The 57,671-nt window shown below is 45.5% G+C and carries 47 protein-coding genes and 1 other RNA gene (1 of these 48 running past the window's edge); 25 read left to right on the top strand and 23 right to left on the bottom strand.

Annotation, left to right across the window (positions count from 1 at the left end):
- A protein-coding gene (gene asnB / locus D2V93_RS05030; protein WP_119618657.1) for an asparagine synthase B crosses the window boundary here: on the bottom strand, positions 1-206 show its 5' end (the start). 1,465 nt of this gene lie to the left of the window's left edge; only the first 206 of its 1,671 coding nucleotides appear in the window; it begins with the start codon at positions 204-206; its stop codon lies off the left edge, out of view.
- A 242-nt stretch (positions 207-448) separates the two neighbouring features.
- On the opposite strand from asnB, the gene D2V93_RS05025 reads away from it, so the two are divergent.
- Entirely contained in the window at positions 449-979 is a 531-nt protein-coding gene (locus D2V93_RS05025; protein ID WP_119618656.1) for a DUF2911 domain-containing protein, read from the top strand.
- 35 nt (positions 980-1,014) lie between these two features.
- On the opposite strand, the gene D2V93_RS05020 is transcribed toward D2V93_RS05025, so the two are convergent.
- Entirely contained in the window at positions 1,015-1,278 is a 264-nt protein-coding gene (locus D2V93_RS05020) for a hypothetical protein (protein ID WP_119618655.1), read from the bottom strand.
- A 188-nt stretch (positions 1,279-1,466) separates the two neighbouring features.
- Positions 1,467-3,086 carry an amidohydrolase gene (locus tag D2V93_RS05015; RefSeq protein WP_119618840.1) on the bottom strand — a complete coding sequence of 540 codons (1,620 nt, stop codon included), beginning with the start codon at positions 3,084-3,086 and terminating at the stop codon, positions 1,467-1,469.
- A 196-nt stretch (positions 3,087-3,282) separates the two neighbouring features.
- On the opposite strand from D2V93_RS05015, the gene D2V93_RS05010 reads away from it, so the two are divergent.
- The 4 genes from D2V93_RS05010 to D2V93_RS04995 all read left to right on the top strand — a co-directional run bounded on the left by D2V93_RS05010 (position 3,283) and on the right by D2V93_RS04995 (position 9,454).
- The gene (locus D2V93_RS05010; protein ID WP_147377367.1) at positions 3,283-4,071 is read left to right on the top strand and encodes a hypothetical protein; all 789 of its coding nucleotides are present in this window, start codon (positions 3,283-3,285) and stop codon (positions 4,069-4,071) included.
- Between the two features lie 39 nt (positions 4,072-4,110).
- Positions 4,111-4,452, top strand: coding sequence for a helix-turn-helix domain-containing protein (locus tag D2V93_RS05005; RefSeq protein ID WP_119618653.1), 342 nt, complete (start codon positions 4,111-4,113; stop codon positions 4,450-4,452).
- Positions 4,453-4,771: 319 nt separating this feature from the next.
- Positions 4,772-7,876 (top strand): SusC/RagA family TonB-linked outer membrane protein, encoded by a 3,105-nt coding sequence (locus D2V93_RS05000; protein WP_119618652.1) that lies wholly within the window; start codon positions 4,772-4,774, stop codon positions 7,874-7,876.
- A 9-nt stretch (positions 7,877-7,885) separates the two neighbouring features.
- Entirely contained in the window at positions 7,886-9,454 is a 1,569-nt protein-coding gene (locus tag D2V93_RS04995; RefSeq protein ID WP_119618651.1) for a RagB/SusD family nutrient uptake outer membrane protein, read from the top strand.
- 245 nt (positions 9,455-9,699) lie between these two features.
- Here D2V93_RS04995 and D2V93_RS04990 read toward each other — a convergent pair whose 3' ends face one another.
- Positions 9,700-11,448, bottom strand: coding sequence for a TonB-dependent receptor (locus tag D2V93_RS04990; protein WP_119618650.1), 1,749 nt, complete (start codon positions 11,446-11,448; stop codon positions 9,700-9,702).
- Between the two features lie 12 nt (positions 11,449-11,460).
- The gene (locus tag D2V93_RS04985; RefSeq protein WP_119618649.1) at positions 11,461-14,484 is read right to left on the bottom strand and encodes a tetratricopeptide repeat protein; all 3,024 of its coding nucleotides are present in this window, start codon (positions 14,482-14,484) and stop codon (positions 11,461-11,463) included.
- A gap of 327 nt (positions 14,485-14,811) precedes the next feature.
- Here D2V93_RS04985 and D2V93_RS04980 point away from each other — a divergent pair, with 327 nt between their 5' ends.
- The 4 genes from D2V93_RS04980 to ppgK all read left to right on the top strand — a co-directional run bounded on the left by D2V93_RS04980 (position 14,812) and on the right by ppgK (position 18,096).
- Positions 14,812-15,357, top strand: coding sequence for a LemA family protein (locus D2V93_RS04980; RefSeq protein WP_119618648.1), 546 nt, complete (start codon positions 14,812-14,814; stop codon positions 15,355-15,357).
- A gap of 12 nt (positions 15,358-15,369) precedes the next feature.
- Positions 15,370-16,467, top strand: coding sequence for a DUF3137 domain-containing protein (locus tag D2V93_RS04975; RefSeq protein ID WP_119618647.1), 1,098 nt, complete (start codon positions 15,370-15,372; stop codon positions 16,465-16,467).
- Positions 16,468-16,563: 96 nt separating this feature from the next.
- Complete coding sequence (locus tag D2V93_RS04970; RefSeq protein ID WP_072877047.1) at positions 16,564-17,247, top strand: cell division ATP-binding protein FtsE; 684 nt, start codon at positions 16,564-16,566, stop codon at positions 17,245-17,247.
- 84 nt (positions 17,248-17,331) lie between these two features.
- Positions 17,332-18,096 carry a polyphosphate--glucose phosphotransferase gene (gene ppgK / locus D2V93_RS04965; RefSeq protein WP_072877045.1) on the top strand — a complete coding sequence of 255 codons (765 nt, stop codon included), beginning with the start codon at positions 17,332-17,334 and terminating at the stop codon, positions 18,094-18,096.
- Here ppgK and typA read toward each other — a convergent pair.
- From typA to D2V93_RS04950, 3 genes are all read right to left on the bottom strand, one after another.
- Positions 18,093-19,892: a translational GTPase TypA gene (gene typA, locus D2V93_RS04960; RefSeq protein WP_119618646.1), complete on the bottom strand. Its 1,800-nt coding sequence runs from the start codon at positions 19,890-19,892 to the stop codon at positions 18,093-18,095. The two genes, ppgK and typA, sit on opposite strands and share 4 nt — an antisense overlap.
- A 96-nt stretch (positions 19,893-19,988) precedes the next feature.
- Positions 19,989-20,546, bottom strand: coding sequence for a hypothetical protein (locus D2V93_RS04955; RefSeq protein WP_147377366.1), 558 nt, complete (start codon positions 20,544-20,546; stop codon positions 19,989-19,991).
- An 83-nt stretch (positions 20,547-20,629) separates the two neighbouring features.
- On the bottom strand, positions 20,630-21,214 hold the full coding sequence (locus D2V93_RS04950; RefSeq protein WP_119618644.1) for a hypothetical protein: 585 nt from the start codon (positions 21,212-21,214) through the stop codon (positions 20,630-20,632).
- 75 nt (positions 21,215-21,289) lie between these two features.
- On the opposite strand from D2V93_RS04950, the gene kdsA reads away from it, so the two are divergent.
- The 6 genes from kdsA (at position 21,290) to D2V93_RS04920 (ending at position 27,604) form a co-directional block, all read left to right on the top strand.
- On the top strand, positions 21,290-22,108 hold the full coding sequence (gene kdsA, locus D2V93_RS04945; protein WP_119618643.1) for a 3-deoxy-8-phosphooctulonate synthase: 819 nt from the start codon (positions 21,290-21,292) through the stop codon (positions 22,106-22,108).
- Between the two features lie 163 nt (positions 22,109-22,271).
- Positions 22,272-24,608 carry a TonB-dependent receptor gene (locus D2V93_RS04940; protein WP_119618642.1) on the top strand — a complete coding sequence of 779 codons (2,337 nt, stop codon included), beginning with the start codon at positions 22,272-22,274 and terminating at the stop codon, positions 24,606-24,608.
- Positions 24,609-24,665: 57 nt separating this feature from the next.
- A complete protein-coding gene (locus tag D2V93_RS04935; RefSeq protein WP_119618641.1) occupies positions 24,666-25,382 on the top strand; it encodes a DUF4198 domain-containing protein in 717 nt (238 codons plus the stop codon).
- Between the two features lie 13 nt (positions 25,383-25,395).
- Complete coding sequence (locus D2V93_RS04930; RefSeq protein WP_119618640.1) at positions 25,396-25,728, top strand: hypothetical protein; 333 nt, start codon at positions 25,396-25,398, stop codon at positions 25,726-25,728.
- 3 nt (positions 25,729-25,731) lie between these two features.
- A complete protein-coding gene (locus D2V93_RS04925) occupies positions 25,732-26,031 on the top strand; it encodes a hypothetical protein (RefSeq protein ID WP_072877025.1) in 300 nt (99 codons plus the stop codon).
- Between the two features lie 4 nt (positions 26,032-26,035).
- Positions 26,036-27,604, top strand: coding sequence for a PepSY-associated TM helix domain-containing protein (locus tag D2V93_RS04920; RefSeq protein WP_119618639.1), 1,569 nt, complete (start codon positions 26,036-26,038; stop codon positions 27,602-27,604).
- Here the strand turns inward: D2V93_RS04920 and D2V93_RS04915 are convergent.
- Positions 27,601-27,969 (bottom strand): DUF1801 domain-containing protein, encoded by a 369-nt coding sequence (locus D2V93_RS04915; protein WP_119618638.1) that lies wholly within the window; start codon positions 27,967-27,969, stop codon positions 27,601-27,603. The two genes, D2V93_RS04920 and D2V93_RS04915, sit on opposite strands and share 4 nt — an antisense overlap.
- Positions 27,970-28,049: 80 nt before the next feature.
- On the opposite strand from D2V93_RS04915, the gene D2V93_RS04910 reads away from it, so the two are divergent.
- The 3 genes from D2V93_RS04910 to creD are packed head-to-tail and all read left to right on the top strand — an operon-like array spanning position 28,050 to position 30,360.
- Entirely contained in the window at positions 28,050-28,658 is a 609-nt protein-coding gene (locus D2V93_RS04910) for a hypothetical protein (protein ID WP_072877019.1), read from the top strand.
- A gap of 1 nt (position 28,659) precedes the next feature.
- Complete coding sequence (locus D2V93_RS04905) at positions 28,660-28,956, top strand: winged helix-turn-helix domain-containing protein (RefSeq protein ID WP_119618637.1); 297 nt, start codon at positions 28,660-28,662, stop codon at positions 28,954-28,956.
- Positions 28,957-29,007: 51 nt separating this feature from the next.
- Positions 29,008-30,360, top strand: a complete 1,353-nt coding sequence (gene creD, locus D2V93_RS04900) for a cell envelope integrity protein CreD (protein ID WP_182849944.1) — start codon at positions 29,008-29,010, stop codon at positions 30,358-30,360.
- 69 nt (positions 30,361-30,429) lie between these two features.
- On the opposite strand, the gene D2V93_RS04895 is transcribed toward creD, so the two are convergent.
- Both D2V93_RS04895 and D2V93_RS04890 read right to left on the bottom strand, forming a co-directional pair.
- A complete protein-coding gene (locus D2V93_RS04895) occupies positions 30,430-31,293 on the bottom strand; it encodes a DUF808 domain-containing protein (RefSeq protein WP_119618635.1) in 864 nt (287 codons plus the stop codon).
- A 107-nt stretch (positions 31,294-31,400) separates the two neighbouring features.
- Positions 31,401-31,856: a COG2426 family protein gene (locus D2V93_RS04890; protein ID WP_072877836.1), complete on the bottom strand. Its 456-nt coding sequence runs from the start codon at positions 31,854-31,856 to the stop codon at positions 31,401-31,403.
- A 220-nt stretch (positions 31,857-32,076) separates the two neighbouring features.
- Between D2V93_RS04890 and D2V93_RS04885 the strand changes: the two genes are divergently transcribed.
- Positions 32,077-33,192: an Sb-PDE family phosphodiesterase gene (locus tag D2V93_RS04885; protein ID WP_119618634.1), complete on the top strand. Its 1,116-nt coding sequence runs from the start codon at positions 32,077-32,079 to the stop codon at positions 33,190-33,192.
- Here the strand turns inward: D2V93_RS04885 and D2V93_RS04880 are convergent, their stop codons facing one another.
- Entirely contained in the window at positions 33,193-33,468 is a 276-nt protein-coding gene (locus tag D2V93_RS04880; protein WP_143070666.1) for a hypothetical protein, read from the bottom strand. It lies immediately after the preceding gene.
- 82 nt (positions 33,469-33,550) lie between these two features.
- The gene (locus D2V93_RS04875; RefSeq protein ID WP_119618633.1) at positions 33,551-34,756 is read right to left on the bottom strand and encodes an NAD(P)-dependent oxidoreductase; all 1,206 of its coding nucleotides are present in this window, start codon (positions 34,754-34,756) and stop codon (positions 33,551-33,553) included.
- A gap of 321 nt (positions 34,757-35,077) precedes the next feature.
- Here D2V93_RS04875 and ssrA point away from each other — a divergent pair.
- Positions 35,078-35,476: a transfer-messenger RNA gene (gene ssrA, locus D2V93_RS04870) on the top strand.
- Positions 35,477-35,785: 309 nt separating this feature from the next.
- Here ssrA and D2V93_RS04865 read toward each other — a convergent pair.
- The 3 genes from D2V93_RS04865 to pafA form a co-directional block, all read right to left on the bottom strand.
- Positions 35,786-36,187 (bottom strand): response regulator, encoded by a 402-nt coding sequence (locus D2V93_RS04865; protein WP_119618632.1) that lies wholly within the window; start codon positions 36,185-36,187, stop codon positions 35,786-35,788.
- 1 nt (position 36,188) lies between these two features.
- Complete coding sequence (locus tag D2V93_RS04860) at positions 36,189-38,300, bottom strand: PAS domain-containing sensor histidine kinase (RefSeq protein ID WP_182849942.1); 2,112 nt, start codon at positions 38,298-38,300, stop codon at positions 36,189-36,191.
- Positions 38,301-38,941: 641 nt separating this feature from the next.
- A complete protein-coding gene (gene pafA, locus D2V93_RS04855) occupies positions 38,942-40,594 on the bottom strand; it encodes an alkaline phosphatase PafA (RefSeq protein ID WP_119618630.1) in 1,653 nt (550 codons plus the stop codon).
- Positions 40,595-40,906: 312 nt separating this feature from the next.
- On the opposite strand from pafA, the gene D2V93_RS04845 reads away from it, so the two are divergent.
- Both D2V93_RS04845 and D2V93_RS04840 read left to right on the top strand, forming a co-directional pair.
- A complete protein-coding gene (locus tag D2V93_RS04845; protein ID WP_072876945.1) occupies positions 40,907-41,668 on the top strand; it encodes a DeoR/GlpR family DNA-binding transcription regulator in 762 nt (253 codons plus the stop codon).
- A 116-nt stretch (positions 41,669-41,784) separates the two neighbouring features.
- A complete protein-coding gene (locus tag D2V93_RS04840; protein ID WP_119618628.1) occupies positions 41,785-42,465 on the top strand; it encodes an SGNH/GDSL hydrolase family protein in 681 nt (226 codons plus the stop codon).
- 43 nt (positions 42,466-42,508) lie between these two features.
- Here D2V93_RS04840 and D2V93_RS04835 read toward each other — a convergent pair whose 3' ends face one another.
- The 5 genes from D2V93_RS04835 to D2V93_RS04815 form a co-directional block, all read right to left on the bottom strand.
- Positions 42,509-43,267: a glycerophosphodiester phosphodiesterase gene (locus D2V93_RS04835; RefSeq protein WP_119618627.1), complete on the bottom strand. Its 759-nt coding sequence runs from the start codon at positions 43,265-43,267 to the stop codon at positions 42,509-42,511.
- A 98-nt stretch (positions 43,268-43,365) separates the two neighbouring features.
- The gene (locus D2V93_RS04830; protein ID WP_119618626.1) at positions 43,366-45,357 is read right to left on the bottom strand and encodes a calcineurin-like phosphoesterase C-terminal domain-containing protein; all 1,992 of its coding nucleotides are present in this window, start codon (positions 45,355-45,357) and stop codon (positions 43,366-43,368) included.
- 9 nt (positions 45,358-45,366) lie between these two features.
- Positions 45,367-46,596: a BACON domain-containing protein gene (locus D2V93_RS04825; RefSeq protein ID WP_119618625.1), complete on the bottom strand. Its 1,230-nt coding sequence runs from the start codon at positions 46,594-46,596 to the stop codon at positions 45,367-45,369.
- Between the two features lie 38 nt (positions 46,597-46,634).
- Positions 46,635-48,203, bottom strand: a complete 1,569-nt coding sequence (locus D2V93_RS04820) for a SusD/RagB family nutrient-binding outer membrane lipoprotein (protein ID WP_119618624.1) — start codon at positions 48,201-48,203, stop codon at positions 46,635-46,637.
- A gap of 9 nt (positions 48,204-48,212) precedes the next feature.
- A complete protein-coding gene (locus tag D2V93_RS04815; RefSeq protein WP_119618623.1) occupies positions 48,213-51,515 on the bottom strand; it encodes a SusC/RagA family TonB-linked outer membrane protein in 3,303 nt (1,100 codons plus the stop codon).
- Between the two features lie 187 nt (positions 51,516-51,702).
- Here D2V93_RS04815 and D2V93_RS04810 point away from each other — a divergent pair, with 187 nt between their 5' ends.
- Genes D2V93_RS04810 through D2V93_RS04800 form a run of 3 tightly spaced genes read left to right on the top strand, consistent with a single transcriptional unit; the run spans position 51,703 to position 55,609 of the window.
- Positions 51,703-53,343, top strand: a complete 1,641-nt coding sequence (locus tag D2V93_RS04810; protein ID WP_119618622.1) for a glycerol-3-phosphate dehydrogenase/oxidase — start codon at positions 51,703-51,705, stop codon at positions 53,341-53,343.
- 25 nt (positions 53,344-53,368) lie between these two features.
- The gene (gene glpK / locus D2V93_RS04805) at positions 53,369-54,862 is read left to right on the top strand and encodes a glycerol kinase GlpK (RefSeq protein WP_119618621.1); all 1,494 of its coding nucleotides are present in this window, start codon (positions 53,369-53,371) and stop codon (positions 54,860-54,862) included.
- A gap of 12 nt (positions 54,863-54,874) precedes the next feature.
- Entirely contained in the window at positions 54,875-55,609 is a 735-nt protein-coding gene (locus D2V93_RS04800; RefSeq protein WP_119618620.1) for an MIP/aquaporin family protein, read from the top strand.
- A 325-nt stretch (positions 55,610-55,934) separates the two neighbouring features.
- On the opposite strand, the gene D2V93_RS04795 is transcribed toward D2V93_RS04800, so the two are convergent.
- Both D2V93_RS04795 and D2V93_RS04790 read right to left on the bottom strand, forming a co-directional pair.
- The gene (locus tag D2V93_RS04795; RefSeq protein WP_119618619.1) at positions 55,935-56,600 is read right to left on the bottom strand and encodes a bifunctional 4-hydroxy-2-oxoglutarate aldolase/2-dehydro-3-deoxy-phosphogluconate aldolase; all 666 of its coding nucleotides are present in this window, start codon (positions 56,598-56,600) and stop codon (positions 55,935-55,937) included.
- 75 nt (positions 56,601-56,675) lie between these two features.
- A partial coding sequence (locus D2V93_RS04790) for a sugar kinase (RefSeq protein ID WP_147377365.1) occupies positions 56,676-57,671 on the bottom strand: 996 nt, incomplete at its 5' end.

Raw genomic sequence — 57,671 nt, 5'->3', positions numbered from 1 at the left:
TTTCCATCGGCACTCAACAAAGGTTGTTTCCCAGAGGCAGGGTCAACGATTGCCAACCTTTCATGGGCCAAAATAGCCTTGTCATCCGAATAAATCCCACTCCAATCCGGACCCCTATGTCTCACTTTTTTAGACATTTCCAACAATTGGGGCCTCAACACTTCCGTGCTTTCCTTCACATCAAATGCGCAAACAATTCCACACATATATATTATAGTTTATGACAATTTTGATACAAAAATGAATATTCAACTTTTGAAATAAAACAATAAATCTATATTTAATTACATTTTATTCGTTTAAAATACCAAAACATACTTTTTTGATACTTTTTCAGTAAAAGAAAGCATCTATCCCATGTATTCTGTAAGGTTCTTCAATTTTAACGTCTTTTTATACAAACAATATTGAATTAATTCTAGTTTTGAAAACAACTAAAATCACAATCATGAAAAATCTATTTTTATTGACTTTCTTTGCCTTTGCCCTAGTTTTTTCCACAGAGGCCGCAGCCCAAAAATTCAGCGGTCTGGACAAGAGCCCCATGGACATCGCTTCTTTCCCTGCCAGTTACAAGGAGGCCGATAAGTCCGTTCGTGTCATTTACAGCCGCCCTCAATTGAAAGGCCGTAGTTTGTCCGACCTAGCTCCTGAGGGGAAAGTATGGAGAACCGGTGCCAATGAGGCCACTGAAGTGACTTTTTACAAGGATGCCACTGTTGGCGGAAAAGCCATCAAAGCGGGAACCTATGCCCTGTTCACCATCCCCGGGGAAAACGAATGGACCGTTATCCTAAACAGCAACCTGAACCAATGGGGGGCTTACTCCTATGACAGTGAAGGCGATGTAGCTAGGGTTTCTGCCACAGCCAACACCGACGATGAGGAGCTTGAAGCTTTTTCCATTGCTTTCGAAGATGATGGAAACATGGTCATGGGATGGGGCACCACACGGGTTTCCCTTCCAATCAGTTTCTAAGATAGAATTTCAAAAAGCCCCGAACTGGGGCTTTTTTATTGGTCATCAACTCCGTAGTATTTGACACCTTTTTCTTCGGACTTCTTCAAATAGTCATTGACTACCTTTTCATGATTTGGAAGAATCCTTTGTTCTGCCATAAAACTTACATTCTTATCACTCTTGAGCATCAAGATATAAATTCCATCTCCTTCTCTTACCGCCATATCCACATCCATTTCCCTGCCGACCAAGATAGAATCCGAATCAAGGTTGTAAGCGTAATAAATCATTGTATTCATACCAATTGCCTCTTGCATAAATCGACGTCCTTGTTATTTTGGCAACTATTCCCGGTACTTTTAAAAAATCTTCGGGGCTATAATCTTCATACCTTGGTCCTACCTCACTTTTGCAACCAGTAACTTGAAACAAAAGAAACGACCCTAATAAAACTTGAAGAAATAAAGGTTTGAACAGATTCTTCACTTTGTTCAGAATGACAAAATCATTTCATCTTTTTTCCTCCCAAGAAAACTTGCTCTGCCTTTAAACTTGGGATATTTTCGACGGGTACGGTCATGATGTCATCGCTCAGGATAACGAAATCTGCAAACTTGCCCGGTTCGATACTTCCTTTTTCGTTTTCCTCAAAGTTGGAGTAGGCTGCCCAAAGGGTCATTCCCCTCAGGGTTTCTTCTCTGGAAAGGGCATCCTTCATCTGGAACCCACCCTCTGGATACTGTTCTTGGTCCTGTCTGGCCACAGCCGCATAAAATGTCAGGAAAGGACTTACTTGTTCCACAGGGAAATCTGTCCCCAAAGCTACAATCCCTGCTTTCTCCAACAATGTTTTATAGGCATAGGCTCCCATGACCCGCTCTGGACCTAACCTGCCCCCTGCCCAATACATATCGCTGGTGGCATGGGTGGGCTGCACCGATGGGATGATCCCATCTTCAAAATAATCGAAATCCTGTAGTGATACCACTTGGGCATGCTCCACTTTCCACCGCCGGTCTTCCTTGCCCTGCAAAGCCTTTTGATAGGCCCTGAGCACGACCACATTGGCGGAATCCCCAATGGCATGCGTGTTCATTTGATAATCAGAGGCAGCAATGCGTTCGGCAAGAACACCGATTTCCGTCACTGGGGTGACCATGGCCCCGTAATGGCCAGCTTGGTCAGCATAAGGGGCTTTTAAGGCTGCTCCTCTAGATCCCAAGGCCCCATCCCCATAAACTTTTACAGATCGGACATTTAGTTTATCTGTTTTGATGGTTCCTTTGTCCAAAAAATGATCCAGATTGTCCGGGGTGTTGGAAACCATGGCATAGATCCTTATGGACAAATCACCCGCTTGCTGTAGGCTATCGATCAGTTCGATGGTCCATCTTCCCAGACCTGCGTCGTTGACCGTGGTGAGGCCATGATCCAAACATATCCGTTCAGCATCTTTCAGGGCCTGGATCTGCTGCTCTTTATTGGGTTGCGGGATAATGGCATCTACCAGTCCCATGGGGTTGTCCACCAAAACACCTGTGATCGCACCGTCCTTCTTCACTATTTCGCCACCATCCACTTGGGTTTCCCCGGTTATCCCTGCCAAGTCCAGCACTTTTTGGTTCACCAGATAGGCATGCCCATCAATACGCTCCAGAACTACGGGAATATCCGGGAACAGTTCATCAAGTTTGTCCTTGGTCGGAAATTCCTTTTCTTCCCAATCATTTTGGTCCCAACCCCTGCCACGAATAAAGCTTGAGGGCCGTTCTTTTTGGAAAGCGGCCACTTTGGACACGATTTCATCAAAACTTGAAGTGCCCACCAAATCCACTACTTGCTGGTTCAACCCAAGGCCATAAAAATGGCAATGGGCGTCAATGAGACCCGGGACCATTGTCTTCCCTTTGGCATCAAACAATTCTTTGGCGTTGTATTTTTTCAGAAGATCTTCACTTTCTCCCACATCCAAAAACTTTCCATCCTTGATGGCCACAGAACTTGCTTTTGAGAATTCCTCGTCCACCGTGTAGATATTAGCATTGTAAACGATGATGTCCACCTCTTCTTTGGAATTGCAGGCAAAGAGAAGAGGGAATACTATTATTGAAAGGACTTTTTTCATTTGTGATGGTTTTTCCAAAAATAGGAAATACAAGGAAAAGAAAAGCATTGATCCCTTAATGCTCTACGCATCAATTTTTTTAAGACTTGACCGAATTTCAAAGAAGCAAAACGAGTAGATGATTTCTTACTCTTTTAAGAATTTTAATACATAATAATTATTAATTTCGATGCGTTATTGTATAGCTAATTCAAATATGTCGGTTTCTTCTTATTTCCCTCAAATGGGGGAAATTGGCCTTATTAGAGAACTCATGTTTCAGGTCGCAGTTCCAAGTGAACTGAACTTACTCCACTTTATATTTATTGGAATATCCCTTTTAGGCATATGCGTGGGGAGCTACCTCATAGGCATTAAGAAAGGACATAATGTCCATATGGGCATTTTTATGATTGCCATGTCAGCCATTCTCCTTGAACTCACCCTCTTATGGTGGGATGGTGTGATGCACATTCCCAAAATCCCATTTTATTCAAGTCTTTCATTCTTATTGGGGCCTTCTCTTTTCTTATATATTGAAGGAAAAGTTTACCCCCACAGGAAAATCAAAGCCCAAAAAACAGCACTTTACTTTAGTGTTTTCTTGGTGAGCATGCTGTTGTTATTGATTTTGACAAACACGAATGACATTACTCCGAGTCAAGGATTTAAAAAAATTGGGGGACAACTCCTGAACAATGCCTATATCAAGAGTCTATATTTTGGTTTTTTTCTGACCTTGATCATTAGGCAATATGTCCATTATAGGAAACGTCTTGAAAGAATGGACCGGAATTGGGCAAAAATCCTGGTTTCATTTTTCTCCGCCATATTTATCATCTCAGTAACAAGGGCCTTGTTCGAACATGAACTATCATTTGAGCATATCACACGTTACATTGTTGCCTATTTCTTTTCAGTGTTCATCATCATGATTTCGTTCCTGTTATACCTTTTACCAACAATCATCACCCAGCCGTTACCAGCTCGTATCGATAAAAACTAGGTAAAGGAAAAATACAACAACTCAGGGCTCACTGTTGCCATGGCCCAAACCTTAAAAGGGCAGCTGATCGATGCCATGGACGATAAACTCTTTCTGGACCATACCCTATCCCTCGAAACTTTGTCCAAAAAACTCAATACAGACCGCTATAGTCTATCGCAAGTCATCAATCAAGAATTCAATAAAAACTTCTACGAGTTCATAAACGATTATCGCATTGAGGAATGCATTGCATATATTGATAAAAACCCATCACAAACAGAATCCATCACAGACATGATCTACGAGTCTGGCTTCAACAACAAAGTCTCCTTCTACAAGGCTTTCAAGAAGCGAAAAAAGGTCACTCCAGCGCAATACATCAAGAGCCTAAATGGGTAATATTCCGCCGTGGACACTCCATTTTATATTGTTAAAATTTGATATTCACATTTTATAAAAAACTGAACATCAATTTTTTATAAAATAGTAAATGTTAATACACGTCGGTAAACCATAAACCTAGGTCGGATATAAACCTGTTCCCATCACCACTCCATTATTTTACGCACGATTAAGATTAGCTCGGTCATTTTTCAAAACATTATGGGCTTAGTCTCATTTGTTTTTGTTGGATTAGTCACCCTATAAAAAAATTGACCGGCTTTTCTTGATCAAAAAACTAATTCAAAATGAATCTATTAACTAACACTCAAATTAAATGAGAACAAAAACAAAAGTATTGTTAGCACTTTTGATGGCATTTGTGGTGCACCTATCGTCCGCGCAAGAAAAGGCGATACGTGGTACGGTAACAGATGAGAACGGATCACCACTGCCAGGCGTAAACGTAGTAGTAAGGGGAACCACAAGTGGCACCCAAACCGATTTCGATGGCAACTATACACTTCAGGCAGAAGTAGGCCAGACCCTTATCTTCACCTATTTGGGCCAAAAAGAGGTCAGGGTCACTGTTGGAGCCCAAAACACCATAAACGTACAGATGGAAGAAGATGCACAGGCATTGGAAGAAGTCGTTGTGGTGGGTTACGGTGTACAAAAAAGAAAGGAAATCACGGGGGCTATTGCGAGTGTGTCCGGAGGGGACATCCAAGGTCTTGTGACCCCCAGTTTCGAAAGCCAGTTGGCCGGTAGGGCTGCTGGTGTACAGATTACCACCAACAACGGTATCATTGGGGAAGCCCCAAGAATCAGGATCAGGGGTCTGGGCTCCATAGGTTCAGGAACGTATCCTTTGGTAGTTGTGGATGGTATTCCAATTATTACTGGAGATACAGGTGGATATGCATCAACCAATGCACTTGGAAGTATCAACCCAAATGACATTGAGTCTTTCGAAATTTTGAAAGATGGTGCCGCGACCGCTATTTATGGATCTCGTGCCGCCAATGGTGTTATCTTGATTACTACCAAAAAAGGAAAAAAAGGTGCTACCCAGGTTAGCTATAACGTAGTGACCGGTTTTGCATCACCGATCAAAACATTTGACCTGTTGAACACTTCACAGTTCTTGGAAATCGCTAATGAGAAGCGTACCAACAGAGGACAAGCGCCTTGGGCCATTGGGAGTGACTATGATACTGATTGGCAAAAAGCGGTACTCAACTCAAGTGCCTTGCAAATGGACCACAGTCTTTCCGTGAACGGCGGAACGGACAGGACCAAATATTTCTTGTCCCTTGGTTTTACCGATCAAGATGGTGTGGCCAAGTCCAACAACCTGAAACGCCATAGCATCCGAACCAACCTCGAGCATGATGTATTCGATTGGTTGACTGTCGGTGGAAGCGTTGCGGTTACTAGAAGCGAGTTCAACGGACTCAACACAGGAGGAAACTCACTTTCAGGGAACATTTTTAATGCCACAAGGCAGCTTCCCAACATTCCCATATATGATCCGAACAACCCAACAGGATTCAACCTTTCCCCAGATGGAAGCGTAGTAGGTCAATGGGACAATACCGATCCTGTAGGGGATAACATATCCAACATTGCATACGTATTGGCCAACAATAAATTCCAGTCCAAGGAAAACAACACTTTGGTGAATGTATTCGGTGATGTAAAACTATTGGAAGGTCTTACCTATAGGTTCCAGGCCAGTGCCAATAATACCCTTACCAGTGGTTTTAGATATTGGAGTCCCGTCCATGGTGACGGTCGCGGATCTAATGGCAGATTGGATAATGACAACAGGGACATCCTACGTTGGAACACCCAAAACATCATAAACTATAACACCAGCATCGCCGAGGCACATAACATTGCAGTCACTGCGGTCATGGAATTTCAAAAAGACAAGAACCAATACTTCTTCGGCTCAGGTACCGATTTGTTGGATGAGTTCTACAACAAAAACTTGGTAACTGGGGCCTATGGTACCCAAACATCAGGTGGTAGCGTTACCGAAAACGGTATCAGCTCCTATGTAGGAAGGATCAGCTACAACTTCAAGGAAAGATACTTCTTGCAAGGATCTGTTCGTAGGGACGGTATCTCCAAATTGAGCGAGGCCACTCGTTGGAACAACTTTACAGGCTACTCAGCTGGTTGGAACATTGCCAATGAGGAATTTTTCAGCGGCTTGAACTCCACCGTTTCCCTCTTCAAACTTAGAGGGTCTTACTCTGAAGTAGGAAACACTGACATCGGCAACTATCCCTACTTAGGATTGACTTCTGCTTCCCAATACGGTACCTTGAACGGTATCGCGTTCACCCAATTCGGTAACGACCAATTGTTATGGGAAACCAGTAAGAAGACCGATTTCGGCGCTGATTTGGGCTTTTTTAACGATAAATTGACCTTGAGTTTTGATTACTATAAGAACGATATCGACGGTTTGATTCTTGATGTTCCTGTACCACACTCATTGGGTGTTCCTGACAACCGAATCAAGAAGAACATTGGATCCATGAAGAACGAAGGTCTTGAATTCTCTGTGAACTACACTCCTTTCAACACAGAAAACTTCAGCTGGAACGTTTCAGCGAACTTGACTCTGGATAAAAATACCGTGACCAGTATTCCTGATGGACAGGATATCATTGGAGGTACTTCTACCAACACCAACATCGCTCCCAACTTGATCATCAGGGAAGGGGAATCCATCAACTCCATTTATGGACACAGGTATTGGGGTGTAAACCCAGCCAATGGAAATCCAGTTTACTATAAAGCTGACGGTTCTTTGGTCCAAGGTAATATACCTACACAGACCTATTTTGTGTTCGACCCCAACAATCCTGAAGATTTATCAGAAGCTTCAAGCTTGAGCGCTGCGGACGATAAGTTCATCCTTGGAAACTCATTGCCCACCTACTATGGTTCTGTGATCAACAGGTTCACGTACAAGGGCTTCGATTTCAGCTTTATGTTCCGCTACAGTGGTGGCAACCATGTGTTCAATGCCACTCGTAGGGATTTGGTGACCCAGAACTTCAACAACAACTCCACCGAAATCTTGGGAAGATGGCAAAGTCCTTCAGAACCTGGAGATGGAATGACACCTATGCTTTATGCTAGCAGCAACACCTTTACCAACCTTACCGGACATGCTACCACTAGGTTCTTGGAAAAAGGTGATTTCATCAGCTTGGACAACATCACTTTGGGTTATAAACTCCCCACGAATGTTACCGAAAAGTTGAAACTAAACATGGTGAGGTTCTTCATCCAAGGACAGAATCTTTTGACCATTACAGACTACAAGGGCCTAAATCCTGAAATGGAATCCAGTGGTGTAGACATCAACGGTACACCAAGATCAAAAGTACTTTCCGTAGGTCTAAATGTTAATCTATAATTCTATAAAATGAAAAAGATATTCAAATACATCACCCTTTCCTTTTTTGGAGTTAGCGTGATTTCATGTTCTGACGAAACTGTTCTGGACTTGAGTCCTATCAACAACATCTCGTTGAGCGATGCCTTTTCATCCCCCTCTTTGATCGAAAGTTCAGTGAACGGGATGTACAATGCTGCGGCCATTGGCCAGTACAACTCGACCAACCCCAATGGTGGTCGTGGATATATCTGGGGCGCTGCCTTCGTACAACAAGGGGATAACAGAGGTGAAGACGTGGTCAACACGGCCACCTTCTACCAATTGACCTATACAGCCACTTATGACCCAACTACTGCAAACAACGTGTACTATTGGGTAGACGGTTACCGTTTGATCAATAGGGCCAATTTGGTCATTGAAGGTGTTACAACAGCAGTTGAAGCAGGCATCATCACCCAAGATGTAGCCGATGATTACATCGGACAAGCCAAATTTTTACGTGCGATTACCCATTTCGAGTTGTTGAACTTCTTTGCGAGACCCTATAACTTTTCCGCCGGAGCTTCACATCCCGGAGTTCCTTATAGGGAAGTGGGCATCGATACGCAAGGTGAAATCGACTCTGAGATCGTAAAGGGAAGAAACACCGTTGCCGAAGTTTACGAAAAGGTATTGCAAGATTTGGACGACGCTGAAAGCTTGATTACCAACACTTCGTTGACCAAAGCTTCCGCAAATGCAGCCATTGCCTTCAAAACAAGGGTTTATCTTCATATGCGTGATTGGGACAATGTTATCGTGGAAGGGAACAAACTCAATGGCAGCTATGAATTAGAAGATTCTCCAAATGGCCCTTTTATCAACAGCTATGACAATTCTGAATCCATATTCTCATTAAACCAAGCTGCTACCTTAAACCCTGGTGTGAATGCTGCCTTGGCCTCCCAATACAACCGAAGAAGGTTGGTGGCCATCAGCCCCATCATCTGGAGAGATCCAAGCTGGTTGGCAGACGATTTGCGCCGTGAGGATAATTCAACGCCAACAGATGTAGGCACTGGCATGGTATTCACCGCAGGTGGTGCCAAATTCACCTTGAAATACAAAGATGGGGTCAACTATACCGACGCCTCTCCTGTAATCCGCTATGCCGAAGTATTGTTGAACATGGCCGAGGCACAAGCCAGAAAGGCTGCTCCAGACCTGCCTGCTTCATTGGGTCTTTTGAACCAAGTAAGGGATAGGGCTTTGGCAGATCCCGCCACCCAATCCTATGTCCTTGCCGACTTTGCCAATGCCACCGAATTGGTAGGTGCCATTTTGAAAGAAAGAAGGATCGAGTTCGTGATGGAAGGCAGAAGATGGTCAGACATCCACAGACTTCAGGGTGATGACATGCATCCTATTGCCGGAATACCTCAAAAGGTAGCCAACGGAACACCTGCAGCTGACCTGTACACGCTGGGAACCCCTTACGATGGTCCTTACGGTGTACCTGCTGTTCCTTATGCTGATTTCAAATTTATTTGGCCAATTCCTCAGATAGAGGTCAATGCCAACCCAACTTTGGCAGAACAACAGAACCCAGGGTGGTAATCCAACCACCTCAATGAAAATAAAAACCCGTGGGCTTCCCCACGGGTTTTTTTATGCTGTCAATAGGACTAGTCATTATAACTCTTGACTAAAATTTAATATTTCCTGTAAAAAGACTTTCTCCCAAAGAGTAACATTGAATCTTTGATTCTCAATTCAAAATTTCTCTGGATTGCGATCGAATCAACTTTGATATAAGAAGTCTTCAATAGACACAAGGGCATTTCTTTTATCAGCCACTTTCTCTAAAAATCAAACTTATAGGATACCCCGGCCAACGCCTGAAAGCCCTGCACCCTGAAATTGGCCCAGTTTTGGTAATTGTTGTTGGCAATATTGGAAGCCTTCACAAAAATGGAAAGCTGTTCGTTGAACCGATATCCCACGTGTGCGTTGACATCAAAAAAACCATCCAAGGTCACCTGTTGGAATTGCAGCTCCGAATCAAGAGGATCGATGACCTGAGACAATAGATCATCCCTTTCCCCTACGTAGAACAGATTGGCCCCCATATACCATTGGTCACTGATTTGATAGTCCATGAACACGGAACCCTTTATTGAAGGTAAGTTCCAAGCCGGATTGTCCGTTTCGGTATCATAATCGTAGAATTCCCCATTGATCCCCAATGAAAAATTACGGTTGATGTCCACATTGATCTCCCCAAACACACCCAAGGTCTTCACATCATCATAAAACACCTGAAAGGAATTGCCATAGTAATAACTTTTCTCATCATCCCTAAAAGTATTGATGGGATTATGATAGAACAATGGCTTTCTGTTCTCGGCCATATACGAACCTTTGATGTTGTACCCCACGTTGGAGGTCAACTGACCTTTCAGTCCCAAATAGCCTTCATACTGCTGATCGGTGGGCAGAATATCCAAAGTTGGCGACACGTAAGGGTTTTCATCCACAAAATCGTGATAGGAATTCTGTTTCAACTGTCCCTCGATACCTCCATAGGCAATCACGTTCTCATCCAAGACCCGATAAGAAGCGGTCACTGCTGGGTAGATGTAGAAGTTACTGTCGCTGTTTTCTGTGTCGAGACCATACACAATATTCGCTCCCAGATTCACAGTAAGGTCATCACGCAAGATCAGGAGGCTTGGGGTCACCCCGGCCTGTAAATGGCTGTAATTGATCTCCCCTGTATTGGTCGCATTGTTCAGCGATGCATTTTTGAAATTTCCGCCCACATAATCCAACTTGGCAGAAATGGTGATCAACTCCTCGGTAACCGGAAGCTCCAAGGTCGGGTTGAGCACAATACGGTTTTCCGCAGATTCCGTGGCATCCCAAAAACGCCTTAAGAGTATGTTCCCTTGTTTGAAAAAGGAATCCTCCATGTTCAAATGGGCCTTTGCCTCAGCATTGAAATAATTTTGCTGTTCGTCCATTGAGGCAACAACATCATCGCTATAAACGTCATTCTCTATCCCATACCAGTTGTACAATTGGTGTTGGAGCCCTATACTGGCGCCCCAGTCCATGTATCTGTCCCTTTTGGCATAGGATGCGTCAAACTTTGTATCGTAGAAATCGGTGTCCAAAGGTGTGGAATCCAAATCACCCCTTGATGAATTGTGGGTCAGGCCAAAATCCAACAGGTCCTCTCCCCTATTGAACTCCCTGCTGGTATAAAAATCCACCAAGGCATTGTTATAGTTGCCCAACCCAACCGAAGCATACGAATTGTACAGTGTGGGTGGCGGTGTCTTCTTCACTCCCGAGGCCTTTCCCTTCGCTGGGGTAAAGGTGGAAGCCACCGGAACGGAAAAAATACTGTAATCTATCTTCTTTTTTTGCAGCACGATGGAGTCGTTCAGTTGGGGTGCCGATTTGATCTTAAAGGCATCCGAAACGGTAGGGGAATACGGTTTCACTACCGTTACCGTTTCTGTGCCGATATCATCGGTTTCCTGACCGAAAAGGGTTCCAAAAAGGCTCAAAAAAAGTAATGGAAATATATAGGTTCTCTTTTGCATGTTGTGTCTCGTTTAATTTTCGTTGGGATCTACGGATGAATTGCTCTCTGCTTCCTTCGTCTTGATAATGGCCAGTTCGCTCTTGGCCTCGGTGACAATCTCATCATAGTCCGAAAAATTGGAAATCACGCTTTCCAAAATGTAAGTGGCCTGGAAGGCATCTCCCAAATTGTAGAAATTTTTGGCCATGATCACCAATCCCTTTCCAGCCCATGTCTTGTAGGCCGAATAATCCTTTGCCAATTTCTGTACCGCTGTGTTGGAGGCCTCAAAATTACCTTCCTTATTTTTAAAGTAGGCATCGTAGTACCAAGCTTCGGCAGCGAGCTCCCCTGTAGCAATTTTCTTCACATCCTGATAGGCGGTCTTGGCCAATGCTTCATTTTCCGTGGCGATGGCCGAACGCGCGATCATGATCTGTGCATCGCTCTTGATCCTATCATCAATTTTGGGGGCCTTCAATACTTTTTCGGCATAGGCTATGGTCTGTCCATAATCCTTTTGTCCGTAATATCCCTTCATCAAATTGGATTGGGCAAAGGTCCTGTTCTCGGAAATATCGGCCGTGCTTTCCAATCGTTTCAGGTAGGGAATTGCACTTTGATAATCTTGTTTTTCCACATAGATCTCACAGACACGGGTCAATGCCTGCTCGGTATATTCACCGTTCCCTCCATCGGCCACTGCTTTGTACCTTGGCAGGGCCTTGTCTTTTTGCCCCTTGGCAAAATAAAGCTGGGCCAATGCAAAATTGGCACTTCCGGAATGCAGGCCGTTCGGGAACTGTTTCAAATAGTCCTCATAACCCTTGATGGCCACATCGGTCTTGCCCTCCATCTGTTTCTTTTCGGCCGATTCAAAACTGGCATTGTCAAGTTCGGAGTCGGTCACTTCCACAAAATCCAAGTTTCTGGCCCATGCGGCATATTCGCTCACCCTACCTTCGTCCACATAGACCAATTTGGCCGTTGCCACCGCCTGTTTGGCCTCTTGGGTGTTCGGATATTTCTGCACCACTTCCTTCAACTTGTCCAAAGCCTGTTGATTTCTACTGGCATTGTAGTGCACCAAACCTTGGCGCAACATGCCTTGGGGGGCAAACTTGCTCTTTGCATATTCGGCCACAAGACGGTCATAGGTCCGTAGTCCCAAATTCTCCTGATTGTCTTTGATATAGGAATTGCCGAGTTCAAAAAGGGCATCATCGCGCAGGGAAGAGTTGGGATAACGCTCCAAAAATTCGTTCAGTCCATCAATCTTGGCCGAGTTGTTGCCCAAAAATCCGTTGCTCAATGTTTTTTGAAACGCAGCATAGTCCCTTTCCGGTCCGTTCAACTTGGAAGATGCGTCGTAAGCGTTCATGGCCAACTGATATTTGCTGGTCACGAAGTAGCTGTCCCCCAAACGGAGGTACCCATCGTTCTTTCGGTCTTCATCAATGGCGTTGGAATTGACCACGTTCTTGAAATAGGCAATTGCATTGTTGTAATCCTTCAGCTTGAAGTAACAATAGCCCAGATTATAGTCCAGCTCTTCATATTCGGGCAATGCTTTGGATGCGGGAAGTTGCTGGAATTTCACAAAATCGACCAAGGCCTCCTCAAAACGGTTCAGACGATAGGCTGATTCTGCTTTCCAATATAGAGTCCTGGCCTCAAAAGTTGCGTTTTCGGCACTTTTCAGAGATTTGGAAAAACTTTCCAAGGCCGCTTCATAATCCCCATCAATAAAGAGTTCAACCCCTCGATAGTAGGCTACTTTCTGATAGGTTTCCTTACTCGCGTAGTTCTTGTTCTTCTCCAAAAGTTGCATGGCACCTTCAAAATTTCGGGAAGTGATGTACGAATCCACCAAAAGTTCTTGGATCTCCATTTGGTTTTCATCCTTTGGATATTTCTCCAGATAGTTGGTCAAGACTTGTGGGACAGGTTCGTACGCATTACCTATTTCGTAACTCAGCCTGGCGTAGTTGAGCATCGCATCTTTCTGTATCCCTGGACTGAAATCCATCTGTGAGGCATTTCGGAAAGCATTGAGCGCTTCGGATTTCTTGTCCAGCTTCAAATAGCATTCCGCCAAGTGATAGTATGCGTTCTGCGACACATTGTTGGATCCCCCAATAATCTTGTTGAACTGTTGGATGGCATTTTGGTAGTCCCCTTGCTTGTAGTGGCTATACCCCAGCAAATAGTAATCGGTGTTGTTGAACTTGCCTCTTTTTCCCTTATAGCCTTCCAAATAGGGAATGGCCTTTCCATATTGTTCCAGATTGAAATAGCTCTCACCAATGATCTTGTTGAGTTCCGATACTTCCTGCCGGTCCGATTTGGGCAACTGTTTTTCTGCCATGGCGATGGCCTCCTCGAATTTGCCCAGCTTAAAATTAAGATCGGCCTGGTAATAGGACAACTTCTCATTGAGCAACTCTGGGTCCGTAATCTGGTCAAAACGGGCACTGGCCTGGTTGTAATCGTCCTGCTCGTAGGCAATGTAACCCAGGTAGTATTTGGCCTGCGAGCCATATTTTTGTGAGGTGGTCACCTTACTGAGATACCGTTCCGCCTCGCTGGGTCTGTTGGAGGCATAAAGGGCATAACCGTTATTGAAATTGAACCGCTCCTTGTCCGCGTAGGACATGGAAGACTCATCCACTTTTTTGTACCACTTGAGGGCAAACGGGTATTTCCCCGTCTCAAAATAATAATCGGCCACGTCCAAAAAAGCGGAATTCCGCTTGGTCGACGTGGGATACCGTTCCACAAAGTCTTCCATCATTTTGTCCGCTCCGCGCTGGTTCAGCCGTATGGCGGCATTGGCGGCATAATAGGCACTATTGGCCTCCGTCTCGCCATCCTTGGTACTGGCCTTTACCGTCTGGAAAATGGACTGTGCAGCCTGGTACTGTTGGTTGTTGTACAGGGCCAGGGCATCTTGATAGGCTTTGTTTTCGTGGGTATAGATTTCGGTTTCCTGTGCACTGAGCACAAAAAAAGTTCCCAAAAAAATGGGAAACACAAAGAGGTTTTTTCGATTCATAGTGTTCTACGCTGTTCTCGACTGACTTTACTCATAACGTCAAAATTAAGGCCAAAGTATGTTTGGTGTGCAATATGTCCGATTTTCAATAGGTAAGATCCGTAGTATTTCCAATTATGATTACTTTTATTCCGAAAAGCTCAATGACCTCTAGAGCTTTTGGTTATCAAAAATAGCAATGTTGTTGATATGAAACCTCTACGGAGGCAACCATTGTTTTTGAAGACAATTCCATAACCCCACAGCACTGGTTTTAGACAACAACCTCTTCAGTCTTGGACCGATATATTGTCTACATCTGAATCTTAATCCTAAAACAAGGAACGAATGACCTACGCCATCATCATTTTTGGAGCCCTGTTGCTCTTAGCCATTTTTCAGTTCAACAATCTTATTGCAAAAAAGAACAAGGTGCACGAAGCCTACAGCAGTATTGATGTAATGCTCAAAAAAAGAACGGACTTGATCCCCCGCCTCATCAACACCGTCAAGGGACATATGGAGCACGAACGGGCAACCCTGACAGAAATCACACAACTTCGGGAAAAAATCATGTCTGAAAAAATACTGACCAATGACCGATTTAAATGGGAAAACCAGTTGGGGATGCTATTGGGAAACCTGCACATAAGGGCAGAAGCCTATCCAGAACTCAAGTCGAGTGAAAACTTCCTCATGCTCCAGGTCAGCCTGAACGAGGTGGAAGAACAGCTTTCAGCGGCCCGAAGGGCCTACAATTCGGCTGTGAATGCCTTCAACAATGCCTTGGAGATGTTCCCTTCCAATGTAATGGGCAAAATGATGGGATATTCCCCAAAAACGCTGTTCACCATAGAGGACGAAGAAAAAAAGGCCCCAGAAGTTTCCTTCTAATACGATTTGGGTATGGAAAATTCCAAAAGTATCAAAAATGAGTTGCTGCCCTTGCTCCATCAGGCCGAAAAACTGAGAAGAAAACAGCGCTTTTATAAAATAGGTGGCAATCTGTTCATACTCACATTCGTATTGGGCCTCTTTTTCCTGCCCGCGGTCACCTATTTCAACAATGTGTGGATCACCGAAATATTCCGTGGCAGTTCTGGGGCAACCTTCCAAGTTTTTTTGATCTTGTATTGGGTGCTCTATTTCGTTTTCATGACAAAAGCGAACCGCATCGGTATTACATACAAACAACTGGAAAGGGAAATCTTACAACCCATATTGGACAACATCACCCCTGGGCTAAAGTTCAGTCCACAAAAACAGATTACCTCAGAGGCCATTACCAAAAGTGAGTTGATGCCCACCTATACCCAGGCACCGGGCACTAAAAACAAGCAACAAAAGGTATATAACATGAGTACTGGTCTCGCAGCGGGCAAGGTCGGGGACACCTCTATTGTTATGGGGGACGTAAAAATCATCAACCAAAGCTTTTTTGGCTCCTATTTCATGTACATCCCATTCCTCGTCCATCTCCATGTTGCCTATAACTACCTTAGGCCCTGGTTTTCCAAGAACCACTCCATTGACCAGACAGGATACAGTTTTATGGGTATGTACGCCATCATCGATTTCAACAAAAAGATCAATGGCAGCACAATCGTATTGCCGGACAAGCTCGAAAAAAAAATCGGTTATTTGGCCAAGACCATCCAATCCCTCAAGCTCAACCGAAAACAACTCATCAACCTTGAACATCCCGAGTTTGAGAATGAATTTGTGGTCTATGGTACCGACCAAGTAGAGGCACGCTATATTCTTTCAACGGCTTTCATGGAACGGATCACATTCTTGAAAAGAAAAATGGACAGGCCCATCATGCTATCGTTCCATGGCGATAAGTTGTACATGGCCATTCAACATCCTGACGGTTTTTTTAGCCTTCCGCAAGGCAAGGACCTGACTCGTTCCAATGCTTTTGAATCGTTCGCAGAAAACATTTCCAATGTCCTTGGCATTGTGGAAGACCTCAATCTAAATTCGAAAATCTGGAAAGGTTGATTTTTCCTATTTGTTGAAAAAATTGGTCTTTAACCTTAAATTTTGATTCCGATCACTTAATTTCAAATACTTTTGTATCGCTTTTGAAATCAAATTATGCCCGAGACCATCGTAAAATTAGAGGATGTTGCCGTATTCCAAGATGAGAACCTAGTACTGAACCATATCGACCTTGAAGTAAAGAAAGGCGAGTTTGTGTATGTGATAGGAAAAACCGGCAGTGGCAAGAGTAGTTTTATGAAGACCCTCTATGCCGACCTTCCCCTCAGGCAAGGGACCGGGCAAGTAGTTGATTTTGACCTTAAAACCCTCAAAGAAAAGGACATTCCCTTTCTGCGAAGGAAACTGGGCATCGTTTTCCAGGATTTCAAGTTGCTGCCCGACCGCAACGTGAACAACAACCTTCGCTTCGTACTAAAAGCGACCGGATGGACGGAGGCCGCAAAAATGGATGAAAAAATCGAGGCGGTACTGGATAAGGTCGGTATGAAGACCAAGGGATTCAAATTCCCACACGAACTTTCTGGTGGGGAGCAACAGCGCATTGCCATAGCCCGTGCCCTACTGAACGACCCAGAGCTCATCCTTGCCGACGAGCCTACGGGAAACTTGGACCCCCAGACCAGTGTGGAAGTTATGAAAGTGCTCCAGGACATCAACCAGAATGGACGTACCATTATCATGGCCACCCACGACTATGCCCTTATCCTCAAATATCCCCACAAAACCTTAAAATGCGACGAAAGCAAGGTTTTTGAAGTGGTCCAAAAGGCCATATGACCCCTATTTCGGGATTAGACACCGACTAAATCTTAGGACCCGAAAAGTTTTTTGTTTCTTTGCCTAAACAAAAAACTTCCGTTTATGGAAATTCTTGGTATCGATATAGGAGGAAGCGGCATCAAAGGTGCCCTCGTGAATGCCGAAACCGGCGAAATGTTGACTGAACGTTTCCGTATCCCAACACCAAAATCCAAAAAGCCCCAAGCGATGGCCGAAGTGGTGGCCCAGATCGTAGAGCATTTCAATTATAGTGGTCCCGTAGGCTGTGGTTTTCCTTCCATTGTAAAAAACGGCGTGTGCCTTTCCCAGGGAAACCTTCACAAAAGCTGGGTGGGCGTGAACATCGATGAACTCTTCACCGAAACCACTGGACAGGAATTTACGGTCCTGAACGATGCCGATGCTGCCGGGTATGCCTCCATGAACTACGGTGTGGGAAAAGGTAAGAACGGACTGGTGATCATGATCACCATTGGCACAGGACTTGGCAGTGGTGCCTTTTTCAACGGGGTGCTCATCCCTAATTTTGAACTGGGGCAGATTCCCTATAAAAAACACAAGAAAATTGAGAGTTGGGCCGCAGCTTCGGCCAAGGACAGGGAAGACCTCGACTTCAAAAAATGGGGCAAGCGTTTCAACAAGTTCTTAAAATTGGTCGAACTGATCGTAAGTCCTGACCTCATCATCGTTGGTGGTGGAACCTCAAAAGACTGGGACGAGTTCAGTCATATCATTGACATAGACACCCCAGTGATAAAGGCGGAACTGATGAACCACGCCGGAATCATAGGTGCGGCCGTGGCCTGCCTAAGGGAGCAGCACCACGGGCATCTGACCAAAGGTTAAACCACCTTGTTTCGCTTTCTATCTACCTCTTTTAGATAAATCTTCCGAATCCTAAGATGTTTTGGGGTCACTTCGACATATTCGTCCTTCTGGATATATTCGAGGGCCTCTTCCAAGGAAAACTTGATAGCAGGTACAATTTTCGCCTTTTCATCCGCTCCTGAAGATCGGACGTTGGACAGTTTTTTGGTCTTGGTCACATTCACCGTCATATCATCGCCACGGGAATTCTCCCCGATTACCTGGCCTTCATAGATATCCTCTCCCGGGTCAATAAAGAACTTGCCACGTTCCTGTAGCTTGTCGATGGAATATGGAATGGCGGTACCATTTTCCATGGATACCAATGAACCGTTCAATCGCTGGGGAATGTCCCCTTTCAAGGGTTGATATTCCAAAAAGCGGTGTGCCATAATGGCCTCTCCCGCCGTTGCGGTCAACAATTGGTTTCGTAGACCGATAATCCCACGGGACGGGATGAGGAACTCACAGAGCATTCGGGAACCTTTGGCTTCCATGCTGGTCATCTCTCCTTTTCGCATCGATACCATTTCCACGGCCTTTCCTGAAACTTCTTCAGGCAGGTCAATGGTCAAATGTTCCACTGGCTCGCATTTTACACCATCAATCTCCTTGATGATTACTTGCGGCTGTCCTATCTGGAGCTCGTAGCCTTCCCTTCTCATGGTCTCGATCAATACCGAAAGGTGCAATACCCCACGGCCAAAGACCATAAATTTATCGGCACTACCTGTTTCCTGTACCCTAAGGGCCAAGTTCTTTTCCAGCTCTTTTTCCAAACGCTCCTTGATGTGTCTTGAGGTCACAAACTTCCCATCCTTTCCAAAAAATGGACTGTCGTTAATGGTAAAGAGCATACTCATGGTAGGCTCATCAATGGCAATGGTCTTCAATTGCTCTGGGTTTTCAAAATCGGCCACGGTATCACCGATTTCAAAACCTTCCACCCCCACTATGGCACAGATATCACCCGCTACCACCTCTTGTACTTTTTGGCGTCCCAGACCTTCAAAGGTGAAGAGTTCCTTCACTTTGGTCTTGATGATTTTTCCATCCCTTTTTACCAAGGATATGTTCTGTCCTTCCTTGAGTGTGCCTCTCTGCAATCTTCCAATGGCAATACGGCCGGTAAATGAAGAGTAATCCAAAGAAGTGATCAACATTTGTGTGGTACCTTGCTCTGGCTTGAACTCGGGCACATGCTCAATGACCATGTCCAAAAGCGGTTCGATGTTCTGGGTCGGCTTTTGCCAATCCGTACCCATCCAGTTGTTCTTTGCGGAACCATATACCGTTGGGAAATCCAACTGCCACTCCTCTGCCCCAAGCTCGAACATCAAATCGAATACTTTTTCATGGACTTCTTCGGGCGTACAGTTTTCCTTGTCCACCTTGTTGATGACCACACAGGGCTTCAGACCAAGGTCGATGGCTTTTTGGAGTACGAAACGGGTCTGTGGCATGGGGCCTTCGAAGGCATCCACCAACAACAGAACCCCATCGGCCATATTGAGTACACGCTCCACTTCGCCACCGAAATCGGCGTGCCCAGGAGTATCTATAATGTTAATTTTTGTATCCTTGTACACCACGGAAACGTTCTTGGACACAATAGTGATCCCTCGTTCCCGCTCCAGGTCATTGTTGTCCAATATCAGATCACCCTTGTTCTCGTTGTCTCGGAACAATTGGCAATGGTACATGATCTTATCCACCAAGGTGGTCTTACCGTGGTCAACGTGGGCAATGATTGCAATATTTTTGATTTTGGACATAACCTGATTTTAAGGGCGCAAAGATACTGCTATTTTCCACTTGTCCATACATCCAAATGTTATTTTTATCTTATTGATTTTGTGGTAGTTTCATAACTACAGACCCACACACCAGCGTTTTTCGCTAATGATCCACCCGATGCTGAGGTTCACTACGGGATGAACGGCCCCTTTGAATGGACCTGCATAGTAGCCCGCACCTGCATCAATGGAAAAGCTAAGCCCCGAATTGTAACTGCGTTGGATGCCATAGACGAGACCACCATACCCGTGCACTCCATCCACCAGTCGCCCCTCCACTGTTCGTTCGCCTGGGGAAAAAAGGGCCACGGTGGGTGCGATATAATTGCCTGAGTTTCCATAAATGGACCTTCTGCGGTGGTAGCGTCCGTCAAAATTGTGGTAGTAGCGGTACTGGGCCGTAATGGCGGGAAAGAAATCCAAATTTTCAAGAGGTTCGGCACTGGCGGGTTCCAAGGCCACTTGCCATGCCACCCGAAAGTCCAGGGTACTGTTCACTCCCACCCCCATTTCATACTCAAGGCCGGGATTGAAGATGTTCAGTTTTATTTGGCGTATCTCACAGTTCTTGCCATATTGGGCATGGCCCAACATTCCGCAGAACAACATTGCCAACAATAGGAAGCGGCACATAGTAGGTCAATTTGGTAATCTTATAACAACAGCTTTCGCAAAATAGTATCCGAAGCTGAAGATATCTTTGGTTGTGCCAAGTACTAATCGAATACAGGTTCCCTCGATTTTCGTTTGGTAGCGACCCATCCGAAGGTAAAATGGATCAATGGGCCATAGCCGTCGGGAACGCCATCGCCTTTGTAAAGTCCTGCTCCCAGTTCCGCATTAAAATTGAACCCATTCTTATACGTCCGTTGGATGCCATACACCATCCCATAAAAACCAAGGTTGAAATCCTTTGGACCTTCAATGTTGGTGGACACCCGCAGTTGTGAAAAGAAAATGGCCTGTGCCGCAGCGATATAGTTCCCCGAATTCCCTGAAACATTCTTATCCATGTCTATCCGTCTTTGGAAATTGTGGTAATAGCGATATCGGTTGTTCATGGTCAACCCAAATGCATAGCCTTCTTCATACGTGGCCGTAGCCAAGCCCAATCCGGTAGAGATGCTTTGGTTCCTGAACAATCCCAATTCGTAACTGAATCCTGGGCTTAGCAGGTCGAACCTGACCTGATGCCGTTCCAGATTGACCAGGTCAAACGTTCTGCCCCGCTCTTGGAACTGGGCAAGAGCTCCAAAACAGCTTAAGATCAATAAAGCAAAAATGAGTAGTTTTTGGATCATGACTGATGGTTTTGTTGGCAATAAATCTAAAAAGGTTACCAAGCTTATGTAGTATATTTGTGCAAACTTTAAGAAATGGACATCACCAAAATACCCCAGATAAAACATACGAACAGCAACAACTTTTTCCTCTTGGCGGGACCTTGCGCCATTGAAGGAGAGGATATGGCCATGCGGATTGCCGAAACTGTGGTTTCCATTACGGACAAACTGCAGATTCCCTATGTGTTCAAAGGAAGTTTTAAAAAGGCCAACCGTAGCCGTATCGATTCCTTTACCGGTATTGGGGATGAAAAGGCCTTGAAAATCCTCAAAAAGGTCTCAGATACTTTTGGGGTACCTACTGTAACGGACATCCATGAAATTTCGGATGCCGCCATGGCCGCCGAATATGTGGATGTGCTTCAAATTCCTGCTTTTTTGGTACGCCAGACCGATTTGGTGGTGGCCGCTGCCGAAACCGGGAAGGTGGTCAACCTAAAAAAAGGACAGTTCATGAGTCCTGAGAGCATGAAACATGCGGTGACCAAAGTCACCGAAACAGGCAACGAACAGGCCATTATCACCGATCGTGGCACCATGTTCGGCTACCAGGACATGATTGTGGATTTTCGGGGCATACCGACTATGAAACAATATGCCCCTGTGGTTCTGGATGTGACCCACTCCTTGCAACAGCCCAATCAATCCTCAGGTGTAACGGGCGGAAGACCCGCCTTGATAGGCACCATGTCCAGGGCCGGTATTGCTGCCGGTGTGGACGGACTTTTTATGGAAACGCATTTCGACCCAGCGAATGCAAAAAGTGATGGCGCCAACATGCTGGACCTAAGTTTATTGGAAAAATTACTGACCGACCTCACAGCGATCAGAACTACCATCAACTCACTTTAAGACACATTTTTTTGATTTTACATGTTTTTAATTAATTGAAAAACAATTAGTTAATAACTATTTCACATTTTATTTATAATTAGTCTAAATATTTTTTGCACAGACAAGTGTTGGGATTTACATTTGCAACCGAAATTTATTTAGACCAATTATAAATAGAAAAATGAAGAATATACTACTCATCCTTAGCTTTGTCACATTTTATACTTCGCTGGCCCAAACCGGCAGCATTTCGGGCAAAGTGACCGATCAAAGAAACAATCCATTGGCCAATGTGAACATTGCCCTTTCCAACACCAGTCTAGGAACAACCTCGGACAACTCAGGAAATTACAAGATCGAAGATTTGGCTCCCGGATCGTACACCCTTACGTTTTCCATGATCGGGTACACTACACAGACCGCTTCAGTAAGGGTAAATGCCAATAATATCACAAATGCTCCCTTGGTTGTGCTGGCCGAAAAACAGGAACAACTCAATGAAGTGATTGTGGAAGGCCATCAAAACAAATATGTGGAAAACAAACCGTCCACTTCCCTTCGTCTGAAAACAGAGTTGGTGAAACTTCCGCAAAATGTTCAGGTGATCAGCAGCGAGCTTCTCCAGGACCAACAGGTCACGACCATCATGGACGGACTTACGCGTAATGTCAGTGGGGTTACCATGTTGGAGCACTGGGGCCAATTTGCCCGAATCAACATGCGCGGTTTCCGCCTACCAGCATTCCGAAACGGTGTGAACGTGCAGGACAGCTGGGGACCTTTGGCCGAAGACATGAACACTGTGGAGCGCATCGAATTTGTGAAAGGTCCTGCCGGTTTCATGATGTCCGCCGGCGAACCTGGTGGTTTCTATAATGTGGTCACCAAAAAACCAACGGAACAATTTATCGCGAATGCGTCTTTTTCTGCAGGAAGTTTTGACTTTTACCGCGGCACCGTGGACGTGGGTGGAAAAGCATCCAGTAACGGAAAACTGCTTTATCGCTTCAATGCCATGTACCAAACCACCGACAGCCACCGTGGCAATGAACAAGCTGACCGATTTGGATTCGCTCCTGCCCTAACCTATAAAATCAGTGATAAAACCTCCATCACTGCTGAAATGAACCTTCAGGATGCAGAGTCTTTCCTTGGGGCAGCATACATTTTTGGCCCTGTAACAGATGGCTATGGCAGTTTGCCCCGCGATTTCAACTTTGTGGATACCAACTATCCCAAGACTGACATCCAAGAGGTCACATTCTTCTTGAACGCCAAACACGAGTTTTCGGATAACTGGAGCGTAGAGGGACAATTGGCCTATCTGCGATATGATCAAGTTGGAAACTCTGCATGGATCGCAGGACTGGATAGCGATACCGGAGATGTGATCAGATCCATTTCCCAATGGGATGCATTGTCTGTGGGCAAGTATGCACAATTGTATATCAATGGGGCCTTCCAAACAGGAACTATATCACACAAGATCCTAGGTGGTTTGGATTTCAGTGAAAAGGCCTATTGGGCAGATTTCTCAACCACCCTTCCTGTGGACACCACTACGCCATTCAATATTTACAATCCTCAATATGGAGTGGTATTCCCTGAATTTGACCGCTCGGTGAACGTCCAATATCGCAATGGTGGACGACCATATAGTGCCAATACTGTGCGAGGGTACTACCTTCAAGATGAGATTGGTTTCTTGGAAGACAAAATCCGCCTGACATTGGCCGGACGATACACCAATCTTTACACCCAGGGGAAAACCGAGCACGATAATGTGGTCACACCCCGTGTAGGCCTTAGTGTGGACATATTGCCCGACTTGGCCATTTATGGACTTTACGACCAATCCTTCTTGCCACAGGCCGGTATCAGTGCCGACTTGGAACCATTGAACGACCCTGTGGATGCCAACGATATTGAAGGGGGTATCAAAAAGACATTCTTCAATGGTAGGTTGAGGACTTCTTTGGGAGCCTTCCAGATCACCAAGGAGAACATTTTGACCGGTGACCCTGAAAACCCCAACTATTCCATTTATTTGGGTGAGGTCCAATCTAAAGGTATCGAGTTTGACCTTCAAGGACAGGTGACACCAGAACTCAATGTGGTGTTGAACTATGCAAACACCAAAGTTGAGGTGACTAAGGACACCAATCCTGACAGGGTCGGCACACGGGTGGCCGGACACGCCAAGCACGTGACCAATGGATGGTTGAACTACAATTTTGCCCAAACCTCTGCTTTGAAAGGATTTGGGGCCTCATTGGGCTACCAATACCAAGTGGACCGTTCCACGTGGGCCTGGGCCGCTGATAACCAATCCGATCTTCCTGATTATTTCAGGCTGGACGGTGCACTATCATGGAGGAACAGCAACTTTAGGGTACAATTGAACATCAACAACATTTTGGATGAATACCTGTACTCCGGGGCCAACTATGGTTCATACCTGTACTGGCAGTCGGAACCAGGCATCAACGGAAGAATCACCGTAGCCTATACCTTTTAATCTGTACAATTCCACCAAAGGCCCATGTCATCGCATGGGCCTTAAAATGTAAACATCATGAAAAACAAACTTTTATTCCTTTTTATCAGCCTTTTTGGGGCCATGACCGCACAAGCACACTACCTCTGGTTGGAGACCAAAGGCACCGGCAAGCTGGGCGAAAAGCATGAAATCCGTGTCCATTACGGAGAATACACCTATGGTGTCATCGAACAAGTGGAAGGAGAGGCTTTTCCCTTGGTGTCCAAATTCAAGCTATGGCTCATTGCTCCTGACGGATCCAAAACAGAACTCAGCACCGAAGCTAAAGAAGACCATTATGTGGCCTATTTTACCCCTTTCCAAGATGGGGTTTATACGGCAGCCCTCAACAATAATGAAATCAATGTGATCGATTATACCCAATATGACTTTGGTATCTTCAAAACACATTACCATTCCACTGCGAAGGTCCAGGTTGGAAACACCGATGCCGATACCCAAACAGCCAATCCAAATGGAATTGTGGTGAAACAATTGGCCAACGATGGGGAAGAAATCAAGCTTCAAGTCCTGTACAAAGGACAACCTTTGGCCAAAAACGAGCTTCAGGTCTATGTTGCCGACCTTTGGTCAAAAACCCTCTACACCGATGACAATGGAGAAGTTACCTTCGGCCTGCCCTGGGAAACCAAATACATTGTGGAGACCACAACCAAGGAAGAGGTTCCCGGAACCTACAATGGTGAAGATTACCAGTTCATTTGGCACTGTGCCACCTATTGCATAAAATAATACGGATACCCACATGGCCACTGGAATCACATTGCTCATTTTTATCGGTTTTTACCTTTTGTACGGTACGTCCCAAAAGATGGCCATGGCAGGTAATCTTGGTCTTGAAAAATGGATCGGTGGGCATGCAAGGATCTCCAAATATTCCGGCTCGGCCCTTCTGATCATTTCATTGGGGCTAAGCTGCCTGTATTGGGGTGCAGCCTCCGGTACGTTCACTTATTTTGTCATTCTGATGACCATTGCCAGTCTGGTCGTCCTACTGGCCCCTTTGCGAATACTGAACCCTTGGTTTTTGACCTTGACCCTCGTTTTATCCATCATCTGCGAAATTGTTTTGTTCTAGTCTATGCCCGCCAACAAAAAATACCTGACCCCATCGCCTTGGCATCGGTTTGCCAAGATCACGGCTGCAATTTTGGGGGGGCTAATGGTCTCCGTACTGTTCCACATGGCCTTGGCCAGTTGGTTCAACCATGTGACCGTGATCATCACCAGTACTTTTTCCGCCTTTATCTTATGGGCCGTTTTGATGGTCGTGGGATTTCTGGGCAAAAACGGATGGAAAATCTGGGGCATTTACCTGTTGACCTCACTTTTGCTCGGGGTCATTTTTTATTTTGGCAACCAAACCAATCCTATCATCTGACCCTATGGGAAACCGAATCTATAATATCTTGTTCCACACGCACACGGTCAGCGGTATCGTCATCAGTGTGGGCCTATACGTGATTTTTTTTGCGGGATCGTTTTCCTTTTTCAGGGACGAGATCACCAACTGGCAGCGAGGACACAATGTTTCCTTGGCTGATGAGATTCCGGGGAGTATTGATGGCTATTTGAACGACCTTTCCAAAGACCACAACCTGTATGGGAGGGATGTGGAGCTCTACCACTATTTCAACGAACGGAACATATCCGTCAGCCTGACCGCCTCCAAGGATTCCCTGGCCAAAGAGGAGGACAAGGCCCGCGTATTTTTCTATGTGGATACGGAAGACAAGAGCACTGGGGATTACCGGGGCTCGTACCACTTGGGCGAATTTCTATATCGTCTGCACTTTCTGGACCAAATCCCCTACCCTTACGGCAGATATTTGTCCGGCTTTGTGGCCTTCTTTTTCCTTTTTGCCATTATCACAGGGATTTTGGTGCATTGGGACAAGATCATTTCCAATTTTTACACATTCAGGCCGTGGGCCAAGATCAAAACGATTTGGACAGATGCCCATACGGCACTTGGCGTGATAGGTTTTCCTTTTCAGTTTGTGTATGCCGTGACGGGAGCTTTCTTCCTATTGAAAGGCCTCTTGATCCTTCCCGTAGTGATGGGATTCTACGATGGCGACCAGAACAAACTCTTTGAAGACTTGGAATACAACCATCCTGAATATGCTTTTTACAACGAAAGGCTTGAAGGTCCCATCAGCGTAGATCCCCTCATTGCAAACGTCAAAGAGGAGTGGCCCGATTTTAGGGTCACGGAGGCCCACATCTTCAATTATGGAGATCAAAACATGCACGCTTCCATCAGCGGATATCTGGGCCGTGGGACCAAATTGAACGGTCTGGGCCATCGGATATACAAAGTTGCGGATGGTTCCGTAGTGGAAGAAAAGGTGCCTTTGACGAACGATTCTTATCTGGACGGCGTCAAGAACATGATGTTCCGTTTGCACTTTGGCGATTATGGAGGCTATGGCCTGCGGGTCATTTCCTTTGTCCTCGGATTGGTTTCCTGCTTTGTGATCCTCTCCGGGATCATGATCTGGTTGGTGGCACGGGACAAAAAGAACATCCCTGAAAAACGACGCAAGTTCAACCATCAAGTGGCGAACATCTATATGGCCATCTGCCTTTCCATGTATCCCGTGACCGCCTTGGAATTCATTATCGTGAAGTTTGCCAACCATGTGGACATGGCCTTCATGTACCGCACCTATTTCCCTATCTGGTTGGTGGCATCCCTCTTTTTCATCTTCAAAAAGAACATTGCCTTTACCAACAAATGGACACTGATCTTGGGAGGTGTGCTGGGACTTATAATACCCATTGCCAACGGTGTGGCTTCCGGTAATTGGATATGGTTCTCCATTGCCAACGAACAGTACCATATGCTTTTGGTGGATCTGCTCTGGCTGTTCCTTGGCCTGACCACGCTTTGGATCGCTTTTTTTAAGTTGAAACCCAAAAAGGGTGAATTTGTGCCGAGCAAAGGTTAATTTTTATAAAACCCTTTGTCCCGAAGTGAGTAGGCTTCCTTCAACACATCAACAAGAACGGCATCATCGATTTCCTCCAAGGTAATGTAGCGTAGCGATTTGACCACTTTTCTCTTCTCTGTGGTCATCTTATCCAAATGAAGGGTCAAGTGGGCCGAACTCCAAAAGGCGATATCCACATATCTCTTCTTTTGGGAAACATTCAAATAACAAATGGGCTGTTTGTCCACATAAAAGCAAGGGATGCCCCATTTGTACTTCATATCCACCTTGGGCACGACTGCTTCAATGACAGCCTTTAAGTGCATCAAAATGCTCCTAAAAGGTTCTTTCTGATGTAAGATGTACTCTTCGGCTGGGTTCATGGGTTAAAATTAACCCAATATTCAAAAAAATTATTTTTGTTCAGATTTTATTTTAACTTTGAATTTCAAAGTACTTTATCATGGATTCAAAAAAATATTTGGACGACATCTCCCAGATCAAGGACATGATGAGTCGTTCTTCCCGTTTTATATCACTTACAGGGCTATCGGGCATTCTGGCAGGAATATATGCCATTACGGGGGCTACAGTAGCCTACCTATTTCTTCTGCCCAATGACTATGAAATATTGATTGTTGATAGTCTAAAGTTTAAATCAATCCTGGGAATCTTGATTTTGGTTGCGGTGCTCAGTTTTGTGACAGCCTATTTATTGACCACCAGAAAGGCCAAACGGAACAACGAGAAAATCTGGGATGAAACTACTAAAAGACTTCTAATAAACTTTTTTGTTCCCATGGTTACCGGAGGCATCTATATCTTGATAAAATTGAACAGTAGACATTATGGCCTGACTGCCTCCTTGATGTTGATCTTCTATGGTTTGGCTCTCGTCAACGCTTCAAAATACACCATAGGCACCGTCCAGTATCTGGGTTATAGTCAAATTGTCTTAGGATTGATCTGTGCAGCGTTTCCTGGTTATGGATTTTGGTTTTGGGTACTTGGATTTGGTGTTTTGCACATTGTTTATGGTACAATAATGCATTTTAAGGAAGATAGGAAGTAATATGGGGCTCATTGACAATATCAACAAACTTTTTGATCACCGCATTCGTTTGGGCATCATGTCCATATTAATGATCAATGACGATGTTGATTTCAATCGGCTCAAGGAACTTTTGGATGTCACGGACGGTAATTTGGCAAGCCATACGAAGACCTTGGAAAATGCGGAATACATCAAAATTGAAAAAGCGTTCATCGGGAAGAAACCCAACACCAAATATTTCATTACCCCTTTGGGCAAACAAGCTTTTAAAAAACATATTGATGCCTTGGAAGATCTAATCAGAAACCCTAAATAAATTTTTTTTATCAATTCACTTTGATTTTCAAAGTACTTTAATTTTATAATTATGACATTACAAAAACGTATCGGCAATTGGCTAAAAAACTCCATCTCCGCAAAAATGATCACGGTGGGATTCTTGATCCTTATTTTATTGGTCCCCTTGGGCTTTGTGGACGATCTCATTCGCGAACGTGGACAACGGCAACAGGAAGTAATCTCGGAAATCAACAGCAAATGGGGCGAGGAAGTCATCATCAATGGGCCCATTTTGAAGATTCCCTATCATCAATACATAGAAGAAAAGGTATTTGATGAAAAGACCAAGACCTTTCTCAAAACAGAAAAAGCGGTAAGGCATGAGGCTTATTTCTTCCCTGATGAACTAGACATTAATTCCAATGTCACCACACAACCTTTGGAGCGAGGCATATACAAGTCTGTAGTTTACACTTCAAATTCAGAACTTAAAGGGACTTTCTCTAATCCGAGTTTTAAAGAACTGGAAGTAAAGGACGAAGACATTCTTTGGGACAAAGCGACGATTGTGTATATGGTGAGTAACTTAAAGGGCATTCGCAATACTGTTGCCATCAACTTCAACAACCAACAGTACAACTTAAAACCGAAGTTTGACAATGCTTACATGAACACACTTGAATCCGATTTTATTGTCAATCTAGAAGAAATTCAAAACAGGACATTGGATTTTGAATCCAAAATTACCATAAATGGTAGTAATCGGTTGCAATATGTTCCCATTGGCAGGGAGACCGTGGTGGCCATGAAGTCCAACTGGCACTCCCCCAGCTTTAATGGAAATTTTTTACCCGACACAGAAGGAAAGAAAATTTCAAAAAATGGATTTGAGGCCCAATGGAAGGTTTTGGAAACCAATAGAAGATTTGGACAATCCTTTTTTGACCACCTTCCCGATTTAACGGAGTTTGCCTTTGGTACCGAATTCTTGGTTCCTGTGGACGATTACCAGAAAACCTCGCGTACCAGCAAATATGGGTTCATGATCATTGGGCTTACACTATTGGTTTTCCTTTTGATCCAAATTAGCAGCAAGATTTCCATTCATCCCTTTCAATATTTGATGATTGGCTTGGCCTTGGTCCTTTTTTACACCCTGCTGATATCCATTTCAGAGCACAAAAACTACCTCTTCGCCTATGTGGTTTCTGGCGGTGCCATTGTGTCTTTGATCACCATATATTCCAGGTCCATTCTAAAGAACACGAAATTCACTTTACTGGTTTTAGGGTCAATGTTGGGGCTCTACACCTTCATTTTTGTCATCATACAACTGGAAGATTACGCCCTTTTGGTGGGCAGCATAGGACTTTTTGTGATTCTGGCCACCATTATGTACACTTCGAGAAAAATTGATTGGTCGGGACAATTGGAAGATTAAGGACCGTGCACTGGCTCCGGGAATCCGGAGCAGTGCATATTATATGTAGAGGATTCCTCTAAAATTGATTTATCTCTTAAATATCCTTTTCACCAACTTCATCAGCAAAAGTGCCACAAGGCCCACCACCAAGCCCGCCAGAAAATCCTTCAACAAAGAGGGGAATTGAGGAAACAAATGGTGAAGGTATTCAATGTTATGGTTGAATATGCCCCCCGACACCAACAATAGGGCAAGTGTACCCACCACGGAAAGCGCCTTGATGATCCTGGGCAAAGCATTGACCAAGAGCATACCCACTTTGTCCGAAAAGCTATCGTCCCTATCGTTGAGTCGGATCAGCTTGTACCCATAATCGTCCATCCGGACAATGAGGGCCACAATACCATACACTCCCACGGTGGCCAAAAGGGCCACTACCGTCACCACAACTATTCGTGTCACCAAAGGTTCGTTGACCACGGTGCTCAGCGCGATGATGACAATCTCTATGGAAAGGATAAAATCTGTGATGATGGCCTGCTTCACCTTGGTTTTCTCCAACGCGGGCAAATCTTCTTCGGAAACAATTGTGGTTTCTTCCGTATGCTCTTCCTTATGTGGAAAAAAGAACTCATACACTTTTTCCGCTCCCTCATAGGCCAGATACACCCCTCCAAAAAGCAGTATGATAGTAATTGCAGTGGGAAGATAGGCGCTCAGCAAAAATGCAATGGGGAGAATGATCAATTTGTTCAAAAAGGAACCTTTGGTTATGGCCCAAAGCACAGGTATCTCCCTATTGGAAACAAAACCGGTCGCTTTCTCGGCATTCACCGCCAAGTCATCGCCCAAAATACCCGCTGTTTTTTTGGTCGCTATCTTGCTCATGGAAGCCACATCGTCCATAAGTGCAGAAATATCATCCAGGACCGCAAAAAAACCTGAAGCCATATCTATGTTTTTGGTTTAAAGAAACTTTTTTTGACCGGGAGCAAAATAAACAAATCCTAGCACAATGGCGCGTCAAGAAAAGTAAAAAAACCTTGCCCACTTCTTCATCAAACCCCTTCCAAGGAAACCAAAGTGGTGACCCAAACGATAACGGAAGAAAGGAAAATACCTATGGTATTGGCCGTGAAAGCTTCACGCTTTTTCATTTTGAACAGGTATGCTGCAATGGTACCCGCATAGACCCCCGTGCCGGGCAATGGCACCATCACAAAGAGGACTATGCCCAGAAATCCATACTTCTGCACTTTGCTTCCAGAACCCTTTTTGGCCCTTTGGCCCACATAGACCGCAGATTTTTTATAGAATCGCCATTTGACCAAATACCTGTTGATGTGCTCCAAAAAGAACATCATAAAAGGAAATACGAGAACGTTTGCCAAAAAGCAGGCAACAAATACCAGATACTCGTTCACTCCCTGGTACATGCCATAGGGAATGCCCACTTTGGCCTCTCCAAAAGGAGAAAGGCTCCAGAGTATCGCTATGATCAAATCTTTGTGCAAGGACAGCATTTTTTTGAACCGACAAACCTAGTGAGGATTTTGTTTATCCACCCTTTTGTAAACCTTAAATATTTATTAATTGTGACATATTCGGGCCATGTCCCAAATTTGTCCGTATCCGCTATGCGCCAACATACCTTTTAGGTTATCAGTTTGTAAAATCCTCTTCCGGGAATTGATACATTGACCACAGTTCATTAATTTTAGCAAAACCAATACCATGAAATTACAACCTCTCCTCATCGCTTTTTTTGCATCGGCCTTCGTTTTTTCCCAGGAACATTCCCATAAAAGTTCCAGAATCCTTGTTTTTCCCGATGTACCCGGTTACCGGACCTTGAAGACCGACCTTCACCAGCATACCGTCTTTTCCGATGGGAATGTTTGGCCCACCATTCGGGTCATGGAAGCCCTCCGTGACAATTTGGATGTGATATCCCTCACGGAACACATTGAATACCAGCCCCACAAGGAAGATATTCCACACCCTGACCGTAATAGGTCCTATGAGCTCGCACTGCAAGAAGCCAAGGACCATGATCTTTTGATCATACATGGTTCGGAAATCACAAGAAAACCTCCAATGGGGCATAGCAATGCCGTTTTCATCCAAGATGCCAATACCCTGTTGAACGACAAGGCTGAAGATTCCTTTGCCGAGGCCAAAAAACAAGGTGCCTTTGTGTTCTGGAACCATCCGGCATGGCATCCACAATCCCCAAATGGCAACCCCATTCTGAGCGATTTTCAAAAAGAGCGTATCCAAAAAGGAGAGCTGCATGGTATAGAGGTCATCAATATGGGTGACTATGCCGAGGAATCCTTGGCACTGGCCCTCGAGCACAATCTGACCATCATGGGCAATAGCGACATCCATGGTCTCATCGACTGGGACTACACGGAAAAAGGACACGACCGCCCGATTACCCTGGTCTTTGCCAAGGAAAAAACACAGGAATCCGTGAAAGAAGCACTGTTTGCTGGAAGAACGGTGGCCGTTTTCAATTCGTTATTGGTAGGAAAAAAAGAAAATTTGATTCCGCTGTTGCAAGCCTGCATCCAGGTTGAAAAAGCCCAATACATCAACAAGACCTCTATTCTGGAAGTGACCTTGAAGAATGTTTCCAGTAGCGACCTCATCTTTGAAAACCAGATGCCCTACACCTTTTATTCCAGTTCCCCAGTGTTTACAATATCCGCTGGTGAAACGAAGACCATCAACATCAAAACTTTGGAAAGGAAGGATGGTTTGACATTAACCTTAAAAGCGTTGGGCGCCTATGTGGCTCCGAAGGTACAACCCATTGTTGAGTGGGAAATCAAAATAGAGGAATGATCAGGCCACGGAAGGGATATTGGCGCCGTTGATCTCGATATCAAAATCGGGCAATATCTTTTTGATGCATTCCTTGGGGGTCTTTTCCGAAATCCAGACCCAATTGCGTCTTACATCTACATCAAAATGGTAGCATGAAAAATCGCCGCAGCATTCACCATCTACTTTGGTCAGCAAAAACTTGGTGATTCTTGGCCTGAGGCTGTATTCCAAATCGATACAGGCCCTTTTTATGGCTGAATCTATATTGCCTGAATATACCCAGTTAAAGTTCACTGTTCCAAATAATAGGACAAACAAGATACTGATAAATAACATATCATTAACAAAAAAACAACCTAAATCGACCAAGGGTAAATCATTCCTTTCCGTCCACATAATCCTGAAGGTAGGCGTAACGCTCGGTAAGTCTGCCGTTTTGGGTCATCCGGGCTCTTTGAAGGATTCCGTCCACATCCCCGTTAAAAAAGGCAGGAATCACGTATTTGGAAAATGCCTCGCCAAAACCGTTGCTGGCATCACGGGGCAGTTCACAGGGAAGGTTGTCCACCGCCATGACTGCAATGGCGTCCTCTTTTTTGAAATCGGTTTCGGTTTCTGTCCGGGGATCGTATCCATATATGGGCTCAGCGATGGTGGATGCCCTTAGGGTCGTGGCCACCGGACCATCGATATCACAACTGATATCGGCCACCACTTTTATCTTGAAGTCGGGGTGCTTTGCATCCTCACGGGTATACAGATATGGGGCGCCGTCGCCATAAAAATGTCCTGCAATATAGAAATCGGTCACCTTGGCAAAACGGAAGAAATTGGACCTGTACTCTTGTGGGTTTTTAAAGAAATCGGCCTTGTTACCGCGGTTACCATCCTTGCGCTTGTTGTATTCCGAGGCGTCTATCTGGCAATAAACCGGTTCTTGGAACATATTTTTCAGATAATCATCCACGCCTACCTTCTTCAGTCCCATGGCATCCAACATTTCCTTGGCCCCATTGCCTACCCTGCCCCTTCCGGTGAGCAAAATCTTGATGTTTGGAAGGTGGATGTTTTGAAGTTCTGCAACCAATGCCTGTTGGTCCTTGAGTGTTTCTGCCTTCGGCAGATGGAACAGGTCATACTTCAGTCCAAATGTCCGGATTCCATTGTATGCCCCCACAATGCCCGCATATCTCCCAAAGGCCACCAAACGCTGCCCTTTAGGGTTGGTGATGACCTCGTGATCGTACAGTTCGATGTTCTTCTCCATAATCGCCCTGAGCAGTTCTCTGTTATAGGGCTGTTTTTTGATGGTATGGGAAAAGAAGAAATATTTTTTATCGGGAACCAATGCATCTATGGGTACTTCCTTGACACCCAAAAGCACTTCACAGGATCCTACCTGATCAGAAATCTCCAAGCCTTTCTCCCTATATTCATCATCAGTGAACACTCTAATGGGAGACGATTCCACCAAAATCTGCGCTTTTGGAAAGCGGGCTAGGACATTTTGACATGCTGATGGAGAAAGCACAACCCTGCGATCTGGTGGGTCTTTGCGCTCCCGTATGATTCCGAATCTCATAAAATGATTTGGTATAATTATTGACCAAAATAAGAGGTTTGTGATGGGAAAGCAAACTTTTTATGGTTTGATGAATATGAATTACCTTTGCCGACCGCGTTAGGGATAGAGGCGACATCCTTTTTCTGTCATTTCGAGCACAGTCGAGAAACAAAAAAAGATACAGCCGATAGCCCGACCCCCGAACGTTTGGGGGAAACGCTATTAAAACGATCATTGAAAAGAACCGTGAACAAAGGCTCTTCGACATAGTTTATGCTGAGCGTAGACGAAGTACTCAGGGCTGTTCACCCACGATATGCAAAGCATATCTGGTTCACTGGGGCCGACCGGTTTTGACAGCAAGACCAATGGCGATGTAAGCATGCCGAGCTATGGAATTGACGCTCGTTAATCTCCGTTCCAACCTTTTACATGGCGAGTCTAACTACGCTTTGGCTGCCTAATTGACTGAATCACAGTAAGTCATGGCCTAGTCCCGCAAGGCGGGAAAGCTGAATGTCCCTTGGTAGCCCTTGTTGATGGCGACCTTTATTGGGGCACCATAAAAGTCAACATAGCGATCTTATAGCTTCGTTAAGATCGTAAAACTAAAGAAGCTAAGCGTACGATAGGCGGTTTTCGGTCGGTCGTGCGTCGACAATCAAACGAAGACTAAGCGTGTAGAAAGCATGGTTATTGCTTGTTTGGACGAGGGTTCGAATCCCTCCGGCTCCACTAGAAGACCATCAGAACAAAACATTAAACCTGTAAATCAATGATTTACAGGTTTTTTTATTTTATTTGGTTTCATTGGTCCTTCGATTTTTAAAAATATCCTATATAATGGTAACGCCGGACATGGCATGCCACCTTCACCGACCTAAAGTGAGCATAGTAATGATACTAGTAAATATCTATAAACCAATCTACTGTTTCAAAACTTGAAATGGTTCAAAAAATCCGTTTTTAGCGGTTCTCTGTATCTGTCCTTTCCATCAAGACGATAAAGTCCATTATCAATAATGATGACAAATACTTACACTATCCTCAAAAGTGCTCCTTTAATATTTGGAACAAATCATCTTTGGCTAACGGTTTTATCAAGTAATCACGTACTATACTATATTTTTTTGCCCGTTCCATATCGGATGGGTGGTTCGATGAACTCAAAATATAAATGACAACGTTTTCACGATCCTGTTGCGGTATCTCCAAAAGGTCGTCCAAGAAGCCCCAGCCGTCCTTTATGGGCATGTTCAGGTCCAAGAATATTACCTTGGGCAATGCTATCCCTTTTTTGTACATCTTGGTAATTCCCTCGATCGCTTCTTGGCCGTCGTGGTAAACCAATATCTCATTGGAAAATCCCAATCGCTTCATCAAGGCAGTCATCCCAAATTCGTGGATGGCGTCATCATCGATAATGCAGGCTTTGCCCTTTGTGTTCATACTAAACTGCTTTAATGAATTTAACCCGAAAAGTTGAGCCGACGCCCACTTCGCTTTCCACATGGATGCTTCCCCCAATGGAATCTATCTGGCTCTTTGTGATAAAGAGCCCGATTCCCTTTGCATCCTTGTTCCTATGGAAGGTCTTGTACATCCCAAAGACTTTGTCCCTGTTGGCCTCCATGTCAATCCCAAGTCCGTTGTCCGTCACGTCCAGGGTCACATCCTCCTCATCTTGACTGGCACGTATGGATACCAAGCAATGCTTCTTTTGGGTATCCCTGTACTTTATGGCATTGGTCAATAAATTTTGGACAATACTCTCCACATAGGCCGTAATTCCCATAACCTCAATACCATCGGGAATATCCACCTCTACCTTGACCTTTTTCTCATTGGCCAGGGCCCCCACATTCCCCATGACCTCGTTCACTATTTTTTTGAGCAAAATCCTATCCATCTTCTTCTCTTGGCCCGTTTTTATCTGAACCACTTCGTTGAGATGGGAAATGGTCTCATTGAGACCTTTTGAGGCTTTGTTCAACATGTCCAGGGTATTGTCATATTCTGTCTTATCCATCCCTCCCTCCAAAAGGAAATCCGTGATCATGGTAAGGTTGGCGGAATGTGAGCGCATGTTATGGGAGACGATATGGGCAAAGTTCAGGAGACTTTCATTTTGCATTGCTGAGATTTGCAGAAGGTTTCTCAATCTTTTTTCAGCTTCGATCTGGGGGGTTATATCGACCATTTGGATCAAAAAATGTGAAATTTCCCCTGTAGTCTTTTTCACCACCGTGACAGTGATTACCTTATGATGTATCTTACCATGTTTTCCAAGGTGTTTGGTCACCATTTGTTGAGTAGAAATTTCCCCCCTCAAAAATTCCTCAATAAGGGATGCATACATATCAACATTTTCAGAAAAGGCCACATCCCTATAATGGGAGCCTACCAATTCTTCACGAAGATATCCTGTACTCTTGCAAAAACTTTCGTTGACGTTGGTGAATTTTCCCCCCAGATCCAATAATGCCATGCCCACCGATGAGTTTTCAAAGACACCGTGCAGCGATTCCTCGGATTCCATGAGCTGGTCTTGGGTAAGCTTTAGATCAGTGATGTCCACAGTGATCCCGATCATTTTTTCGGCCTCTTCGTTATCATCCCATATTACATTTCCGTGAGATCTCATCCATCGGATTTCACCGCTGGGCATTTTTATCCTAAAAGTTATGATGTAATCTTTTTTATCCCTAATGGCTTCTTGGGCGATCTCCGTAGCTCTTTCATAATCATCTGGGTGGACACAGGCATCCCAAGCCTCAAAGGCATCCTTAAAATCCGTTTCTTTCAGGCCGTAGAGACCATAAATATTCTGGTCCCATTTCAACTTGTGATCTGGAATATTATACTCCCATACCCCTATTCCGGCCTTTTTGGTGGCCAGCATATGTCTTTCACTTATTTTCCTGTACTCCAGTTCAGTCCTTTTTTTTTCGTCTATATCCTGGAATATGCCATGAAGCCTAACAGTCTTGCCCCCCACGGATTCCACCTCGCCTATCACCCTTACCCAGATCTCCTTTCCGCTGGTATTGATGATTCTGTGCTCGGTATCCCATGGAATGCCCTTTTCCACACCATCGCTGATGACTTTGGCAAGAAGGTCGCGGTCGGGGCCCTCTTTATAAAAGGACAGCGCGGACTCCACACTGGCATGGAAATCTTCCGAAACACCAAGAATCTCACGGGTAACACTGGACCAATAGACCTTGTTCCCAAGAACATCCAATTGCCAGCCTCCAATTCTTGCGACCTTCTGAGACTTTACCAATAAGTCTTCCCGTATCTTTCTGTGGGTGATGTCCTCTAAAAAAAGTATGATCCTTTGTTCTTTGTTACATTGGCCTATCCTCCAACTGTACCAAAGAATATCACTGTTCTCCGTCACCACCTTATCTGAACCGGTTATTTGTGCTTTACCGTTTTTACAGCTTTCAATATCGCTCTTCAATGCCTCGGGCAAATTGGACATCACCTCAAACAACGGTTTGCCGACAATATGACCAGACTTGCCGAACTCCTTGACCCAATTATCGGAGAAATCCATGATACAGAGATTCCAATCCAGAAATATTACAGGGGCAGGACAATTTTTGAAAAATGATGGGTTGACCTCCATTGGTAATCTATTGCATGATAAAACTAATTAACTTTTTCTTAACAAAGAAGGAGATATCAAGTTTCTTGATGACAGGATAAAAGAAAAGTAGGTGACACCAATCAAACCATTTTATATTTTGAAGCAAAAAAAGGGCGCCTTAAAATAGGTGGACTGTTCCTTTTTATCCAATCATTATGAAAGGATTGCACATTGATCAACTAAATGAACGCTATAATAGAATTTACGGTTAGCTACTTAGCTTAATTTTTTCCATTCACTTTATTATGGGATAAAATAAATTTTCACTTGATTACAAATAAAAATCCTAATATATTATAAATTATTGATAATCAATATATTATATTCTAATATCCGAAAAAGTGACCTATTCGGTGAGCATAAATTTTTGAAAGGCTGAAGAGTCCTTGTTTATTGGGAGTTCCGGGAAAAAGTTCGAGTCCCGTCCACGGTCTATAATTAATTCGAAATGATGGCTCCATTCAGAGTTCAAGCTTCCAAGCACTTATCTGCGTAGTATGTATTTGGTATTTGTGGGCAATTTCAGCAACAATCAAACTTTTTCCATATTAGTTGAACAATTCACCAATGGGTCTTCTATCCGAAGCATCTGGCAAGGGGATATCCAAAAGCATTGACAGTGTGGGTGCTATTTGTGTAATGGTATATGGGGCAACGCTCAATCCTTGCTTCACGCCCCATCCGTACCAGAGCATAGGCACGTGCGTGTCCGTGGTGTAGGCCGTTCCGTGGGTGGTGCCGTAATCCCGCTGGTCCATCCAGCCAGGAAAGGAATGCAGGAGAATGTCCCCCGAATTTTTGGAATTGTAGGCATTGCGCACAAACTCACCTATAGTGCTGTTCGCCAAATTCCATTCGTGAAGGGCAGGAACAAAAACCTCTTTTACGCTGTCCAAGTTTTGCAGGTATAGGGCCGCTTTTTTAAGGAGTTCTGGGTTGGTCCTTATTTCTGGGACCAAATAGACTTGGGTATTGTCGATAAACGAGACGCAGTTTTCAATACCGGATTCCTTGGAAAGGTATTCATTCAGTTCTTGTCCTATCAGCTTAGGGTCATAGCTACTGCCGGGAAGTCCTTTTTGCTCCAAGAACCCGGGATGGTCACTGGCAGCATGGTCAGCAGTAAGGAACACCAAATAGTTGTCTTTGCCCACAGTTTTGTCCAAATGGGCCAATAGTCTGGCCAGTTCCCTGTCCAACCGCACATAGGTATCCTCCAGTTCTTTGGAGCGAATCCCAAAATAATGTCCCACATAGTCGGTACTGGAGTAGCTCAAGGCGAGAAAATCCATGTCCTTGCCTTTTCCCAGTCCCTCCCCGTCTATTGTGGCCATGGCCATTTCCGTTACTATAGTGTTTCCAAAGGGCACCTCGGTGAGCATGGCAAAATCGCCATTTTGTTTTCTCAGTTTTTTCAGGTTATAGGGGAAGACACTTTTCTTATTGCCCTTGTAGATTTTTTCAAAAGGGGAATCGTCAGGATTGCTGTTCTGGTAGCGTTCCATGGGCAAAAAGGGAGCCCAGGTCAGATTCATTAGGGAATCGGACAGTTTTCTTTTGTTGAAAGCGATGAGCCAATCCGGTAATTCTTCCCCATAGTACGAACTGCTGATGAAATTACCGTTCCCCGAATGGTACCAATAGGCATGATCGGCCATATGGCCGGAAGGAAATATCGCAGAACGGTCCTTTAGGGAGACCCCCACCACTTTGGACCGCCCATTGGTCGTCAGTTTCAGCTCATCGGTAATGGTATTGGCCATAAGGTTCTTGGGGGAACGGGAGTAGTTTTCCTTTTTATTAGGGTCCATGTATGCTGGGTCGTCCACAAGTGAAACCTCCATATCCTCCGCACAATAAACGATTCTTTTTTCCGCACGGCTATACCAGTTGTTGTTGACAATCCCGTGATGGGCGGGCGTTGTTCCGGTATAGACGGAAGAGTGCCCAGCGCCAGTAGTGGTGGGGATATAATTATAGTGCATGTTCTTTACGTTGAAACCTTCGCCCATCAAGCGTTTAAATCCATCCTCTGTATAATTATCCTGAAAGCGGTATAGATATTCAGCCCTCATTTGGTCCACAACGATGCCAACCACTAGTTTTGGCTTTGATTCTTGTTGGGCGGACAACATATTCAGGAAACATAGGGACACCATAAGGATTTTGGGCAAATGGCCCACGTTGAAAAAAGATTTCATGTGCTTGGATTTATTGATGAAAAATGGATTGTATGGATAGGGGATTTCAAGTATATTACATACGCTAATATACGGCCCCAAATACTTTCATACAATATCTTTTTGTTTCATTTACTTATTTTTATCGGTGACAGTCACAATTATGAAAACCTAACGCTCTTTTATTGAATAGATGGTGACAGAACTCTTATATGTTGGAAAAAATGCTAAATGGTCATGCGACAAAGCAGGAAGGTGTCAGCAATTGCTGCAGAATTAATACCTTTAAGCGATTCAGTTACCATACAGGACACTCTAACTAACCATTATTGAATGAATACGGTAGAACGGCACAAACATATCCTCGAGAAAATTCAACAAGAGGGGCAGATCAAAGTTCAATACATTTGCGAGACCATGGATATTTCGCCGGTCACGGCGCGGAAAGACCTCAAGTTTTTGGAGGAAAAAGGGCTGGTGTACCGAGTGCACGGTGGGGCAACATTGATCAATCCCTATACCATTGACAAGCACGTCAATGAAAAAGAGAAGATCCACTACGATGAAAAATCCAAGATTGGGGCAGCTGCCGCCAAACTGATCACCCCCAACGATTCCATCCTAATCGCGTCCGGAACAACCGTACTGGCCCTCGCCAAGAACATTGTGCCCCAGGAAAACCTTACCGTTATTACCTCAGCCTTAAACGTTGCTTTGGAACTGAACAAACATTTGGAGATTGAGGTGATACAGTTGGGAGGCGTGCTCCGGAAGCGTTCTTCCTCTGTTACAGGACTTTATGCAGAATCCATTTTGCCCGATTTTTCATGTAGTAAGTTTTATCTGGGTGTCGATGGGATCGATCTCGATTTTGGACTGACCACGGCCAATGTGATGGAAGCCCACCTGAACAGGGAAATGATCAAGGTTTCGCAGAAAACTATCGTTCTCGCCGATTCCACCAAGTTCAGCAAACGAGGCTTTGGCCGTATCTGCGGTTTTGAGCACATTGATGAGATCATCACCGATCAAGGGATTTCCAAGTTTACCCAAAATGCCTTGGAAGAGTATGGCATCAAGGTGACCATTGTCTAGACTTTTCCTACTCATAAAGAAACAGTGACAGGGTTTCGAAATTCATGAAAATCCTTTTATGGAGGTTCCGATAAATTTCCTTATATTTCGATTACTTTCTATAATTTGATTTAAAAATGAGATTTCCTGTTACCCGAGTGATTCTATATACGGCCTTGTTGGGCACTGCGAGCATTGTGGCTCAAACTGAAGAAATCAATAGGGATTACCGTCCCCGAACCTATGATGTTCAGGTGCGTCAGTTCAAAATCTATCCCGATACCACGGAGGATATCATATTCCTGGGCAACAGTATCACGGCCCGCGCGCAGTGGAACGAATTGTTGCAACTTCCCCAGGCCAAAAACCGGGGAATTTCAGGGGACACTACTTTTGGCATCTTGGAACGTTTGGATGAGGTGACCGAAGGGCAACCGGCCCAAATTTTCATATTGATCGGAATCAACGATATTTCCCGCAATTTTCCTGATGAGGAAATCATACAGAACTATGAGACCATCATCACCCGCATACAAAAGGAATCGCCAAAGACTCGATTGGTGGTACAGACCATCCTACCCGTCAACAGCAGTTTCGGGGAATATGAAAGGCACTACAATAAGGATGGGCATATTGCCAAAGTAAACGAGGGAATCAGGCAATTGGCCAAGAAGTACGGATTGACATTAATTGATATCCATCCTTTGTTTTTGGACGATTCGGGCAGTTTGAAGGCCGAATATACAGATGAAGGCCTACACCTGAATGAAAAGGGATATTTGCATTGGGCAGAAATCCTACGTCCTTATTTTGAATAAGAAAATCGGAATCCTGCCCGTAATCAAAAATCAGAATTGCTAACTATTTTTGTGCTGACAAAAGCTCGAAAAGCCGCTCTGGCTCATTGGTGGTAATAAAATCGACCTTTTTTTGGATCATGTCCATCATATCTTCCTCCGTATTTACGGTCCAAGCATTGACCGTCATATTCTCCTTGTGCGCCTCTTCGATCCATTCAGGATGGTTTCGATAGACTTTGATGTTGTAATCGATGCTGGTGTATCCCGATTTCTTGGCCTCGGAGGGTGCTAGGTCACCATTGAGGTAAGCCACTTCGGATCCAGGCGTCAATTGACTGACCAAAACCCCCGCATCAAAATCAAAGGTGATGTACTCCACTTGATCCCCACCACCCAGTTGCTTCACCAAGGCCACGGCCTTTTCGGTCAATAGCAGGGTATGCTCCTTGCCTGAAGGGGCTTTTTTGATCTCAAGGATCAAACGGGTTTTGTCCTGCTGGAGCCCTTCCTTTAGATAGGCTTCCAGAGTAGGGATTTTTTCGCCGTTTGGAAGGGAAGCAGATAATAAATCGGCATAATTGGTGTGCTCAATATCCATCCCCATAAAGTCGGCGTCGTGGTTCACTACAGGAATACTATCCAAGGTCATATGAACGTCAAACTCGGCCCCATAACAGCCCAACTCAATGGCATGTTTCAATGCGGCGATGGAGTTTTCGGGGAGGTCCTGTGTTTTCCATGCCCCTCTGTGGGCAATGACACGGGTATTTGTACCTGCTTCTTGCGAACAGGATACGTTTGAAAGTAGGAGGGGGAGCATTAAAAATGCCCCCCGTCTTATCAATTGAGAATAAATGGATGTTAATTTCATAATGATTGTTGAAATGTCTGTAATTTGATCAATGTAAATGAATCGGATCAGATTATGGCCGTTGAAAATGCCTTTGGGCGTTCCATACTTTCGGTATAGACCCTGCCAAAACGATCGGTTACCTTGATTTCCAATGTAGAATTCGGTGCCGACGCCTGAACCTTGAACAGGTGGGCGGTTTCATTGGTCGTGAAAGATCCTGTGGGTTGTGCACCAACGTTCAATCTCTTGGCCTCATAGGAAATGATGTGCAGGGGATCCAATGTTTTGACCCTGGAAATAGCCAAGGGCTGCCCGTTCTCGCTTACCTCAATTTGCCATTGGTCGTCATAGCCCCAGATATTGATCAAAACCTCATTGTTGGAGTTGGGCTGGGCATAGGGTCCCGCATATTGTGCCATGTCCTCTTCCGAAGCATTAGGGGCAAACTCGGCCGCTGTGATATGAACCATGTTCAGATCGTAGGCCCGGAACTGATAATCGGCGTCAAAGCCAATACTCTTGTACTGCCACTGCATTTGGTTGCCATTGATTTCCCAAATCCCATATCCTCCCGGACTCCCGTCCTTGCAGATGTGGTTTCCGGCATAACCTTCGCGACCAGTCCACCACCAAGTTGCACAAATGGCCGCGGTATTGTGTTCCATAACACCCAGTTCTTCCTCAACCGTATAGTTGATATGGGTGTGACCAGTTAGTATATGTACTGTTGAAAACTCCTGTAGGCTGGCCATGAGTTCCGGTGCATTGTCCAATTTATAGGAGTTGACCTGATTTCCGCTTCCATCCAGTGAAGGATTGCTATATACGGGCGTGTGCGTTGCAATGACAATAGGCGTGCTCTTGTCGGTGATCATGGCCAAATCCTTTTTCAACCATTCCAACTGTTCCGTAGCCAAACGCTCCCTGTAATTGCGGCTTCCAACGGTTCCCTGTGAACCGCTAGAGTTCAGGTATTCCACATCATCGAGCACCACATAATGGATCTGGCCCAGATTGAAGGAATAGTAGGTCGGGCCCAAAATATTCCTGTACCGATCTTCGGCCAAGCGATCGTTGGCGAAGTAGGGGTCGTAATCGTGGTTCCCGATCACGTTGAACACAGGGGAATGCAATTGGTTCATGTATGGGATATAGTCGTTGAGCCCAAAACCATTGCTGTACCAATAGAGGTCCCAGGTCATGTCGCCAAGGGTGAGCACATATACTTTTTTACCTCCTGCGGTGTACGAATCTATCATGGCATTCACATCGGGCAGCACCATATTCTGGAACTGTTCCAAATCGTTGTTTCGGTTGGCCAAGTGCCAATCGGCCATGGTCAACACTACATGCTCTGCATTGTTGGTCTCTATCAATGAGAAATCGTGTTGCTCCACTGTTCCGGCACTGGTTGTGAGCCGTTTGAAGAATTGGGGCGCGTTTCCATTGGCAGGAACTTCGTAGTTTCCTGGCACGGAGATGAACACAAATCCAGATGCTTTGTTGGAAGGCAGATAATAGATGCCATCCTCATCGGTAGTGGCGACCTCGTGGCCATCAGAGACCACAACGCCGGCTACTCCAACTCCATTGCTGAACACAATTCCTTTAATGGTCATCCCTTCAATATCCGGAATATCCGACTCTGCAACGATGTTCAGTTGAACGGACCCCAGTGCCAAGGTCTCCCCACTTCGGGAGAGTACCAAACGGTATCCGCCTGAAGGAATTTCGTTAGGCAGCACAAAAGTGGCTGATGTTTCAGTGGTGGAACCAATGGCCGTGGTGAATTTTTTGGAGCCATCCAAAGTGGAAATCCATTCAATCTGGTCGCCCACTTTGAATCCTTTTCCATTTAAAATGAACTCGCTCCCGGCCGAGGCATTGATCACCGGAGGTACGGAGACCCCGGTGATGCCCAGGCCATTGTTTGGGGGGACGTCATTATTGCTATCGGAACTGCAGGCAATCAATCCAAAAAAAGGGACGTTGAGAGTGGTGATGGAGGCGAGACCTCCGATACCGGTTTTTACAAACTTTCTACGGGTATGCTTCATTGGATATGCCTAGTTGATGATTACTACTTTGATGTCGTCGATAAAGATCCTGTTCTTGCCTGCCCCTACACCATTCAGGTCAAAGGCTCCTCCAAGAAAACGCAGTTGTGTCTCGGCAGTGGCCCCTGTAATGGTGAAAGTGTAGGTGCTGCTCTCGTCTTCCCATATCAAGACACAATCGGGATCGGCATCATAGTCAGGGTAATTGCTGATGGTGAAAGAGGGAACGCTGGTGGTCCCTGGACCTACAACGCCCACTACAAGATTATTGTCGTCTTGGGTACCGCCTGCCGTCTCATACGGAACGGCCTTGAAGGTGACCTGTACGTCGGTAGGTCCATCAAGTGCTGCCAATGGAGGGGAGATGAGGTCACCGCCATAGTTGGTCTTGCCGAGTTTCACAAACCCTGGCCGCGCATAGACCACTTTTTGGTTGCTGGTAAAGGTGTTCTCGGTACTCGTCCAGCCACGAGCCATTTCCTCTTCAGTCCAGCTATCCATTCGTGTTTCGCCTGTGGTGGTGTAGAAAATGGTACTGCCGTAGGTGAGCCAACTGAAATCTTCTTCCAGGATAACATTGCCGGCAGACTGTATAATCTCTACTTCTTCGGTAAGTCCGTTGGTGTTGGATTGAATGGTCAGCGTGATGCTCCGCTCTTCCCCAGTATTTTTAACGGCTTCCAGAACCAAGGCATTTTCTGTTTGCTGCACTCCCGTGATCCAACTTTCATCGTCCAATATATAGGTCCATTCTACGTTTGTTTCCAATGCAATGTTCACCTCACCACCTGCCGATGGCACGGAAATGCCATTCTCAGCATTGAGAATAGTGATGTAAGGTACGTTGGCCTCTTGGTCTATACGGAACAGAACGGGCTGCTCTTGTCCATCGACCACAAAGGCGAAATTGGCGGTACGGCCCTCAAAGGAGTCATTGGGGTCCACATTGAACCTGAATATGCCGTCATTGTCCCCTTCGTTGGGAAATGCTTCTACCCAATCGTTATCGGATTGGGCCACCACTTTCCAATCCCTGTTGGAACGCACCACATATTTTTGGCTGATGCCTTCCACGCTCACGGAAAGGGAGGTGGGGTCTTCCTCGATCATGAAATAGGGTTCGCCCATGCTTTCTCCTCCGTTGTCGTCATCACAGGACACGGCAACGAAGCAGGAAACGACCAATGCCCAAAACAACTTCGGGAACGATTTCACTATACTATTTTTACTATACATCATCTTGAGATTTTTATCTAAATGTTTGTTGGCTATTTGTTCTACTGTTCAATGGCTTCCTTGCTCCACCAAACAGGGGTCTTCATATTGTTTTCCCCGCCCATGCGGTTCAATGCTTCTTGGGCATTTTCGCCATTGGTGGCCATGGTCGTGTTCGGATAGGCAAACCGGGTGGGCAATATAAAGTCATTGTATATGGCCCCATCACCTATGGTGAGTTCGGGATAGCCAGTGCGTCTGTATTCATGGTAGGCTTCCATTCCCACCCAGAACAGGGCAAGGAATTTCTGGTTGGCGATCAGCTCTTCCTTATTGCTCCAACTGTCCCATGACGCTAGGTCCGAAGCCAAAAAGGCCGTGATGTCCTCACTGGAAATGGTCACAGGTGTTTCACTGTACTGCCCCAGGGGCGCCCATTTTTCGATGGACGCTGCAACGGCCGTTTCATAATATTGTCGGGCCGCGGATTCCCCACCAGGAATTAGTCCTTTTAGTGCAGCTTCTGCAAAGATGAACTGTACTTCGGCATAATCCATGAAAAATCCAGGGGCATCGGCACGGCAGAAAACGGCCGCGTTGAGCCAGGAAGTACCCCTGTCCACATTGCTCTGTTCAGATTCGGTACAGCCGGCCACGGTGCCCTTCCAAACAAAGGGAAGATTGGGGTCTGTGTTCGGATTTTTCTTTCCGTAAATCGCCAATCGCGGATCTTCATAGATCTGCTCGTCACTTTCATTGGTCAGAACGGTCATTTTTATGAGCTGTTCCGTAAGCTTTCTTCCTGAACTGGTAAAGCTACCCTCATTGGTGTTGTTGAATTCACTTCGGTACGGGTCATTTCCGGAGAAAACAACAGTGGCGTTGTCATCATTGGAAGTAAAGAAAGGATACTTTGATGGATTGTTCAGTATCTCGGTCATTTTGCTCCCTGAATTCATTGAGCTTCGTCCGCTTACACGGCTGAGCAGGCGTAGGTAAAGGGAATTGTTGAATTTTCGCCATTGGTTCATGGAACCGCCATACATACCATCCAAGGCAGGTTTGATGAAGGTTGGATTGGTGGCATAAATGTCGTTGGCTTCTTCCAGTTCGGCGAACATTTGTCTGTACACTTCTTCCTGCGAATCAAATTTGGGCTTGATCACCCCTTCATCGGAAAGAACCAAAAAGGCCTCGGAATAGGGTATATCTCCAAATATATCGGTCAGGTTGGATAGGTACATCACTTTCAATGTGATGGAAATGGCTTCCAAGGATGGGTCTTCCTGTTCGATGCTCAAATCGTGCATGTGCAAGGCATTGTTGGCATATCTGGCATAAAAGTTCCATACACTTTGCCAATTGGCATCACTGATGAAGTAGCGGTGCTCCTGACGGGTGGTACCGCCGGTAAAGGCAGTGAATTGAATGAGTTCGTTGTTCCAGAACCAAGTGTAGTTCTGCCAGGCATTGGCCCCGTTGTACAAAAGAGGTTCAAACATGCCACTGGCCTGTATGTCCCCTACATTGGTTCTGTTGGGGTCTGTATTGGTTTCTTCAAAATTGTCGGTACATGCCCAGGTGAGTACCAAGATTCCTATAGTAAGTGCTATTTTTTTCAACGTTTTCATGCTTTATGATTAGAATGAAAGTTTAACATTAAGTCCGTAGGTACGTGTCATCGGGAAGGTCACGGATTCGATACCCATCATGATGTTCGAGCCATTCAACATTCCTGTTTCAGGGTCGTATTGAGGGAAATCGGTCCAACAAAACACATTGGTCGCAAAGATCCCGAAGCTCATATCTTGAAATATGCCTGTACTCTCCATTATTTTTCGTGGCATCTGATAGTCCAACCGCAGTTCCCTCAACTTCAAGAAGTCGGTGCTGAAGGTGTTCATCTCAGTATTGTTCCTGTTCCAGATGTAGGCGTTGTAATAGGTTTGGATGTTTTCCGTTACCGTCGTGTTCTTGGTATAGGTAACAGTGCCGTCCGTGTTTTCTACTACATTGACCCCTTCATGCACCAATCCGTCATACCTACCTTCCAAGGAGTTTTTGAGCTTCCCTTGGTAAGAAAGTGCAAAATTGGTCACGGAAAAGGCGCTTCCGCCCATCTGCGCAGAAAACGATGCCGATAGGGAAAGGTTTTTATATCTGAAACGCTGTGTCATACCTCCCCTCCAATCCGGGTTCACTTTGGCGATTTCGCGATCGGGGGATTCATCCAAGACGGGATATCCTTGGGAATTCACAATGTGCATCCCGGAAGCATCGACCGTTTCCCCATTTTCATCGATATAAGTGGCTCCTTCGGGCGCTCTTTGAAATCCACGCCCATAAATATTGTGCATTTCCCCACCCAAATAGGAATAGACATAGACCCTTCCGCCAATGGTCGTGCCCATATCGGTCTGTAGGGGTTCCTCGGGATCCCAACCTTCTTGTAGGCTCACCAAGGTGTTGTTGTTCTTGGACCAGTTGGCATCGAACGACCATTCAAAGTCCTTGGTGCGTATCGGAACAAATCCTGCGGCAATTTCAATACCTTCATTGGTGATTTCCCCGGCATTGATGATCCTGCCCGTTGCTCCCGTAATTTGATCCACGTTTACCGAAACAATCTGGTCTGTTGTTGAGGAATAATATTTTGTGATATCAAAGGACAATCGATTTTTGAAGAACTTGGCCTCAAGACCCACTTCCCAACTTTCAATGTTCTCAGGCTTGATCAATGGATTTCTGATAGTACCGGGTAGCACATACCCTCCTGGGAAAGATGTGTTTCCATAGGGCTGTGTCAAGGAATAGGCCCCGGTGTCGTTACCTACGTTGGCCCATGAAAAACGCAACTTGGTGAAATCTATCCAAGGGGCGTTGGTCTGGAAGTCAAGGACTTTGTCAACAAGGACACTTGCCGCCACAGAAGGATAAAAGAATGACCAATTGCCCGGGGACAAGGTGCTCGACCAATCATTACGTGCAGTAACGTCTAAAAAATAAGTGTCATCCCAGCCCAATGACAACATGCCATAAAAACTGTTCACGACCTTTTTGCTCCTGTAATTATAGTTGTCCGGATTGACCCCTGTAGGGAGGTTGGTGGTATGGTAAATCCCTTCCTCACCCAACTGCTCCAAGGTAATCCTGCTATTGTAGTATTCGTTTACCCTATTGTTTCCGCCCACAAAAGCAGAAAGCGTAAAACGCCCATCGGCCATATCATTGTTTTCATAGCGGAACATGAAGTCGTTGTTGTTCTCCAAATAACGAACCGTTTGTTCCCTATAAAAGCCATTTGGGTAATCCGTGGTATAAAAAGGTCTGCGTTGGGTCCTGAACTCCGTGGACCAATCCAGACCTGATCGGAGGTCTAAAGAGAACCCGTTTCCTAGATCAAAGTTCAATCCAATATTTCCAAATACCCTGTTTTTGTCATGAGCACTAAGGGCTTCGTACAACGTACGATATGGGTTGTATGAATTTGCGGAAGGAAATACCAGACCTTGTCCATTCTCTCCCTGTGCTGACCAATTCACGAAATTGTATCGGCCATCAAAGTATTCGTTTTTCCAATCGTCTATACTGTTCACGTTGAAGCCCCAGATGAGGGCATACATGGGATTGGATTCGTCATAACCTCCCCCGGGCATGTTGTCGCTTCTTTTTCGGTAGTAATTGACTTTGGAGTTCAAAGAAATCCAGTCGTTGATGGGCGTATTGAACGCCAAGGATGCCGATTGGCGGTTGAACCCGGTGTTGGGCATGATCCAATCGTTTTTGAAATCCGTGATGGAGAGTCTGCTGGAGGTTCCTTCCCCATTGTTCCCATTGATACTTACGGTATTGATGGTGGTGACACCCGTACGGAACAATCCGGTGTACCAATCGTCCTGATACACCCAAGGCAACTTGGAAAATGTACCCGTCTCCCAGTTCTTTGAGGCATATAGGTAGCGCATTTTGTTTGGGTCGAACCTTTCCCCAAACGTATATCTGGAGTAATTCCTATTGGTGGCAACGCCATCGGGAGCCATGTCCGCTGTCAATTCCCAAAGTGAGTAAGGCTGTTCTCCCATATCAGAACCATTTCCATATTCCGTTTGAAAATCGGGGAAGAATCCGGCCTGTTCAAAACTGACAGTGGTATTGATGGTAATGCCCAATCCCTTTCCTTTTTTGCCGGACTTTGTCGTGATCATGATGGCGCCATTCGCTGCCCGCGATCCATAAAGGGCCGCTGCGGCAGGTCCTTTCAAAACCGATACGGACTCTATATCCTCTGGGTTGATATCACTCAAGCCATCACCAAAATCTACGGGGGCATCGGCCTGGGCATAATTGCTCACCGCACGAGTGGCTGTCATACCGGAACTGATGGGTACACCATCAACCACGATCAGGGCTTCGTTGCCGCCATAGTTCAATGACTGGTCTCCCCTTAAGGTTACACGGATGGAGCCGCTGGGTCCAGACCCCGCTTGGGCAAAGAAAAGTCCCGGAACCTTGCCGGACATACCATTCATCCAGTTTCCCGATACTGATTTGGTGACTTCATCTCCTTCAACCTTTGCAACGGCATATCCCAGTGATTTTTCCTCACGGGTTATGTTGAGTGCAGTGACCACTACTTCGTCGAGCTCACTGGCATCCTCTTCCATGGTGATTTCCTGAAAGGATCCCGACCTGGCAGAAATTTCCATGTGTTTGTAGCCGACATAAGAAATTTCAAGGATAATCTGGTTCTTGGAAGGGGTTAGATTGAACTGTCCGTCAAAATCGGAAACTACCCCATTGGATGTACCCTTTTCAACGATTGAGGCCCCGGGAAGGGGCACACCCGCCTGATCGGTTACCACTCCCCTGATCACATTATCTTGTGACCAAGCAGATAAGGAGAGTAAGCAGCACAAGAGCAAATACACATAACTTTTTTTCATTGGATTCCTAAAATTTAGTTTTAGTAGTTGGTTTTTTAAAAACTTAAGACAACATTAACGATTACGAAAGTAACAAAAAAAAATAAAAACAAATACCAAATTGACAGTTTACACATTTTTTTTTGCATTTATGTTATTTTAAAGTTGCCTTTGTGTTACATTTGTTTCGATTTATTTCTAATTATACATGGAAAAAGAACCAAAGAAAACTTTTTTTGATCGTGATCATTTACTGCATAAAATAGAATCAGAGCATCAGATTTGGGATGTTCTGATCATAGGTGGAGGGGCTACCGGACTTGGTGTGGCACTCGATGCCAGCTCACGCGGTTTGAACACCGTACTCTTTGAACAGTCCGATTTTGCCAAAGGCACTTCCAGTCGTAGCACCAAGTTGGCGCATGGGGGGGTCCGTTACTTGGCCCAGGGAAACATCAAACTGGTTTTTGAGGCCCTGCGAGAAAGAGGACTCATGCTTAAAAATGCTCCACATCTGGTCAGTCCTTTGTCCTTTATCATCCCTAGTTATCGTTGGTGGGAAAAATACTTCTACGGTTTAGGGCTGCAGATTTATGATTGGATGGCCCAAAAATTCAGAATGGGAAACACTTCGTTGCTCAGACGTGATACCCTGCTCAAACAAATGAGGAATTTAAACCCAAAGAAACTGAATGGGGGCGTGCAATATTATGATGGACAGTTCGATGACGCCCGTTTGGCCGTCAATTTGGCACAGACAAGCATAGAGCAGGGAGGTGTCTTGCTCAACTACATGAAAGTCAATCAACTGATAAAGGATGCAAAGGGTAAAGTGACCGGAGTAGAGGTCACCAACGTGGAAACGGGAAAGACCTATAGCGTACAGGCCAAAGTTGTCATCAACGCCACAGGGGTTTTTGTGGACGATATTCTAAAAATGGACAACCCAAGTGCCAATACATTATTGAAAGTAAGTCAAGGTATTCACTTGGTATTGCCTCAATCCTTTCTCAAGAGTGAACATGCCCTTATGATACCCGCTACTTCAGATGGCAGGGTACTTTTTGCCGTCCCTTGGCACGGATATCTCTTGGTCGGTACAACCGATACCCCTTTGGATCGCCACCAATTGGAACCCAAACCGTTGAAGGAAGAGATAAACTTCATTTTGGAAACCCTCAAGGATTACCTGAAGGAGGTGCCGACGGAAAAAGATGTGCTCAGTGTTTTTGTGGGCCTCAGGCCTTTGGTGCTCCCTGAAAACAAGGAAGTGGGGACCAAGGAAATATCCAGGGACCACAAACTCAAGATTTCTGCTTCCCAATTGATCACCATTACGGGGGGAAAGTGGACCACATACAGGAAAATGGCCGAGGATACGGTGGACCAAGCTATAACAATAGGTGATTTATCCACAGGTCCGTGCCAGACAAAGGCATTGAAAATACATGGGTATTCCAATGCACCGGCTGAAGATGAAGCGATGTCTTTTTATGGATCCGATGCGAAAGGAATTGCCCAACTCAAAATAGAGAATCCAGATTTGGATTATCAACTGCACCCTGATTTTTCCTTTACCGCTGCGGAAGTGATATGGGCGGTCCGCTATGAAATGGCACGAACGGTCGACGATATATTGGCCCGCCGATTGCGCATCCTTTTCCTAAATGCTAGGGCAGCCATGAAATTGGCCCCAGTGGTCGCCAACATCATGGCCGAAGAAATGGACAAGGACAAGGATTGGACGGATGGACAAATACGGGATTTCCAGAGTATAGCAAAAAATTACCTCGTGGTCCCCACACTGGGTGAGGTCGTGGCTTCCGGCAGATTACAAAAGGTTGAATAGAATAGAGCATAAATAACTAACAAACATGTCAAAATATATTCTCGCCCTTGACCAGGGCACCACAAGTTCTAGGGCTTTGATCTTTGATCAGAATGGGAAGACCATCAGTATAGTCCAAAAAGAGTTTAGGCAGATATTCCCCAAACCAGGATGGGTGGAACATGATGCCAATGAAATCCTATCATCACAAATTGGAGTGGCTGCTGAAGTGGTCTCCCTGTCCAAGATCAAAACAGAGGACCTGGCCGCCATAGGGATAACCAACCAAAGGGAAACTACGGTCGTTTGGGACAAAACAACGGGTGAGCCCATATACAATGCCATTGTATGGCAGGATAGACGGACATCTGACTATTGCGATGAACTGATCGCCCAAGGCCGTGAACCGATGATCAGGGAAAAGACCGGTCTGGTAATCGATGCCTATTTTGTGGCGACAAAGGTCAAATGGATCCTGGACCATGTAGAAGGTGCCCGTGAAAAAGCGGAAGCTGGCCAATTGGCCCTTGGTACCATCGACTCTTGGTTGATATGGAACTTCACCCAAGGTGAAAAGCATATCACCGACAGCACCAATGCCTCAAGATACCTTTTGTACAACATCCACACCCTTTCATGGGATGATGAGTTGTTGGAACTTTTTGGTATTCCAAAAAATATGTTGCCAGAAGTATGCGATTCCAGTGGGGCCTTGGCCACCACCTCAGGGGCCATATTCTCAAGGAAGATACCCATAACAGGGGTTGCCGGTGACCAGCATGCCGCCTTGTTCGGACAAATGTGCACCGAACCCGGGATGGTAAAGAATACCTATGGAACAGGTTGTTTCATGTTGATGAACATTGGTGACAAACCCATTATATCCAAGAACAAACTGCTCACCACCCTCGCTTGGAAGATAGGGGATGAGGTGGTATATGCCTTGGAAGGCAGCATCTTTATAGCTGGGGCTGTGGTGCAATGGTTGAGGGACGGATTGGGCATCATCCATTCTGCTCCAGAGATTGAAGAATTGATAAACAGTACCGAGGATAACGGTGGCGTCAGTTTTGTTCCTGCCTTTACTGGGCTGGGGGCACCCCATTGGGACCAACATGCCCGTGGAACCATTGTGGGCATAACAAGAGGGACCACTTCGGGCCATATTGCCCGTGCGGCCTTGGAAAGTATTGCCTTTCAGACCTATGATGTGCTGAAGGCCATGGAAGCAGATGCGGACATTGAGATCAAGGAACTTCGGGTCGATGGCGGGGCCACCGCCAATCGTTTTTTGATGCAATTTCAATCCGACGTATTGCAATGTGGTATCGTAAAACCGGAAACCTCGGAGATTACGGCATTGGGAGCAGCCTATCTGGCAGGATTGGGAATTGGTATGTGGGACGATGTGGAACAGATCAAAAGGCAATGGAACGTAAAAACTAAATATGAACCTGATGGCGACTTCCATGTGAAGGAGAACGTCGGGCAATGGCACAGGGCTATAAACACCACTAGTTACTGGTCTAACAATAAGTAAAACTATATTCAAATGACAGCATTCGTAGCAGAGGTCATCGGGACCTTTTTTCTGATCCTCATGGGTAATGGTGTAGTGGCCAATGTGGTCCTCCAGGATACCAAAGGAAACAATAGTGGCTGGATCGTGATTACCACGGGCTGGGCCTTGGCAGTTTTTATCGGTGTGGTCGTGGCCGGCCCCTATAGTGGGGCCCACCTCAATCCTGCCGTTTCCATTGGCTTGGCCATCGCGGGTACATTTTCATGGCAGTTGGTACCCTCCTATATCCTGGCCCAAATGTTGGGGGCTATGTTAGGCGCTTTCATGGTTTGGGCCCTGTACCGAAACCATTATCGTAGAACAGACGACGCAGGAGCCAAAAGGGCCACTTTTTGTACCGCTCCGGCCATTAGGGATTGGCCGTCCAATTTATTGAGTGAGATTGTGGGTACTTTTGCCCTCATTTTTGTCATCTTTTACTTCAGTGATCCCCTTTTGGGTGAAGGAGATGCCCAAGTCCCTATGGGAATGGGATCTTTGGGAGCTGTTCCAGTGTCCCTTTTGGTGTTTGTGATAGGACTTGCCCTTGGCGGGACAACGGGTTATGCCATCAATCCCGCACGCGACCTCGGTCCTAGGATCATACATACCCTACTTCCCATTAAAAAGAAGGAAGGGAGTGATTGGGGCTACTCCTGGGTTCCGGTAGTAGGACCCGTTATTGGTAGCATCCTTGCCGCTTTATTTTATCTTCTCTTATCTTGAAAGGTTCAATGAAACATTGATTACAAGCTGATTGCAATATGCACATGGGAATTGAATAAGGCATTCTACTACCAATTCTTTTTTTAAAAGCTTATAAAAAACCTTTGGCACTACTCTGAATCGCTCCAAAAAAAAATTGTGGCCTTTCTTCCCCTTTTTCATGTCTAAAATCCGTTGGTTTTGATTGGTTTAAAAGGGAATATGGCCTAAAAGAAACTTTAATTCCTCATCGACACCTCTAATGTTTATTTGATTTCGATTTTGTCGATAGAAACTATGGATACACTATTCTCTCGATCGTCCTTTGTAATTACACGACAGGGGATTATCGGGCTGCCTGTATTGTTTCCAGAGTGCTTCTTACCCGTTCTTTCAAACCCTCAAAATCACGGCTGATCAAAACTTCATTTCCTATCAAATTGGACCCCATGCCAACACAGGTTACCCCAGCATCAAACCATGCCTTAAGATTGTCCTTATCGGTTGTTACACCTCCTGTGGGCATAATACGGGTCCAGGGCTGCGGTGCCTTTATCGCCTTTACGTACTCAGGGCCATATGCGGATCCAGGGAAGAGCTTTACGATCTCACAGCCCAGTTCCTCTGCCCTGGCGATCTCGGTAAGGCTCCCACAACCGGGCGACCACAGTACTTTCCTGCGGTTGCACACGATAGCGATGTCCTCCCTGAGCACCGGGGTCACCACGAAGTTTGCCCCCAGGGCCATGTACAGTGAGGCCGAGGCCGCGTCCGTAACGCTGCCCACCCCCATCATCATTCCGGGAAGTTCTTTCAGCGCATATGTGTTGAGCTCCCCGAACACCTCGTGGGCAAAGTCCCCACGGGCCGTGAACTCCATCAACCGTGCCCCTCCATCGTAACAGGCCTTGAGTACTTTTTTACCCAAGGCCACATCGGATGTATAGAACAGGGGTATCATCCCTATCTCTTCCATGGCCTGAACCACTTGTATTCGTGTAAATGTTGCCATTGTCAAACTGTTTTAAAGCCATAGGGCTGGTTTACCAGCCCCATGGAAGTTAAAAAAACCAAACTAACCCAATGATTATCGGGATACTCTTCCGGAAGCGTCACCTCCCATCAATTTTTCGACCTCGTCCACCGTCACCAGGTTCGCATCCCCTTTGATGGTATGCTTCAGACAGGAGGCCGCCACTGCAAAGTCGAGTGCCTTTTGGTCGTCCCCCTCGTATTCCATCAATCCATAGATGAGGCCGCCCATGAAGCTGTCCCCTCCGCCCACTCGGTCCACGATGTCCGTGATCTGGTACTGGCGGGTCTCGTACATCTTCTTGCCATCGTACAGTACCCCTGCCCAGGTGTTGTGCGAGGCGCTTATGGATCCTCTCAGGGTGGTGATCACCTTCTTTGCCCTGGGAAATTTTTCCATCATCTGCTTGCAGACCGACAGGAACGCCGCCGCTTCCACATGGTCGCCCTGGGTGGTGATGTCCAGTCCCGCCGGCTTGATGCCAAAGTGCTTCTCCGCATCTTCCTCATTGCCCAGTACCACATCGCAGTATGAGGTTAATTCCGACATGATCTGCTCACGCTTCGCATCGTCACAGTACTTCCAGAGCTTGGCACGGTAGTTCAGGTCCGTCGAGATGGTGATCCCTTTCTCGCTGGCCGCCTTCACGGCCTCCAGACAGGCATCTGCCGCTCCCTGTGATATTGCGGGGGTGATCCCCGTCCAGTGGAACCATCCGGCACCTTCGAACACCTTTTCCCAGTCCACCATGCCCGGACCGATCTCCGCCATGGCGGAGTGTGCCCGGTCATAGACCACCTTGCTGCCACGGCTCACTGCCCCGGTCTCCAAAAAATAGATTCCCAATCGGTCGCCCCCATGGATGATCTTGTCCGTGCCCACACCGCGCTTGCGCAGCTCCATCAGTGCGCATTCCCCGATGTCGTTCTTCGGGAGACGGGTCACAAAGTCCACCGGGACCCCATAATTGGCCAAGGAGACTGCCACATTGGATTCCCCTCCTCCATACACCACTTCAAAACTGTTGGCCTGGGAGAAGCGCAGGAAGCC

The organism is Flagellimonas taeanensis, from assembly GCF_003584105.1.
Taxonomy (GTDB): domain Bacteria; phylum Bacteroidota; class Bacteroidia; order Flavobacteriales; family Flavobacteriaceae; genus Flagellimonas; species Flagellimonas taeanensis.
This window is presented reverse-complemented; position numbering and strand designations above follow the sequence as displayed.

Excerpts from the sequence above, each read along its gene's own strand:
- D2V93_RS04835 (WP_119618627.1), bottom strand. The coding sequence starts at position 43,267 with ATGCTCCCCCTCCTACTTTCAAACGTATCCTGTTCGCAAGAAGCAGGT.
- D2V93_RS04975 (WP_119618647.1), top strand. The coding sequence starts at position 15,370 with ATGGAAAATTCCAAAAGTATCAAAAATGAGTTGCTGCCCTTGCTCCAT.
- D2V93_RS05010 (WP_147377367.1), top strand. The coding sequence starts at position 3,283 with ATGTCGGTTTCTTCTTATTTCCCTCAAATGGGGGAAATTGGCCTTATT.
- D2V93_RS04940 (WP_119618642.1), top strand. The coding sequence starts at position 22,272 with ATGAAGAATATACTACTCATCCTTAGCTTTGTCACATTTTATACTTCG.
- D2V93_RS04825 (WP_119618625.1), bottom strand. The coding sequence starts at position 46,596 with ATGATGTATAGTAAAAATAGTATAGTGAAATCGTTCCCGAAGTTGTTT.
- D2V93_RS04815 (WP_119618623.1), bottom strand. The coding sequence starts at position 51,515 with ATGAAAAAAAGTTATGTGTATTTGCTCTTGTGCTGCTTACTCTCCTTA.
- D2V93_RS04795 (WP_119618619.1), bottom strand. The coding sequence starts at position 56,600 with ATGGCAACATTTACACGAATACAAGTGGTTCAGGCCATGGAAGAGATA.
- creD (WP_182849944.1), top strand. The coding sequence starts at position 29,008 with ATGACATTACAAAAACGTATCGGCAATTGGCTAAAAAACTCCATCTCC.
- D2V93_RS04830 (WP_119618626.1), bottom strand. The coding sequence starts at position 45,357 with ATGAAGCATACCCGTAGAAAGTTTGTAAAAACCGGTATCGGAGGTCTC.
- D2V93_RS04860 (WP_182849942.1), bottom strand. The coding sequence starts at position 38,300 with ATGGATTTCTCCGATAATTGGGTCAAGGAGTTCGGCAAGTCTGGTCAT.
- glpK (WP_119618621.1), top strand. The coding sequence starts at position 53,369 with ATGTCAAAATATATTCTCGCCCTTGACCAGGGCACCACAAGTTCTAGG.
- D2V93_RS04865 (WP_119618632.1), bottom strand. The coding sequence starts at position 36,187 with ATGAACACAAAGGGCAAAGCCTGCATTATCGATGATGACGCCATCCAC.
- D2V93_RS04800 (WP_119618620.1), top strand. The coding sequence starts at position 54,875 with ATGACAGCATTCGTAGCAGAGGTCATCGGGACCTTTTTTCTGATCCTC.
- D2V93_RS04930 (WP_119618640.1), top strand. The coding sequence starts at position 25,396 with ATGGCCACTGGAATCACATTGCTCATTTTTATCGGTTTTTACCTTTTG.
- D2V93_RS05025 (WP_119618656.1), top strand. The coding sequence starts at position 449 with ATGAAAAATCTATTTTTATTGACTTTCTTTGCCTTTGCCCTAGTTTTT.
- D2V93_RS04985 (WP_119618649.1), bottom strand. The coding sequence starts at position 14,484 with ATGAATCGAAAAAACCTCTTTGTGTTTCCCATTTTTTTGGGAACTTTT.
- D2V93_RS04925 (WP_072877025.1), top strand. The coding sequence starts at position 25,732 with ATGCCCGCCAACAAAAAATACCTGACCCCATCGCCTTGGCATCGGTTT.
- D2V93_RS04810 (WP_119618622.1), top strand. The coding sequence starts at position 51,703 with ATGGAAAAAGAACCAAAGAAAACTTTTTTTGATCGTGATCATTTACTG.
- D2V93_RS04980 (WP_119618648.1), top strand. The coding sequence starts at position 14,812 with ATGACCTACGCCATCATCATTTTTGGAGCCCTGTTGCTCTTAGCCATT.
- D2V93_RS04905 (WP_119618637.1), top strand. The coding sequence starts at position 28,660 with ATGGGGCTCATTGACAATATCAACAAACTTTTTGATCACCGCATTCGT.
- D2V93_RS04995 (WP_119618651.1), top strand. The coding sequence starts at position 7,886 with ATGAAAAAGATATTCAAATACATCACCCTTTCCTTTTTTGGAGTTAGC.
- D2V93_RS04910 (WP_072877019.1), top strand. The coding sequence starts at position 28,050 with ATGGATTCAAAAAAATATTTGGACGACATCTCCCAGATCAAGGACATG.
- D2V93_RS04990 (WP_119618650.1), bottom strand. The coding sequence starts at position 11,448 with ATGCAAAAGAGAACCTATATATTTCCATTACTTTTTTTGAGCCTTTTT.
- D2V93_RS04935 (WP_119618641.1), top strand. The coding sequence starts at position 24,666 with ATGAAAAACAAACTTTTATTCCTTTTTATCAGCCTTTTTGGGGCCATG.
- D2V93_RS05020 (WP_119618655.1), bottom strand. The coding sequence starts at position 1,278 with ATGCAAGAGGCAATTGGTATGAATACAATGATTTATTACGCTTACAAC.
- D2V93_RS05015 (WP_119618840.1), bottom strand. The coding sequence starts at position 3,086 with ATGAAAAAAGTCCTTTCAATAATAGTATTCCCTCTTCTCTTTGCCTGC.
- ppgK (WP_072877045.1), top strand. The coding sequence starts at position 17,332 with ATGGAAATTCTTGGTATCGATATAGGAGGAAGCGGCATCAAAGGTGCC.
- pafA (WP_119618630.1), bottom strand. The coding sequence starts at position 40,594 with ATGAAATCTTTTTTCAACGTGGGCCATTTGCCCAAAATCCTTATGGTG.
- D2V93_RS04885 (WP_119618634.1), top strand. The coding sequence starts at position 32,077 with ATGAAATTACAACCTCTCCTCATCGCTTTTTTTGCATCGGCCTTCGTT.
- D2V93_RS04875 (WP_119618633.1), bottom strand. The coding sequence starts at position 34,756 with ATGAGATTCGGAATCATACGGGAGCGCAAAGACCCACCAGATCGCAGG.
- D2V93_RS05000 (WP_119618652.1), top strand. The coding sequence starts at position 4,772 with ATGAGAACAAAAACAAAAGTATTGTTAGCACTTTTGATGGCATTTGTG.
- D2V93_RS04915 (WP_119618638.1), bottom strand. The coding sequence starts at position 27,969 with ATGAACCCAGCCGAAGAGTACATCTTACATCAGAAAGAACCTTTTAGG.
- D2V93_RS04840 (WP_119618628.1), top strand. The coding sequence starts at position 41,785 with ATGAGATTTCCTGTTACCCGAGTGATTCTATATACGGCCTTGTTGGGC.
- D2V93_RS05005 (WP_119618653.1), top strand. The coding sequence starts at position 4,111 with ATGGCCCAAACCTTAAAAGGGCAGCTGATCGATGCCATGGACGATAAA.
- D2V93_RS04955 (WP_147377366.1), bottom strand. The coding sequence starts at position 20,546 with ATGTGCCGCTTCCTATTGTTGGCAATGTTGTTCTGCGGAATGTTGGGC.
- D2V93_RS04950 (WP_119618644.1), bottom strand. The coding sequence starts at position 21,214 with ATGATCCAAAAACTACTCATTTTTGCTTTATTGATCTTAAGCTGTTTT.
- D2V93_RS04845 (WP_072876945.1), top strand. The coding sequence starts at position 40,907 with ATGAATACGGTAGAACGGCACAAACATATCCTCGAGAAAATTCAACAA.
- D2V93_RS04920 (WP_119618639.1), top strand. The coding sequence starts at position 26,036 with ATGGGAAACCGAATCTATAATATCTTGTTCCACACGCACACGGTCAGC.
- kdsA (WP_119618643.1), top strand. The coding sequence starts at position 21,290 with ATGGACATCACCAAAATACCCCAGATAAAACATACGAACAGCAACAAC.
- D2V93_RS04895 (WP_119618635.1), bottom strand. The coding sequence starts at position 31,293 with ATGGCTTCAGGTTTTTTTGCGGTCCTGGATGATATTTCTGCACTTATG.
- D2V93_RS04970 (WP_072877047.1), top strand. The coding sequence starts at position 16,564 with ATGCCCGAGACCATCGTAAAATTAGAGGATGTTGCCGTATTCCAAGAT.
- typA (WP_119618646.1), bottom strand. The coding sequence starts at position 19,892 with ATGTCCAAAATCAAAAATATTGCAATCATTGCCCACGTTGACCACGGT.
- D2V93_RS04820 (WP_119618624.1), bottom strand. The coding sequence starts at position 48,203 with ATGAAAACGTTGAAAAAAATAGCACTTACTATAGGAATCTTGGTACTC.